The organism is Nostoc sp. DedQUE07, assembly GCF_034530975.2.
Taxonomy (GTDB): Bacteria; Cyanobacteriota; Cyanobacteriia; order Cyanobacteriales; family Nostocaceae; genus Nostoc.
The window spans coordinates 1-40,456 of the sequence record NZ_JAVRCC020000064.1 but is presented as its reverse complement, the minus strand read 5'-3'; the positions used below and the strand labels follow the sequence as shown (position 1 = coordinate 40,456).

Sequence of the window (40,456 nt, the reverse complement as noted above, 5' to 3'; positions counted from 1 at the left end):
CGAAGCGATCGCGCTTGAGCCAGTCGTCTAGAACGTCAAACCACCCTCTACTGGGGGCGCGTCCAACTGCGATGGTCATCGGACTTAAATCCTCTTTTTTTACTAAAATTGCAACGTTTCTAAGGTAGTACGGAAAGCCAATGTAACCGACTGCCGTGAGAAATTAACGTTTTTTTTGACAATCTCAACTGCTTTTAAGTAACTGAGATTCTGAGAGCTTACTGACTAGTTAAGTCATTATTTCTCAGGGTTATGACATTACACGTACCATCGGCTAGTAATCTAGCTTGTGGTAACTTAATGATTCTTAACTTATCACACTACTCAGGGTTTTTGCCTGATACGCAAAAGGAAATGAGCTATGAAACACGAACCTTATAAATAATATGAATATCAGAAATTTTACAATTTGACACAACTTTTCTCAGAAATCTAAAAAAATTTAATGTAGATGGAGGTAGGTAGATCGCTCATTTCAAGAGGTCAAAAAGAGGCAGGGAGAGGGTGGCAGGGAATAAGGGGGGCTGAAGGACAGGGAGAAAGAATTTTGATCGGCCATTGAGTAAAAAAATAGTACAACACTCCCTAAAAAATTATATCGGTAGCAGGAACATAGAAGGGCGCAGTTGAGTTTTTGTCAACGATGTTTGGTAAAATGCGGATAGTCACTTCGCTGCTACGGTCGTTGATACACCTCTGGAAAACCTATGTGAAACGTTAGACAAGGAGAAAGGAAGTTGGCATATCTTGACTAATACAAATAGCCTAAGTGGTTTGTCCCGTAGTACAAGTAAGCCGACATTATCCGGGACAGTAAAATTTGTAAGGTACAAAGTGAAAAATTTATAGTCTGCGGCAGGGTTCCCGTGGATTTCAAACATAGCTCTCCGTGCCTCCTAAGCAATAGCCGGATTGGCACAGGAACCCACCACTCTATGCAAGAGCATTCAGTGTGCGAGTATGTGACAGCGAGTATCTCACGGGCAATGGTAGTTCAATGACGACATCAACAACGATTAACAAAGGCGATCGCCTCCTGCACCAAAATGTTCTCGGTTCTCGTCGGTTCAGTAACTACTGGTGGGCAACTATCGTTACCTTGGGAGCAAGCGGCTTTCTATTGGCTGGAATATCCAGTTATTTAAAAGTTAATTTACTCATAGTTTCCGATCCCACTCAACTGGTATTTGTCCCCCAAGGATTAGTAATGGGGTTATATGGTACCGCTGGCTTGCTATTAGCTACATACCTGTGGTTAGTGATTTTATTGGATGTTGGAGGCGGTTACAACGAATTCGATCGGGAAACTGGCGCAATCAAAATCTTCCGCTGGGGGTTTCCTGGTAAAAACCGCCGAATCCAGATTGATAGCCGCATAGAAGATGTCCAATCTGTATTAATAGACATAAAAGAAGGTCTTAACCCCCGTCGCGCCCTCTATCTACGCATTAAAGGACGGCGAGATATACCCTTAACACGGGTTGGACAACCGGTATCTTTAACAGAGTTGGAAACAGAAGGCGCAAAGTTAGCCCGCTTTTTGGGAGTATCACTAGAAGGACTTTAAGAAATTAGGGTAGAGGGTAGAGGTAACAGGGTACAGATTATTCCCTATTACCTGTCGCCTCTCCCCTAATCCCAATGCTCCTCAAAACGATAAGATACTTTGGTTAAATCGGTAACAGGCAATGCGGTTAAAAATTTCACAATTTTTGCTTTCTCTTGTGATTATCAGTGCCTTGATGTTGGGAGGATGTTCAACACAGCAAGTCGCTTCTAATAGCTCTTCTCCAAACTCGACTGCTACCTCGGCTACAACCGAGGCAAGCACCAAGACAACTACTGAAGCAACATCTGTATCTCAAACTATTAGTGAGAGTATTCCTGGAATAACAGATTTACCAAGACTAGAAGGCAAGGCTACTGTGGTAATCACGGTTAAAGGTTCGCCGATTACTATCGAAGTAAATGGCACTGATGCCCCTATTACAGCCGGCAACTTTGTAGATTTAGTGCAAAAGGGTGTGTACGATGGTTTAGCTTTCCATCGAGTTGTACGCGAACCCCAACCCTTTGTAGTTCAAGGGGGCGATCCCAAAAGCAAAGACCCGAAAGTTCCAGCAGATCAACTAGGAACTGGTAGCTATATTGACCCAAAAACGGGAAATGCTCGTTATATACCTTTAGAAGTTAAGCCAAAAGGTTCAGATACTCCGATTTACAATAAACCATTTGATGCTACTGCTCAACCCGTCGTATTGCCCCATAAACAGGGTGCAGTAGCAATGGCGCGATCGCAATCACCAGATTCAGCTTCTGCCCAGTTTTACTTTGCTTTAGCCGATCTAGCATTTTTGGATGGTAACTACGCCGTGTTTGGCAATGTCACTCAAGGCTTTGATGTAGTAAACAAAATTCAGCAAGGCGATCGCATTGACTCTGCTAAAGTCACTCAAGGTGCTGAAAACTTAAAAACGCCTGGACAGTAGGAGAAAGAGGCAGGGGAGCAGGGGAGCAGGGGGGCAAGGGAAAAACTCTTAACTCTTAACTCCTCACTTTTAACTCCTAACTCCTAAATTGGTCAAAATTGTTGTTACTGGTATTGGTTTAGTTTCTGCCTTGGGTGGAAGCTTAGAAGATAGCTGGCGAAATTTAATCGCTGGTAAATCTGGAATTCGGTTATATCAACCATTTCCAGAACTTACGCCACTTCCTCTAGGTTTGATTAATCAACAACCATCTGAGTTGACAAGGTTAACTCGGATGGTTGTTGCCTCTGCTTTACAAGATTCTGGGTTAGTTGCGCCTTTAGCTGATTGTGCTGTAGTCATTGGATCGAGTCGCTCTTATCAAGCGTCTTGGGAAATGCTGGCGCGGCAAATGTATAACGCGAATCATTTCCCGATTTCCTCTTTTGGAAATTGGCTAGATACATTACCTCATTTAAATGCGATCGCAGCAGCGCGACAAATTGGTGCATCTGGTATAGTTTTGGCACCAATGACAGCTTGTGCTACTGGAATTTGGTCTATTGCCCAAGCAGCTATGCTTATCCAAACTGGGCAATGTCAACAAGCGATCGCAGGTGCAGTGGAAGCACCGATTACACCTTTAACTTTAGCTGGGTTTCAGCAGATGGGTGCTTTGGCAAAAACTGGGGCTTATCCCTTTGATTTGCACAGAGAAGGCTTAGTCTTGGGCGAAGGCGCAGCTGTGTTTGTCTTAGAATCAGCAGAGTTTGCCAAGCAGCGTCAAGCAAAAGTGTATGGTGAAATTCTCGGTTTCGGCTTAACCAACGACGCATATCATAGTAATTCACCAGAACCCGAAGGGAAAAGTGCGATCGCTGCTATCAAACAATGTCTAGAACGTAGTCGTCTCTCACCAGGCGATATCGATTACATTCATGCTCATGGCACAGCTACCCAGCTAAATGACCAGATGGAGAGTATGGTAATCCAGCGTTTGTTTCCCCAAGGCGTGGCGGTTAGTTCCACCAAGGGAAGCACAGGTCATACACTAGGGGCATCTGGAGCTTTAGGTGTAGCTTTTTCTCTCATGGCGCTAAAGCATCAAATATTACCGCCTTGTTTAGGATTGCAGCAGCCAGAATTTGATTTAGATATTGTTACAGCCGCACGTCTAAGTAAAATTCGACAGGTATTATGTTTGAGTTTTGGCTTTGGGGGACAGAATGCTGCGATCGCATTAGCCAAGTGAAAACTTGTGGATTTAACTATCTGACCAACATAATATATTAATTTTTATTAAGACCCACACAGCTGCGCGCCTTTAAAAAAGGTGATTTTTGAATATTTTTACATATCAGAATATAAAATATAAAACTGTAACAAAAACTACAAAATATTTGTTTTCCCGAAAAAAAAGGATAAGCTTAAGTACAGATGATATCCGGTTCGTAAAGATACCGCGATTAGGAGAAAATTTATGATTTCAAAATCTTCGTTGCTGTCAGAACCTGCTTCTCCAGCGCATATATGCCCCTTTGACCAAGCCTGTAGTTACCTAGAAGCGGCAGCTAAAGAATTAAATTTAAATCAGGGTTTGCTAGAAATTCTCAGCCACCCGCGTAAGGTTGTCACAGTTTCCATTCCCGTGAAGCTAGATGATGGGGAAATCCAAGTTCTCGCGGGACATCGGGTACAGCACTCTGATGTTTTAGGCCCCTACAAGGGCGGAATTCGTTACCATCCGGCTGTGACACTGCGGGAAGTATCTGCTTTAGCAATGCTGATGACCTGGAAATGTGCCTTATTAGGTATTCCTTACGGTGGTGGAAAGGGTGGCATTGCTATAGATCCCAAACGCTACAGTGTTGGCGAATTAGAGCGAATCAGCCGCCGTTATATCAGCGAGTTGATTAAAGATATTGGGCCTTCCGTAGATATTCCTGCGCCAGATATGGGTACTTCTGCCCGTGAGATGGCTTGGATGATGGATACTTACTCGGTAAATGTTGGTCATGCTGTACCAGGAGTTGTAACTGGAAAACCCCTTTCGATTGGTGGTTCTCTGGGACGGGAAATGGCAACCGGACGTGGCACGATGATTATTGTCCGTGAGGCGCTAGCAGATCGAGGTAAATCCTTAGCAGGAGTGCGGGTAGCTATTCAGGGTTTCGGTAACGTCGGCTGTGCCGCAGCAGAATTACTACATGAAGCAGGCGCGAAAATTATCGCCGTTTCAACTGGTGCTGGGGGAATATTCTCTGAAGCTGGTCTTGATATTCCCAAATTAAAAGTCTACGCTGCTGAAAATCGCAAGAGTATTGTGGGTTTCCCGCAATCTGTACCAATTAGCAATGCAGATTTATTAACTTTACCCTGTGATGTCTTAATACCAGCAGCTTTAGAAAACCAAATCACTGAAGAAAATGTCAATCAGGTGCAGGCGCAAATTGTCGCAGAAGCAGCTAACGGCCCGGTTACTCTTGAGGCTAACTTGGCCTTAGAGGCGCGGGGTGTGACAGTGTTACCAGATATTTTGGCGAATGCTGGCGGTGTAGTAGTCAGTTATTTAGAGTGGGTACAGGGTCTTTCTTACGTATTTTGGGATGAGGAGCGCGTCAACCGCGAAATGGAACATTTGATGGTGCAAGCCTATCGCAAGGTGATTCATCAGTCGGAGGTACGGCAAATTTCTTTAAGATTAGCAGCTTACACGCTGGGGGTAGGTAGAGTGGCTCAGGCGTTGACTGACAGAGGTCTTTATCCTTAATATTTGGGTATAGACAGCAGTTTTTAATTGAATAGATAACATATAAGGGCACAACTATAATATTGTGCCCTTATATGTTATGAATAGTCGGTGTTTTTGTTAAGCGATCGCTACAACATAACTAGTGGTCTATCGCATTATCACTCGCCAGAAGGTGCAGCAGCGTGGATTAAGTCTGGCTTCTCGTCATTTGGAGGACGCTCAATAGTTTGATCTGATGTGGGACGTTGATGGCGATTGCTAGTTTGGATCTGCACAGGTTTACCCGTCTCAATTGACTGGTAAAGTGCTTGAATAATCGAAACATCAATCAACCCTTCCGTACCTGATGGTTCTGGATCTTTATCTTCGAGAATACAATCAGAGAAGTAGGTAAATTCAGCCGCTAGTTGGTCGCGATCTTCAAAAGTCCGCTCTTGAGTTTCACCATTAATTGTTAAGTAATGCTTGATTTCGCCCTGCCAAGGATATGCAGGTTCTACTCGTAAATCGCCTTGAGTACCTACAATCTGATAGGTTGAAACACTTGCTCCTCCAAAGCTACAGGTAAATGTTGCCAAACGCTCATTTGGGAAGCGCAAGATAACGCTAGCCATTTCTTCCACTTCGCTGAAGCGTTGTTCTCCGTTATTGGCAGCTACAGCCAATACTTCAATTGGTTCATCTTGAAAGAGGTAACGTGCAGCATTAATGCAGTAGATGCCAATATCATAGAGCGTGCCACCACCTGTAACATCTCGTAAACGAATATTGCCTTCTTCTACTTGCTGAGTAAAAACTGAGTTGAAAATTCGTGGTTCACCAATTTGCTTTGTACGCAAAATTTCAACTGCTTGTAAATTAGCTTCTTCTAAATGTAAGCGGTAGGCAATCATCAGCTTTACATTATTGTCATTGGCAGCTTTAATCATTGCCTCACACTCTTCTTCTGTTACTGCCATTGGCTTTTCACATAACACATGAATTGCCTGATTAGCAGCTCGCACAGTGTAGTCGCAATGCAAGTGATTAGGTAACGCAATATAAACTGCATCAATCTCGCCGCTTGCCAAACAGTCCTCATACTCTTCGTAGGAGTAAGTATGCTCAATACTATACTTTTTACTTAATTCTTCGTTTTTAGTGGGGTCATCTGAAACTAGTGCCACTAATTCTGAGTTTTCAGCCTGGGCAAAGGAAGGTAAGGCAGCTTGTTGGGCAAACCAACCTAAACCAACAACGGCATAACGAATTTTGTTCTTACCATTTGTAGCAGTCATTTTTCTACTCTTTGATGAAGGAATATTTTGGTAATTTTAATGCCCTAATTACGTGGAAATTATGGCTAACTATTTATGCAAACATTTGAAACAAGTGTATTCCTACATTGCTAATGCAGCTTCTACATTTGATGTCAACTTAGCTTTAATTTCTTGAAACTCTTGTCCCAATTCAGTTAGCTCTCGATCGCTCATACATTCGCGCACAGCATGAAAAATTTCGTTTTCTTCTTCCTTTACATGATGCTCAAGTGTTTCCTTCAATTCACTGATTTTTTCTCTAAATTCAGGGTTATTAGGCTTAAGCGACTTAATTTCTTCTAAAATAACTGAAATTTCTTCATGTTCTTCTTCAGCTTCTTCAACATATTTTTCAGTTTCTTCGTATTCTCGCAAAGCTGGGTATAAGACTAATTCTTCTGTTCTTGCATGTAAGATCAATTCTATATAGATTTGATTGAATTGCTCAATCAACTTTGCACCTTTAGCTTTTTCTGCTTCTGCAAAAAGTTTCTCAACTTGGCGATGCTCTGCTTCAATTAATGAAAGAATGTCTGTTGATTTAGCTTTAGTTTTAGCCATTTTACCTCAGTAATAATCGATTTATCAGACTGATATTTGGAGGTTAATGAATGGGAACTCGTATATTTTCAATGACTTGGGAAATGAAAACCTCATTCTTTGAGTAAGCTTTAATTTAGACTTAAGGAATATTTTCGGTATTGCACCTTGACTGAAATTCATAACCTCAGCATGATGGATGTTGAGTATGTAGCGTTAGCAACTCAAGGCTACAGCCCAAACCTCAAACACCAGTTGAAGATTCCCACACAGTAAACTACTAAATTGCTCTTGCACCTTAGAGGTTGTTTGAAAAGTGGTTGGCTGTGATTTTAGGCACTCACCAATCCCCCCTAGCCCCCCTTTTTAAGGGGGGAACCGGAATCAAAGTCCCCCAATTTATCGGGGGATTTAGGGGGATCTAGAACGTTTTGTTACCGAGAAGAAAACTTTTCAAACATACTCTTAGATAGACTCGATTTATTTTTGCTGAAACACCAAAGCTGACGTTGAAAGATGATTTGTAAAGAAAATCTTAAAGATACTCAACTCTTTGCTAAGTCTCAGTTTCAGCGAATAAGTGCTTTATTAACTTAAATTCCTAAAACCCCTATAAGACAAGTACTTTAGTTAAGTTATAAATTAGCTCTGAAATCTTTAGTGGTATAGGTCTTGAAAAAAACTAAGTTCTGCTTGTATTTGATGTTACAACAGAAATGACAATTAGTTACTTAGTATCTATGACAACTAACTTTCAGGAACAGGGATTATTGCTTCTGCGTCAAGCGCTTGATAACTCCACAGCCGATTTTCGCCCTGGACAGTGGGAAGCTATTGAAGAGTTACTCAAAGTGCGATCGTGGTTACTCGTTGTTCAACGCACTGGTTGGGGTAAAAGTCTAGTTTATTTTTTAGCAACTCGTTTACTACGAGATCGAGGTGCTGGTTTTACTCTTTTGATTTCGCCATTGCTAGCTTTGATGCGAAACCAAATTGCAGCAGCCCAACGCATTGGTGTAAAAGCCGAAACAATTAACTCCAGTAATACAGATAAATGGCCACTAATAGCAAGACAGTTGCTAGCAGGAGAAGTAGACATTCTGCTTATTTCTCCCGAAAGACTAGGTAATGAAGATTTTCGGGAAACAATTCTTTTGCCAGTATCTCAACGTATAGGTTTATTTGTTGTTGACGAAGCCCACTGTATCTCTGATTGGGGACATGATTTTCGCCCTGATTATCGCCGGATTGTCAGAATTTTACAAGCATTGCCGCAAAATATTCCTGTCTTAGCAACAACTGCTACAGCTAATAATCGAGTAGTCAATGATATTATTACTCAATTGGGTTCAAATCTGCGTGTTTCCAGAGGAAATTTAACCAGAGAAAGTTTGCATTTACAAAATATTTCTATCCCTAGTCCAGCAGCACGAATGGCATGGTTAGCTCAACAGATTCCTAACTTACCTGGAAGTGGCATTATTTACACATTAACTGTTAGAGATGCTGAACGAGTTGCTGATTGGTTAAAAACTCAAGGTATTAATGTTAAAGCATATCATAGTGATTTAGAGAATCAAATTCGTGTAGTATTAGAAGATGAGCTTTTGAATAATGAAATTAAAGCATTAGTAGCAACTACAGCATTAGTAATGGGTTTTGATAAACCAGATTTAGGCTTTGTAATTCATTATCAGCGTCCTGGCTCGGTTGTCCACTATTATCAGCAAGTAGGACGAGCAGGTAGAGCAGTAGAAAAAGCTTATGGAATTCTTCTGAACGGTGATGAAGATGATGATATTACTAACTACTTTATTAATACAGCCTTTCCTCCAGAGGTGCATATACAAAAGATTTTAAATATACTTAGCGAATCTGTAGACGGTTTTTCTGTTACCCAATTAGAGCAGCAAATGAATCTTTCACGAGGACAAATTGAGAAAGTTTTAAAACTACTATCAATGGAATTTCCTGCACCTATAACTAAGCAAGAATCAAAATGGTATTTGACCCCAGTTTCTTATCAAACTGACACTACAAAAATTGAGAAAATCACACAAAGTCGTCGCCAAGAGCAAGCTCGAATGTTGGAATATATGCAAAGTCAGGAATGCTTAATGACTTTTTTGGCCACAGAATTAGATGAGCCAGATCCAAAGTCTTGCGGTAAATGTGCTGTGTGCTTGAACAGACCATTATTAATAGACACTTGCTCAATTGAACTTGTAAATAAAGCAATTCAATATTTACGTCGCAGTAACCAAATCATTGAACCACGCAAAAAATGGCCATCAGAAGCATTGGTCAATTATCGCTTTTCAGGAAATATTAAAAATAATTTACAAGCAGAAGCGGGAAGGGCATTATCTCTATGGGGTGATGCAGGTTGGGGAGAATTAGTCAAGCAGGGTAAATATCAAGATAATCATTTTGACGATGCACTTGTGCAGGGTGCTTTTGAGATGATTCAACATTGGCAACCACAACCCTTTCCGACTTGGGTAACTTGTGTACCTTCGCTGAATCATGCAGAACTTGTACCAAATTTTGCTCAACGACTAGCACAAAAATTAGGCTTACCCTTCATGCCAATTGTGCAGAAAGTTCACCAAACTGAGTTACAAAAAAAGATGAGCAACAGTTACCAACAAGCTCATAATTTGGATGGTGCTTTTGCTGTTGATTCCTGGAAAGGAATGAGTGGTTCTGTTTTCTTGGTTGATGATATAGTTGATTCCCGTTGGACTTTTACTGTAATTGCAGCACTTTTGCGTGCTAACAGTGGAGTGGTTTTTCTTGTAGCATTGGCACTCAATTCATTAGGTCAAGGGGATTAAAAAATCATGTTAACTCATATCCTGCAACCAGATACTCAAGCAATTTTGCTGTTGTGTGCCAGCTTTGGTCAAAATCGGCAAATTGAACCACAACCCTTGACTCTGAGTGAATATAATTCTTTAACAGACTGGTTGCGGGAAAATCAGATGCGACCATCAGATTTACTAGAATCTACAACCAGAGAACAGTTACAAAAATTACTGTAAATAAACTTAACCCTGAAAGGCTTTCAGCTTTACTAGAACGGGGTATGATGCTGAGTCTAGCGGTTGAGAAGTGGACTAATCAGGGATTGTGGGTGCTGGGACGAAGTGACACAAACTATCCTAAACGTCTTAAGCAAAGGCTGAGACATTCAGCACCGGCAATTCTTTATGGGATTGGCAATGTAGAATTGCTATCTATGGGAGGACTAGCAATTATCGGTTCTCGTGATGTTGATGACAAGATATTTGGCTACACACGAAGAGTTGCACAAAATATCGCTGTACAAAGAATGCAGGTAATTTCCGGTGGGGCGCGAGGCGTAGATCAAGCCGCAATGCTGGCTGTGTTGGATGCAGGAGGCACATCTGTAGGTGTACTGGCGGATAGTTTGACTAAGGCAGCAGTGAACAGCAAGTATCGCTCCAGTATTAAAGAGGGTAGGCTTACTTTGCTTTCTAGTTATGACCCTGAAGCTGGTTTCAATACGGGTAATGCGATGGGGCGAAACAAATATATTTATGCTTTAGCAGATTATGCCTTAGTAGTCAGTTCATCTTTTGGCAAAGGTGGTACTTGGGCGGGTGCAGTGGAAGCGCTTTCCCGACTCCAAGATATCCCAGTTTTTGTCCGATTGGATGGGGCTATATCAGAAGGTAATCAGCAATTATACAATCAGGGTGCAAAACCTTTTCCGGCTGAACCCTGGAATGATTCGTTAAGGGAACTTTTAGTAAAAGCGGCTTCTTCGATTGAAGCAGTACAAACTGTAAAAAAAATACCTCAAGAGACTGTTTTGGATATTCACTCACAAGATATTTACCAAGCTGTTTTACCTATCATCTTGAATCATTTACAGCAACCGAAGGATGCAAAATCTTTGGCGGAATGTTTGAATGTTAGACTATCTCAAATGCAGGATTGGTTAAATAAGGCTGTGAATGAAGGTATGGTGAGAAAAATAAACAAACCAGTCACTTATGTAATCAATCAACCAACAACTCAACTTTCTTTATTATGATGGTGTAACAGGAGGGTAGTTTTATTTTGGTAAAGGTAAAAATATTGAGCTAGAGTCAAAGATTACAAGCAATTTTGCATAGAAGCTTAATTGAGCTAAATTAAAAAAATAGTAGAAGTTTAGCTAGTTTATGGTAAAACCAATAATCCAATCAGCAACTCAAACCTTATACGACGAAGATTATTATCTATGGCTGATGACAACTATAAACCAACTTCGCACTGGTCAGTTTTCATCTGTGGATTTAGATAATTTGTTAGAAGAATTAGAAACTATGGGTAGAAGGGAGAAGCGAACAATTGAAAGTTTATTAATTAAGCTTCTTGAACATTTACTAAAACTCAAGTGTTGGGATAAAGAACGAGAACGTAATCAAGGACATTGGAAAGGAGAAATCAGGACTTTTCGCAGAGAGATTAAAAAAGCTCTGAAAGATAGTCCTAGTCTTAAACCTTACATTTTAGAAATATTTGATGAATGTTATCAGGATGCAAAGATAGAAGCTAGCGATCGCTCTCAACTTGCCATTGACATATTTCCCTCTATACCCATTGGTTCTTTAGAACAAATCTTAGATGAAAACTGGTTTCCTGAATATAACCACAATCATCATGGTAAACCCGATTAAAATGAATACGCAACTTGGGTTTCCATAGGAGTATGCAGACGTGCAGCCGGATTTAATAGGCTTGGAAATTAGTAAGGGTGAACTAAGACGTTTGACTGGGTTCGATCCAGAAGACGTTTTTCGACCCTCTGTTCTGCGAGATGGCAAAAAGCGATTAGGGTTTTTTATCAGTGAAATGCTGGTGACGCTGGCGCTAACGCCAATAATTGTGGGCTTTGTTTACGCGTTTATTATTCTGCCAACTATTGGTTCTTCAGTTCGACTAGGAATTCTTTTACTAATTTTAGTGCCAATGCCGATATTAGTGGGACGATGGCTATGGCGACAATTAACCTGTCCTGAAGGACTGACAATACTTTTAGATGAAGTTGATAAATATCATGACCTGGTTGCTGCCATCGATATTAATGACCAATTGGCAGCATCAGGAAACGTAGAAAGCAGCATCCATGACCGAGATAAAGTAACCTCCGCCTTGCAACTAATTAGAGAAGATTTAGTCCGCGCTCTGAAAACGGAACGAATTTTGCGAGATAATAAAAAATTGCTTGCTAATAACCAAGAGTTATTTGTGAATAATTTAGCGAGTCTGCGAGCTTTACAAGTTAGTAGTCAAGCAGGCGAATACGCTCAACTGTTAAATCAATCATTGCAAATTGCGATCGATGTGCAAGCAGAAATCAGAAAATTGCAGAAAGGCTAATGAGAATGTTTGTAAAAGCGGTTACACGAGAATTTACCTGCCTCCACAGGTTAGAAAACCCTTGATTTTAGATTAGTTCACGGAGGTGGACTTTGCTTATGTAGTAGCGACTTCTAGTCGCCCAAAACTTTCCCAGAAAACAATCGCCCCGTTGACTGAAATGAGCAACAAACCCAAAATAATTGTTCTGGATGATGACCCTACAGGTTCTCAAACAGTCCACAGCTGCTTGCTGCTGATGCATTGGGATGTGGAGACTTTACGCCGTGGGTTGCAGGATGATTCGCCGATTTTCTTTGTGCTGACTAATACTAGAGCGCTAACGCCAGAGTCAGCTGCATCTGTCACCAAAGAAGTTTGCCACAACCTGAAAATCGCTTTGAAGGCTGAAGGAATTGACGATTTTTTAGTTGTCAGCCGTTCTGATTCTACTTTGCGGGGACATTATCCGATTGAAACAGATGCGATCGCCCAAGAACTCGGGCCCTTTGATGCTCATTTTCTCGTACCAGCATTTTTTGAAGGTGGACGCATCACCCGTGACAGTGTGCATTACTTGATGATTGCTGGCGTACCCACTCCAGTCCATGAAACCGAATTTGCCCGTGATTCAGTCTTCAGCTACCATCACAGTTACTTACCCAAGTACGTCGAAGAAAAGACTCAAGGACGAATTAGGGCCGAAGCTGTAGAAAGGTTTCTCCTCGCCGATATTCGCGCTGGTAGTTTGGAACGATTGTTACAACTTCATGGTAATCAGTGCGCTGTCGTCGATGGTGAAACTCAAGACGATCTCAACCGCTTTGCAGTAGATATATTAGCAGCCGCCAGTCAAGGGAAACGCTTTCTATTTCGCAGTGCCGCAAGTATTTTAACGGCTTTAGCCGCTTTACCTCCCCAACCCATTGCTGCCGAAAAGATGGCTCAGTACGTGCGCCAAGGCAAACAAGGCGCGGTGATTGTAGGTTCCCATGTGAAAAAGACTACCCAGCAATTAGAGGCGCTGTTGCAAGTAGAGGGAACTGTCGGAATCGAAGTGAATGTAGCGCGATTACTTGATGATGCAAATCAATCTGCGGCATTGCTAACTGAAATTCAAGAAAGTACACAAGCGGCAAACAAAGCTGGCAAAACACCAGTGGTTTATACTAGCCGTCAGGAACTGAATTTTAAAGATGTCAAGACACGATTGGAGTTTGGGGAAAAAGTTTCAGGTTTATTGATGGATATTGTACGTAGTTTACCATCTGATATAGGATTCTTAATCAGCAAGGGTGGTATTACTTCTAATGATGTTTTGAGTACTGGACTAGCTTTAACTTCAGCCCGTTTACTGGGTCAAATTTTAGCTGGTTGTTCAATGGTGTTAACGCCATCCGATCATCCTCAGTTTCCTGATTTACCTGTGGTGCTGTTTCCAGGTAACGTTGGCGATGCTGATGCCTTGGGGACAGTTTATCAGAGGTTGACCGTGCAAATTTGAGATTTGAGATTTTAGATTAAAGAGTCTTTTGGTTAATGTCGGACTAATATCCCGCTACGCCAACACCCCTTTTCCGTGACACAAATCCAAAATCCAAGTTGCGCTATCAGCGCACCAAAGGTGCGACCCAAAATTTAAAATCTGTTGTCTTTTGGCTAGTACTGCATGACTTCTGATTCTACGATTCCCAATCTAAAGTCAAATTCTGCACTTCCTAATGCAGAATCAAACTCTATACTTTCCGAGGTAGAGGTAAATTCTACTGTTTCTGATGTAGAGTCAGATTCTATCCTCCCGGATGCTGAGTTAAAATCTGTCCTCCTTTATTTAAAATCAGATACTGTTCTTGGGGATGTAGAGTCAAATCCTGCTGACCCAGATGTAGAGTCAAATACTGATGCCGGATCGGATTTTATCCTAACTGATTTAAATCCCAATGAGTTAGCATTACCAGGGCATCGTGCAAATGATAATACTCAAGTCCAGTTAAGAAGTAAGGAGGGAAGACTTTTATTAATTTTGCCCTCAGAATCTCAAGTATCTGCCTCAGAACTCACTTGGTCAGATATTTGGCAACAAATCAGGCAACGTCTGAGTGCAGGCGATCGCTTCCGCGTCTCTAATACACCTGTGCATTTAATGGCACAAGACCGTTTGGTAGATACCAGACAACTCCAAGAACTCGCTGAGGCTTTGAACGATGTCCAACTCCGGCTGATATCTGTCTCGACGAGTCGGCGGCAAACTGCGATCGCTGCCGTGACTTCTGGGTATTCAGTAGAACAATTACAGCCCGTAACTTCCCTGAGTTCCGAGCCAACAGCTACAGCGATCCCCCAAGAAGATGCCCTCTATTTAGAAATGACAGTCCGCTCTGGAGTAGAAATTCGTCATCGTGGGACAGTAATTCTCTTGGGAGATTTAAATCCAGGTGGTATTGTAATTGCAGATGGAGATATTATTATCTGGGGTCGTCTGCGTGGAATCGCTCATGCTGGGGCTGGAGGCAATAGTGAGTGTCTGATTATGGCCTTGCAAATGGAACCAACCCAACTGCGGATCGCAGATGCTGTAGCTAGAGCACCAGAAAAACCGCCAATGCAGTTTTTTCCAGAGGTGGCACATATTACGCCCCAAGGAATTCGTATCGCTAGGGCAACTGATTTTTCCAGAAACCAATTCACCAAGAGCAATTAAGAACCATAAATATTTACTTAAAGAATGAAGTATATAAGTAAAGATGAAATAAAACAAATATTCATGCCTCACCCAGATCGGGGAGAACAGATATTTCTTCATACTTGATACGATACTTCATACTTTATACTGCAATTTACTGTTTTATATTTCCTGAACCCTCATTGACCGCATTTCTATCATGACTCGCATTATTGTGATTACCTCCGGTAAAGGAGGAGTGGGTAAAACCACAGTTTCAGCAAATTTGGGTATGGCTTTAGCCAAAATGGGGCGTCAAGTTGCTTTGGTTGATGCGGATTTTGGTCTGAGAAATTTGGATTTGCTGTTAGGGCTGGAAAACCGCATTGTTTATACTGCGGTAGAAGTCTTAGCCAGAGAATGCCGTTTAGAACAAGCCTTGGTGAAAGATAAGCGCCAACCCAATCTCGTACTCCTGCCGGCAGCCCAAAATCGCTCCAAAGATGCAGTCACACCCGAACAGATGAAGTTATTGGTGAATGCACTAGCGCAAAAATATCAGTATGTGATTATTGATAGCCCTGCCGGGATTGAAAATGGGTTTAAAAATGCGATCGGCCCGGCCAAAGAAGCGCTAATTGTTAGCACACCAGAAATTTCCTCAGTTCGCGATGCGGATCGGGTAGTAGGGTTACTAGAAGCACAAGGTATCAAGCGTGTTCATTTAATAATTAACCGCATCAGACCCGCAATGGTGCAGGCAAATGATATGATGTCAGTGCAAGATGTTCAGGAACTTCTCGCCATTCCCCTGATCGGGGTAATCCCTGACGACGAGCGTGTTATTGTATCTACCAATCGCGGCGAACCCTTAGTGTTAGCAGAAAATCCCTCTTTAGCTGCCACAGCCTTTGAAAACATTGCTCGTAGATTAGAAGGGGAAAGTGTCGAATTTCTGGAGATCGACTCGTCCCAAGACAGCATCTTCGCCCGGATACGAAGGTTGTTCAGGACAAAGATTGTCTAACTTACTTTTCCAGTCTCCGCGCCAGACCTATTCGTAATGATTGAACTTCTAGAAAAACTTTTTTTTCGCGGCCCTGATAGCAGTCGAACTCAAGTTAAACGTCGCCTGCAATTGGTGATTGCTCACGATCGCGCTGATATAGACCCTCAAACGTTGGAAAAAATGCGGAAAGAAATCCTAGATGTAGTCTGTCGCTATGTTGAAGTTGAGACAGAGGGCTTGGAGTTCTCCTTAGAAAGCAACCAACGAACCACAGCTTTAATTGCTAATTTGCCCATCCGCCGAGTCAAAGGTGCCATACCTGAATGGGAAAGAGGTGACAAGTCTCTGTAGTTATAATTTTAAGTATTTTTATTTAGGTTAATAGTTGTAGAGAGATTGCCCAGCCGGAGAGTGGCAGAAGAGGGATATTGTATGATAACAAAACCCCGCTTTATTTTTTTAAAAAGCGTGGTTTTAAATTAATACCGATCTTTACTTAAGCGATGTTATGAGTCAAATTAATCTTGACAATGACATCGTTGTAATCCTTGTCGCCGCCACCAGAGAGATCCTCAAAACCAAAGATATTATCACCTAACATCTTGACATGCTGAGTCTTGTCAGCATTGGCACCCAAGAAAGTGAAGTAAACTGTTGGGTCATTGCTAGAATTGCTGTCTAACAAAGCATTAACTCCACTATCGACAATCAAAAATGGCACATAAATACTGCCGCCTTGAAAGTTGCCATTGTAGTTTCCCGTACCTTGATTACCTACCGATAAGGCAATATCACTCACCCTTTCGTTAATTGCAGCTTGTACATAACCCGCTTGTCCAGGGAGAATGTCTGCTGTGCCATCACCATTAGTATCAATGCCACCATCAGTATCAGTGACTTTATAAAAACCAACAAAGTTGTTGTAAGATGCTTCGCGGTTAACAATGAAAGTCCCACTAATCAAGCTGTCAGTGGCGAAATTCCGCAAATCCAGGGCTTCGCCTTCTGATTTTCCTTGCAAAGATGTACCGATGGGTAATTGTTCATCAGTTTGTTGAATATTCACTTGCAAGTCATCAAAAACGGAATCGCCACGGGAACCATCTTTCCACCCTAAAGTGAAGCCACCTTCGTTTTCGGAAGTGATTTTTTGGGTAGTTGTGTCCGAGAAGATAATGTTACCTTGAGACTTCAAATAAAAGCGTAGTTGTGTACCACCCTGCAAATCGAGGATGCGGCTGAGGTCTTCTGGATTAAAGCCTGTGGGGTTGTTGGCGAGAACTGAGAAGATGATTTTGGCTCTAGAGAGGGCTTTTTCTTGATAACCTGCGGCATCTGGTGCAATGCCGTCAATAGTGCCAAGGCTGTCATCAACACTGAAGACACCGATTTCGTTGACTAATTTAGAACTGTGTCCTTTAATTTTGATTTTAATATTGACTTTGGTGAACTCGCTGGCATCGATTTCAAAGATATCATTGATGCTATTAATTAACTTGATATCAACTACGGGAGTGGGAGGTGTTTCATTAACATCAGTAATCTTGATGGTGAAAGCTTTTTCGTAGGATAAATTAGTTTGATCTGTGATGCGGACACGGATGCTGTAACTAGACTTAGCTTCAAAGTCTGGGGAAGCATTAATTAGCAGTTGATTGCCGTTAATCGTGAAGGAATCATTATCAGTGCTGCCAGTCCCAGAGACTAAGCTGTAGGTAATGGTGTCCTCTGGGTCTGGGTCAACGCCGCTGAAAGTGCCAATGGCGGTATTAGTTGGGCTATTTTCTGCAACGATTAGTCCAATGGTGTCAAAGGGAGAGGAAATGTTGATTACACCAGAAGCAAGTTGACTACTGACTAAACTGCTATCTCCTCCATACTCACTATTGCCCCAAGTGACGACAGAACCATCTGATTTCAACGCCGCAAAGCCAAAATCTGTTGAAAAGATACTGGTGACACCAGAGGTAAGTTGACTACTGACTGAACTGCTATCTCCTCCATAGTAATTCTCGCCCCAAGTAACGACAGAACCATCTGATTTCAACGCCGCAAAGGCAGTACGTGTAGAAAAGATATTGGTAACACCAGAGGCAAGTTGACTACTGACTGTACTGCTATCTCCTCCTTTAGTGTTATAGCCCCAAGTAACGACAGAACCATCTGATTTCAACGCTGCAAAGGCAGAATCTGTCGAAAAGATATTGGTGACACCAGAGGCAAGTTGACTACTGACTGTACTGCTATCTCCTCCTTGGGGACTATAGCCCCAGGTGACGACAGAACCATCTGATTTCAACGCTGCAAAGGCAGAATCTGTCGAAAAGATATTGGTGACACCAGAGGCAAGTTGACTACTGACTGTACTGCTATCTCCTCCATTGGTACTATAGCCCCAAGTGACGACAGAACCATCTTTTTTCAACGCCGCAAAGGCAGAATCTGCCGAAAAGATATTGGTGACACCAGAAGCAAGTTGTTGGCTACTGACTGGAATGTTAGCTTCTCCATAGTCAATAAGGCCCCAAGTGATGACAGAACCATCTGATTTCAACGCTGCAAAGGCAGAATCTGTCGAAAATATATTGATGACACCAGAGGCAAGTTGACTACTGACTGTACTGCTATCTCCTCCATTGGAAGGAAAACCCCAAGTGACGACAGAACCATCTGATTTCAACGCCGCAAAGGCAGTATCTGTCGAAAAGATATTGGTGACACCAGAGGCAAGTTGACTACTGACTGTACTGCTATCTCCTCCATTGGTACTATAGCCCCAAGTGACGACAGAACCATCTGATTTCAATGCTGCAAAGGCAATATGTGTAGAAAAGATATTGGTGACACCAGAGGTAAGTTGGCTGCTGACTGCACTGCTATTTCCTCCAAAGCCACTATCGCCCCAAGTGACGACAGAACCATCTTCTTTCAATGCTGCAAAGGCATAATATGTAGAAGAAATGTTGGTGACACCAGAGGCAAGTTGGCCAGTGACTGAACTGCTATCTCCTCCATAAGTACTATTACCCCAAGTAACGACAGAACCATCTTCTTTCAATGCCGCAAAGGCAAAAAGCTGTTTATAGGTATGACCATCTGTGATCCCACTTCTTTGTCCGCTTGGTTCTCGTAATAACTGCGTGTTACTGGTGGAGTTGAGATTAAGAGCTATTGGGGAAGCTAACACACCTGGATATTTTGCTAACCCATTTGCTGTCAAAGGCGGCTTCATTTTCCCTCGGTCTGATTGAATATCCAGTTGCCAGCTTCCGCCTTGAGTTGGTGCGCCAACTTTACCAGCAGCGGCAAATATTTCTGCTTTCGTCAACTGCGCCAATTCGCTAATAAACTCGGCATCTTTGCCGACTTGGCAACTGTAGAGGGCAATTTCGGCAACGTTCCACTGCTGCAATAATTGGGCTTGTTTTTTGATTTCTTGGCGATTGATTGGCAATGCCCCAATTTGCAAGACTCCGGGGGTTCCGTGGGCGACAATGGCTAACCGTTTTGCTTTTGTTTGTGCTATTAAGTTTGTAATCACTACCAGTGCATCGTCTTCGAGTGTGAGAGTATAACCCAAAGCTTTAGGTGACAAGGCAGCATAAAGAATCTCAAGATCCTCAACACGGCTGTCAAAGATTACCAATGCTTCACACTCAATCAATCTTAGTTGTAGCTGTTGATACTTGTAAATTCGATCTAAATTAGAATTATACCCAATGCTGAAGTTAGGTTGAGGAGCTAATGATACTGTTGTCATAGTTTGTTTCTATTCCTATAAATTACTGACCAGCTAAAAGCTTGCTTAATTCGATATTTTTGAATGGGGCGCACCAGGTATTTCTATCTTGTTGTTATGAACAATAATTGCAGTTTATTTCTGCCTTCAATTCACTGTATAATTGATAACTCTTTCTCTTAATGGATATAAAATATTATATTATTTATTGAAAGAATAAAGCAAAAGTAAAAAGTTAAAAAGCACTCATAAAAAACTATAAAAAATGGTTACAAGTCCCTAAATTTATGGAACAAAATAAAAACATTTATTTGGAGATGGGTTGTACAATAAATAATCTGTCCGTGATTATTTTCCCTAAATTTATTTATAAGGATTAAGTAGGTGGGCGTAAATATTTGTTGTTGGGATAAGGCAAAAGGCAGTAGAGAAGAGAATTTTTGCCTCGTTCATTTTTGTTAATATAGTTTGGTTTTATTCTGCCGACCTACTTATCTATTTACTTTTTACTTCTTAAAAAGAGTATTCCGCTAACTTTACTTTTGAAAGTCAGGTTTTGATTCGGTGAAATCGAATAATACCAAATCCACTTTTCTATAACCTATTTGGAATATATAAAAAAATCCCGTTGTCGTCACTGCTGACAACGGGAGTATGTAGGATTTTTTATAATCTATCGGTAGGCAACTTGTGGGCCTGCCCAAATTTCTGTCACCTTTTTACCAAAAGTAATTGGCCGATCGCTGTCTGTTGTAGTGATAGTCTTACCATCATTAGCAACTTGCATTAGTGGCCAGTTTTCCTCGCCCAGTTCACCTGCACGGAACAGCACGTTATTAGGTTGGCTTTTACTCCAGCCTAACAATACGGCAATTTTTTCATGTTCTTCGTCACTCACAGGAGCAACTGTATTAGCGTGATTTTTTTGCCGATCCCAAATCACTGCACTATCTGTAGAATCACCTGTGTTAAATATACCATCAAACTTGCGTGCTAAGAAGCGATCGCCTTTTTCTGACCAGCTAACTGGAACTAATACCCCAATTTTACCGCTCGGATCGGTTTCTTCTGACGATTCCGCTTTTACTGCCTTTACCTTTAATAAAGGATCGCTAACTGGAGTCGTTGAAGCCATCACCCACAATTTCTTAGTGTGCATATCTTGGACAAACATCACGCTGGTGACACGGCTGTTGTACATTTGGGGTTTTACCTCCAGTTGCACCCGACTATAAACAGCATATTTACCATCTGGAGAAATCACGGGTACGCTGCGATAGTGACGCACTCCAGAACCACCATTAGCAGCAACAGCTTCTTGAGTTGCTGTAATCCATTTCCAAGGAATCGGATGAGGACTACCTATTGGGTCTATTTGTTCTGCTTGGGACTCATTCGCTGGTTCCACAACAGGTATTTCCGTCATTGTGGTTGATTGAGATTCTCTAATAGCTGGTGCTACTTGAGTTGCTGTCAATGATTCAGTAAAAGACTTTTCTCTAGAGAGATAATTTTCTTGTCCTCTCAAAGACTTGACATTAGCAGCTTTAAGTTTGCGGATTAAATTAAGTTGACTAACAGGAACATCTGTTGATGGTGCGAGTTCAACTGCTGCCAAAGAATCGGGAACAGTTACATCACTTACATCTAAATCGCTGCTTGAGAGATAATTATCTACTTCAGTTGAAGACTCAATTTTATTTGCTGGTAATACTTGCGGTTCCTGAACAGCAGTACTTTGTGTTGGTACAGAGTCAAATTCTTCTGTTATCGATTCGATTTGATCTGTTTTTAATGTTTCAGCTATCTCAGGTTCCCCAACTACAGCTATTTCCTTTGATCCAGAGTCAGATTCTTCAGTTATCGAAGTTAGTTTATGTACTTCGGATCTTACTGGGATCGTGTGAGCCGATGCTCCTAATAAAGGTGCAATCAGTATCACAACGACAACGTAATTGAGAAATGGTTGGGTGCGGAACCATCCTGACAGCAAAAGGGGTTTAAGCATTTGTAGACTCTCTAGAGGGGGCAATTGCTATGTGAGAAGCAATACATCAACAGCAACGAGCAGGTGGTAGTTATATGTATAACAAGAAACTAAAACTAATGACGAAATAATATCTTCAAAGTTTGCAGAGGTTTACAAAAATTAAGTATCATTGTCTACACCTTTTCTTGCTTAGATACGGAATATTTTTTGGCAAAAATATGCGAGTATAGTAAATATGCTGAGAACTCAGTAATTACTACACGATATATAATGTTGCTATACCCAAACACACCAAAAATAAGTCTTGGTTAAAAATATTGAGGATATAGTTTGAGGAATGAGGCTGGCGAACAAGAGTTAGATAACTCAGCTATCGGGGATCGTACTAGCGATCGCTAGTACACAGCAAATAAGCTAGGTTACACACTAAATATAACAGCGCAAACCCTCATGATAGTAAACGTGAGGCGTTAATTAAAAACCTGGGAAAGCGGACGCATAATACATCATACTCAGAATATATTGCTATCAGCAACCCAAAGTTATAAATTGCTATCTAAACTACAGAAGTAGTTAGAAGACGCAATAGTTTTTCGGAAATGTAACTACATTTAAAGTTAATTTCAAGCAGAGGATCGGGAACACAACAAAATTCACTCGGTAGATGCTCTAGCGACTCGCAAAGAAAAACCACTCAGTGATTAGTTTCACTAGAGGCAAATGCGGCTGATACTAGCTGTTACGCTTGTCAACTTAACTATTAAATTAATCAAGCAGCCTTTGGTTTCATGAATACGAAGATATTGTACCACCAAACAGCCAATATTATTTACAGCTAACAACTGTATTTTGCAACTGCGTCCCGAATACAGAAACTTGCTAGATGCAGGCTTAGTGAATTCTGTTTCAACATGCAACTTAAATAGACCTCTTGCAAAAATATATTTTTGCACTCTTAGGGAAAAGGGAAAAGGGTAAAGGGAAAGGATTTTGAGTTTCTTTACCTTTTACCCCGACAAATGCCAAGAAGTCTAATGTTGTCAGTTATGAAGGGCGCACTTACGATGAACTAATGACTCACGACTAAAAACTACTAATTATTAATGAAGATTGTATTTTTTGGTACACCTCAGTTTGCTGTACCCACCTTGGAAAAATTATTAAATCATTCAGAATTTGAGGTGCTGGCGGTTGTCACCCAACCAGATAAACGCCGAGAACGCGGAAATAAACTTACGCCAACACCTGTAAAAGCGATCGCTATTGCTCACAACTTACCAGTATGGCAACCCGAACGGGTGAAAAAAGACAAAGAAACTTTAACTAAACTCAAACAATTAGATGCAGATGTGTTTGTTGTTGTCGCTTATGGACAGATTTTATCGGCAAAAATCTTGAATATGCCAAAATTAGCTTGCATTAATGTGCATGGCTCGATTTTACCCAAATATCGCGGTGCGGCACCGATTCAGTGGTGTTTGTATAACGGAGAGAAAGAAACGGGGATCACCACCATGTTGATGGATGTGGGGATGGATACCGGCGCAATGCTCCAAATAGCCACTACACCGATTGGATTACTGGATAATGCCCAAGATTTAGCCGACAGACTAGCAGAGATTGGTGGGGATTTGTTGATAGAAACTCTGTTAAAGTTGGAACGTAAAGAAATTCAACCAATTCCCCAAGATAATTTAGCAGCTACTTATGCGCCTCTAATTCAAAAACAAGATTATGCTTTAGATTGGTCAAAAAGCGCGCTCCAATTACACAATCAAATCAGAGGCTTTTACGCTAACTGCACCGCTACCTTTCGTAACAACCTGCTGAAAATCACTGCTTCTGCTCCTCTTGGTTCTGTAAGCGATGTCTCGCGACAAGCCGCTTTGCGTCTACGCGATCTCCCACCAGAATTACAAGAATTAGTGCATAAATTGCCTGATTTGTCAAACGTATCAGATCGACCGGGAGTTGTAGTCAGCATTGTCAAAGGAATTGGCGCGATTATCCAGACTGGGGAAGGTTTATTACTGTTGCGAGAAGTTCAGCTAGCTGGTAAACGTCCCCAGTCTGGATGGGATTTTGTTAATGGTACCCGCTTAACTGTAGGAGAAGTTTTTGGTACGGGAAGCTGATGGGGATGGAAGAGATGAGGGAGAATAACTTTTAACTCCAAACTCTTAACTCCAAACTCTTAACTCCAAACTCCAAACTCCTCACTCCTAACTCCTAACTTCTAACTTTTCATAAAAGCGGCAAGATTCGCAAGGGCCATCGGGGTTGACTGCACAGCGAATGAGTTCTGAATGAGCATTGTAGCAGCAGGTGGCATCGCCGACTACCCAACGTCCCGCTACCAAACTTTTCTCAGATGGTCGTTTAGCAGACTGTACATAAATGGCAATATTATGCAAGCGGTAGCGCCCAGCTTGAAGTTTGTATCTATGACGGCGCTCTAAAACCGCGTAGGTTTTACCTTCAAAATCAAGATAGTTTCCAGGTTGGGGTGTCCAATCAAGTTGCACTCTACCGAGGGACTCACGCGGGTGCGTCAGAATCACCTCAGTTGGTAAAGAGTCTGGCTCCATAAGCTTATGTGATTTGATTTACATTATAAGGATAGTATCGCGATCGCTTTCTTTAGCTTACCGAATTTAGATTACAATTATTGATTCACTCTTCGCGTCCCTAAAGATTATGGCAACCAAAAGTTAGGTAGGATAGATTTGCTCAAGTTACGCAAAGTTTGGTTGAGCGATCGCGCCACTTGGATATGCACTTCATCCTCTTCTACAGCTAAAATCTCAGCTGGCTGACCTTCTCCCAAATAAGACACTACCAAATTCGTTGCCTCCAAACCAGTAACATAAGCCTTTTCCTGCGACCAGGAACCATGACGGTTCACAATCCAATCCCCACTCATAAACACATTCTCAAAGCTTGTCTTGGCGGGCAACATATAACGATAGCTGCCAGGTGCAAAGTGAGTTACCGCTTGAGGTAGCCGAATTACACTGCTATCAATAATCTTTGCCTCCCGAAAGGCTGGTACGCAAGTTGCTAAATAACCTTGAACGATTGCTAAAATCTCCTCATCACTCAAATTGAGAAATTGATTTGCGTGATAGAAATCAGCTTCAATCACTGTTCCCGGCTCATCCCGATATTCATCATGTAGAGCATTCAAATCAAAAAACGTCCAACCTGTACTTGCGTCGAATCCAAAACAAGCATTAGAAGGACGAGGAATATCAATTTTACGGTCAAACCATATTCGCGTGGCTAAAACATCAATTGCTCCTAAATTGCTCAAATTACGGAATTCTTCACGACTTTGTAAACTAGGGCTAGTTGAGACAATTTTCTTCATCCCGGTGATTCCAACCGCAAAAATTACGGCATCTGCTTCAATTACTTCATCACCACAAACCACACCCTTAACTTGATTACTATTAACAATTAAGTCTGTAACCCGACGCTTAGGCAATACTCGCGCACCAGCTTTTTCAATTCGTTCCACCCAAGGACGAAATATCTTTTCTCCGACAGTTCCCCGACACCAAACCACATCAAAATCTGGTTGATGAGCCAAAATAAAAAAGTAAAGCATCCCTAAAGTTGCGGCGGCTGAACACTGTTCGCCAGGGGCAAATAAGCCCACTAATAACATCGGTTCAAAAGCATCGCGGTAAAGTCGCGCAGCAACGTTAAAGTCTTTGAACAATTCACGGGCAGTTACAAAATCATAGCGCCGCCAAGCTGCATCGGAATTATCAAAATCAACGACAGCATAAAGTAAAGGTAGGGCGCTAAGACGGTCAATTAGTGGCAGCCGTTTAAACTGAGTGTAGAGAAAAGTTCCCAGTGGCGAGGGTAGTCGCGGTAAGTCTTGAAAAATTGGTGATTCAACTTCCAAACCTGCTGGCGAATATTGCGAAGAACGAGTCCAAGTAGTAAAAGGATTAATTTCTAATTCATTGATTAGGGAAAAAATATTTTTGTAAGGATACCAGAAGCCATGAATGCCAGCTTCCACAGATTTGCCGGCTGCCGTTTGCCAACCTGCCACCAATCCACCAGGATAGGGGCCTGCTTCCAGAAGTGTCACATCATAACCTTGTTTTGCCAAATGGTAAGTTGCTCCTAAACCAGCCCAACCAGCACCTACAACTACCACCCGTTTTTGTTGTAACCCTCCTACCATCACAGCCTCCAATTGTTGCAGTCCCTCAACTAATGTATACGAACTTGTGTTGCGATCGAGCAAGGGTTGTCATTATAGCGGTTTTCACTTGGATGCAATAGGCTCTTTGCTAGCAGATTCCATCGAATTTAAAATAGTTATAAACTTGAAAAAAGGCTTAGGGAAAGCCGTTCAGTAAAAATCACTTGCGGTTAATGCTGAGTTAAGAGTATAACAGAAAACAGAATTCACTATTGATGAGGATAATCATAATGTCTCAATTAGCAAATGTAAAATCCAGTCTAAATGACTTTGAATTACGAGATGGAATTTATTTTCCCAGCGACTATGAACAATTAACTAATACTCAACATAAAAAAACATGGGATGCAATCGGTAAAACATATTATGGCTCCCAAAAAATTGAAAAAGTTGCAGCGACATCGCCCATTAAACAAGATTACACTCTGCTAACTGGTACGCCTGGAGGTACTTGGAACAAATTTCCGTTGAATAAATCTGTTGGTTCTATTCTAGAAATTGGTTCTGGTTATGGCCGCGCACCTTTACATCTTTCTAAAGCGAAAAATCTGAAATGTGAAAAATATTATGGCATTGATATTTCTGAACCTCTATTGCGGAGGTTAGTCAAGGTTAAACAAGAATACAATTTTTTTCCAGAAGCGGAATTTAACTTGATTTGCACTTCTGCTGAGACATTGCCTTTAGAAGATAATTCTATAGATTTGGTAATTTCTAACTGCGTTTTTATGCATATCCCAGATGCACAATTAAGAAATTTATTGGCTGATATATGTCGTGTGCTAAAACCGGGCGGAATTTTTGTTTTTAATCATTCCTTTCACAATAAGTCCTGTCCTTCTCATATTATCCATAATTTTATCAGAAGGCTGAACCCATTTGTGAGAAATCCGGTTTATCTCAAGCAATATTCAGCTGCTGAAATAGAAGAAATGTTAGCTACTGCTGGAATGAAAGCGAAGTGTCCACAATACATTGTCGAACCAACAGCAGAATATGCGATTTTGCCGGAAACCATCAAAGGGATTCCGGTGCCATTTGCTAATGCTATCAATAGGAGTCTCAAGCCATCCGATAATTTAAAAGAAACTTTGGCTTACGGTTTTAGTGCGTACAGTACGAAACTGGATTAATTAATAAACTCTCTGATTGTCACAATCAATTGAATACAAATAATCTACAAAAGCACAACATTGTTGTGCTTTTACTTTTGTAATAAATGCCTTTTAATTACAATAATTATCCATAGATGATTATAATATCGTGTCTGATTAATTAGTTATAATTCAATACGCTTGGTTTAAGGGTTATTGGCGTAGTCTTTCTGCAATAAATCACGTCTTTACATCAAGGTTTTGGACTTATCTGAACTGTATTGATTTTTAAATCAAAACCTTCTCGACGACAAATAATGTCATAGTAAACTAGAGATTTAATAGATTGCCAAAAGGGCATTAATATTATGCTAGTAATTAAATTTAAAATTATCAGTAGTAATGTACTGATAAACACTTTATTTTCATTAGCTCAATCTCCAGATAACAATAAGGAGATTAGTTGTATTAAAATGTTGAATCCTTTACTATAAATCAACCATCCTAAAATTTGTATAGGCAAAGTAATTACAAATGATATAAATATAATGGCAATAATCCGCCATGTTAAACCCTTGGTTAGTTGTCTACTTCTCTTAATTGCGCCAATGAAGTTAGTATCATCTTCTATTGCTAGAGGTAAATCAGTAATGAAGAAACGCGAGTAAAACCACAGAGGGCTGAAATAAACAGCTATAGCTATAGGAATAATGATGATTCTAAATATAGTATTGTCAAAGGGATTTGCTTGATTGATTGGTTGAGATATGGTACCAAAGATTGTTGCTAATATTCCATATATTATTCCAGCAATTATTGAAATTCCAATGTAAAAAATAAAAAATTGTAGTAAACATATTAATATAACTAGAATTGCAGTTATGAGAAATTGCCAAAATCTTTTTTTAATCTGAATTTTTGCAAATTTTGAACTTTCTGGTTGAGCACTAATTTCACTAAACGCTAAACGGGAAATTAAACCAGCGAACGCATAAAATTTTGCCCAGCCATAAATCGGGACTATTAGCCATAAATGGGCAAATAATGACAGGCGAGAAAATTTTTTGAAATTTGAACGATATAGATAGCTAGCAAGGCTAACAATATTACCAATATTAAACTGCTGCATAAGATTTGGAAGCATAGGAACTAGGGACTAGGGATTAAGAACTAAGAGGATGTTTTAAAAGTTGAAACCAGTCAAAAATTATGCAAGTCGTCTGATCGTAATACGAATCATGGCAATATAGATGAATGTCTCTGAGGTTTCAGGAAGGCGTTCATAATCCAATACGGTTCAGTAAGCGCTAAAAAGCTTATTAGTGATGTTAAATCTCCAAGCTTCGACTCGTTGTTGAACCTGATATGACTTATAGTTACGGAAGATTCAAGGTTGCCCAATAAAGATTAAATTCGCCAAAACTTGTACTTTTGTTAACTCGCGCACGAGACGTTGAGCTTGATATTTATAAAGTGGTATTGGCAATACTCTAGGCAAATTATTCATCCATTTCCTAGCATCAGTTGAACTACATCCCGTAATCAAAACTATCTCTTCAGTGCCATACATAATGGCATTTGTAGTTAGAGCTTTTTCAATCTGCACCTGCCAAAGACGAGGCAGCATTTCACCCCATTCAATTCGCTGTAAACTACTGCTTGTGGCTAAAACAATCAAGCGATCGCCAGCATCAAGCTTAACATCATACCAGGGCATTAAAGAGTAATTGTCTCGCTGATATTTCTGGTAGAGAATCGGTACAACGCTGTAGCCAGATGCTATTTCAGATAAAAGCAATCCATTCAAGGTATCGCCATCTTCAATTTTGTATTCCGTCACCATGACTATTTGCTCATTCAAGTGAAACAAGCTCAGAACATTTTCTCCAAAAGCAGCACAAGCAAAAACTTCTGCCGACAAAGCCGCGCCACATATAACTTGAGCATAAGGGAACAGAGGGGCGATATTATCACTAAATTGGCGGTCTTGAGAGCGGATAATCAAGGTAGTGGCGGGATTCATTGCATGAGCCATCAAACCAATTTCCAGATTTTCCATATTGTCGTCCCCAACTAAAATGATGCTTTTAGCATGGGAGATATTCGCCTTAGTGAGTGCTTCGGTAGCATTACCAACGATAAGGGGCATATCGGGTAAAGTTTCTTGGTCGAGAGTGGTAGGATGAATTCCTACTAACGGCTGGTTGAGTTCTTGCAAAAGAGCAGCTACTTTCTGTCCCAAGCGATTTAAGCCAATAATTATCAGATGGTTGCGTCGTGGTATGGGAGGGCGGGAATTGAAAAAATGGAATCTTGAAGTGACGAGAGCATCAGTCAGCAGTGCATATAATACTCCCACGAAAGCTTGACCTGTCAACGTCATTCCCAGGCTAAACAACCGCAACCACCAAGGGATATCGTCTGAAGGTTTTGATTGCGCTGCAAACTCAACACCGCCAAATAAATCTCCGTATCCTCCCAAGAGCAAAATTGCTGTCGCATAAAAAGCTTCTTGGATGCTGATATCAGGATAATATAAGCGGTAAAGAACTATCCCAACAAACCACAGGATAAGTACAGTAATCGCATAGATTGTTGCAATTCGCCGGATTTGATTTTGGCTTTGGTAGTAAGATTGCCAAAATTGCACTATTTTATCCTTGAGATTTTTCGCTGTGATACCTTGGATAAACTGTTGCAACTGCCACTTTTGGTTATGAGATTGCCGGCGTTGTTCAGAGAAAGCTAAATCGTATGCAACATCAATGTAAACTAGCGTGTCTCCTACCTGCACTTCTGCCTCTGGGTTCCAGCCAAACAATTCTTTGATTGGGCTAGATGAAACAGGTGTATGACTCAAGATGCGGCGAGTTGTGAGATTGAGTCTATGTACTGGCTTGCCATTACACCAGCTATCCTTCGGTTGTACCTGGTGCTTTATCACTTGCAACAGTTGCCCTTCTAAGGTGAAATATCCAATAGCTTCAGAACCAAGGGCTGTCAGAGCGAAGGCATGAGCTGAAAGATGAGTAGGTTCAAAGGCAACAAAATTACCGAGATTTTCCCACAAGAGTTTGTTGAAATTTTGTTTGTCAGAACGTACAATCAAGCGAACGTGCGGATTAAGACGCCGTGCTGCAAAGGCAGCTTCTATATTTATCCGCTCATTTCTGGTTACTAAAAGTATAGAACGACACTGACATATACCTGCCCGCTCTAAAACACTTGGCTGGCGGCAGTCTCCTACGATCAACTTTTCTAGTAAGTTAGGTATTTCTGGGACTTCCCAATGTTCGGGTTGCACATCCTCAATAGCACTGACTTTAACATCGTATTCCTTGAGGATTGCAACGCAATGTTGCCCTAAACTTTTGAGTCCGCATACTAAGAAAAGGTCTTGGGGTTTTTTTTGATTGCTGCTAGGAGGGGGATGCACTTTCTGTTGACGGTAGTATTAGATACTGCTAACAGGATGTGTTTACTAGGGTTTTTACACTTTGGTAATTCCTAACAATTTTACCAGTTGGTTTCAAGATGAGTATCAAACGATCGTAAACCATATCGAATTCTGATATTTGATACCCAACTAAACGCAAATCTTGTTTAAAGTTTAGATAGTTTTTGGGATTTCCTTGATTGATTGTGATGTAATTTACCAACTTTTTCCAACATATTAAAGCTAAAGTTGGTAAATTAAGGATTAGTTGAGCTAATTCTTCCCTTTGCAACTATGCCATTGGATTTATCGCCTCTTTGGATATCACTCAAAACTTCATTACTTGCCACATTTATCACCTTCTTTTTGGGTATCGCTGCTGCCTACTGGATGCTGGGATATCGTGGCAAAGGTAAATCGTTGATTGAGAGTATCTTGATTGCGCCCCTGATTTTACCGCCCACAGTTGTCGGGTTCTTGTTGCTGCTATTTTTTGGCAAAAATGGCCCTGTAGGGAAATTCATGGGGGCTTTTGACTTCAGCATCGTCTTTACTTGGTATGGTGCGGCGATCGCAGCCACAGTAGTTTCTTTCCCTTTAATGTATAAAACTGCACTGGGAGCCTTTGAACAAATAGATGGTAATCTGCTGCGAGTAGCTAGAACCCTTGGTGCAAATGAAATCACAATCTTTTGGCGCATCAGTTTACCCTTAGCACTACCCGGCATTGTCGCCGCCACAATGCTCGCTTTTGCCCGTGCTTTAGGAGAATTCGGCGCGACATTGATGTTGGCTGGTAATATTCCTGGACAAACGCAGACAATCCCAATGGCGATTTATTTTGCAGTGGAAGCAGGAGCAATAAATGAGGCTTGGTTTTGGGCGATCGCAATTATGGCGATTTCTCTCTCTGGAATTATTGCAGTCAACTTCTGGCAAGAACTGAGGGAAAGAAAGAGAGCAGGGGAAGCAGGGGAAGCAGGGGAAGCAGGGGGAGCAGGGGGAGCAGGGGGAGAAATTCTCTACAACCCGCAATCTACTTTTGAATCTGGTGGATTGTTAGTCAACATTGAAAAAATACTTCCTAGCTTTGATTTAAAAGTTGCTTTCAGTACTGATGAGCAACCCTTGGGATTGTTAGGAGGTTCTGGAGCAGGTAAGAGCATGATTTTGCGCTGCCTTGCGGGGATAGAAACGCCGACAACCGGGCGCATAGTTTTAAATGACAGAGTTCTGTTTGACTCCGAACAAGGAATTAATCTACCCAGCCGCGATCGCCGCATCGGTTTTTTAGTGCAGAATTACGCTCTGTTTCCGCACATGAGTGTGGCGCAAAATATCGCTTTCGGTTTGCCCAAAAAACTATCGGCTGGGAGTATTCGGGTACAGGTTGAGGAGCAACTAATAGCGATGCAGTTGCAAGGATTAGGCGATCGCTATCCGCACCAACTTTCTGGGGGACAACAACAACGGGTAGCTTTGGCAAGAGCATTGGCAAGTCAACCGGAAGCGCTGCTCTTAGATGAGCCGTTTTCCGCACTTGATACCCATCTGCGTAGTCAGTTAGAGCAGCAAATGACAGAAACTCTGGCTGGCTATCAAGGTGTGACTCTATTTGTCACCCATAATATGGAAGAAGCTTATCGGATTTGTCCGAATCTATTGGTATTGGAGCATGGTAGAGCCGTTCATTATGGCAGCAAATACGATATTTTCCAGCATCCTGCTACTGTGAGTGTCGCCCAACTCACTGGATGCAAAAACTTCTCCCGTGCTGTTCTCCAGTCATCACAACAGGTAGAAGCGACTGATTGGGATTGTACTCTGCAAGTAATTGAACCAGTCACGAGCGAATTATCCCACGTCGGCATTCGTGCCCATCAGTTCATTTTTACCAAGGACTCATCACAGGAAAATACCTTTCCCTGTTGGGTAGCACGAACCAGTGAAACGCCCCATCGAATGACATTATTTCTCAAACTACATTCGGCTGGCAAGAATTCTCAAGATTATCATCTGCAAGCTGAAGTCTTCAAAGAAAAATGGGCGACTATGAAAGACCAACCTTTTCCTTGGTATGTGCGTTTAGATCCTCTGCGGTTGATTTTGATGGAGTGAACGCAGAGATGTATATCGCAATCCCAATTTTACAATTGTCTTATCGCAGACATCCCTCTAATATCATGTTCAGTTAATTAGTTATAATTTCCGTCATCTATGCAGAAACCGGAAAACCCTCTTTCCCCCAGCTAAGATCCCCCAGCAAGAACTGCGTTCTTAATGATAAGTCTTTCACCAGACATGATATAACACTGAAACTATTTTAAGTAACATTAATTATTTTTAAAGTCTTGGTTTAGACCTACATCAACTGATAATTTTAGAAGTCCTTACTTCAAGCGCCCAGACCCAAAGAGTCTGAGCGCTTGAATATTAGGTTGCAGAGAAACTTCTGCTAGATTGTTATAGAATTATGCGGGCATCATGTGCATACTTCTGCAAGACTCTGCACACTTACGGCAAGCGGCAGCACATTCCATCATTTTCGCGTCATCGCTCATCATCTCACACGCCATTGCAGTGCGATCGCACATTTCCGCACAAAGCATACAAGTGCGTTCCATGAACTCAGAACCGCTCATCATCATATTCATGCACATCATGCACATTTCAGAACAATCGCGCATCATACTCATCATGCTCATCATGTTCTTATCCATGTGCTGACCACCTTTGCTCATGCAATGAGTCATGGTTTCCATGCACATTTTATGACAGTCCATACAAACATCCATGCAAGTCTGCATATCTGGAGTCATGGTTTCAGTCATCATCATCATCATCATCGGAAATACCTCCTGATTTTTTGATGCATAAATAGTGTCCTTGAAAGGACTACTCTTCACATTAGTCTTATCCTTTTAAAGAGTCAATGGGGTTTTTAATCCAGAATTTTTAAGCCTACTATCCCGATATAATTACCGGAAAATTGAATAAATTCTACACTATTTTGGTGTTGTTTTCCTGGGGAATGCTATACATTAAGGCTTAAAAAGCCTCGTTTCTAAGTGGGGTTTAATTTGGCAAGTCATATATACATCGGGATCAAAAGTTAGGGTTAAATTTAATTTAAAAATAATGTTATTATTTTTAATAAATGAATGCCTTAATAAAGCATTTGTAAATTTATATTAAATAGAGTTTTATTAACTTATATTAATTTCAAAATATATGTCTTAAAAAATTCGTAATTCATAATGTAATTTCAACTGCACTTAAAAGAAAATTTCCTCGAAAAAAGTAATTTTCACAACTTACATAAGATATGATGGAGGTTATAGATTTGATTGCAATTTCAGTAAGCGATCGCTCGCTGCTTGTAACGTCTCAGGTCTTTTGCTGAAACAAAATCTTATCAATGAATGTCCTTTTTCTGGTTGGCTGAAAAAGCTGGAACCGGGAACTACAGCAACACCAATATTTTTAATCAGATGGTAAGTGAATTCAACATCTGTTTTATAGCCAAATTTGGAAATATCTGCAAGAACGTAATAGGCTCCTTGAGGAACAAAATAGGGAATGCCAACTCGATCTAGAATTTGTAAAATGCTGTCTCGCTTCTGGTGATAAAGTTTGCCTAGTTCTTCATAATAGGATGGTGGCAGTTGCATGGCAGCAACTCCGGCTCGTTGCAAAGGTGCAGGTGCGCCAACGGTGAGAAAATCATGGACTTTGCGAATCGCCCCTGTCAATTCGGGGTTTGCCAGAATGTAGCCGACTCGCCATCCAGTGACGCTATAAGTTTTGGATAAACCATTAATTGTAACGGTGCGTTCTTCCATACCGGGGAGAGTCGCTAGGGCAATATGTTGAGTGCCGTCATAGAGAATATGTTCATAGATTTCATCAGTGAACGCTAACACATCCCATTTTTGACAAAGTTCAGCAATTAAGGTGAGTTCTTCACGGCTGAAGACTTTACCTGTGGGATTATGGGGTGTGTTGATAATAATCGCTTTGGTATTGGCATTGAAAGCTTGACGCAACTGTGATTCATCAAATGTCCAATAAGGAGGATGCAGTGTGACGTAGCGGGGTATAGCACCAGCTAAAATCGCATCGGGGCCGTAGTTTTCATAATATGGCTCAAATACAATTACTTCGTCACCGGGATCGACTGTCGCTAGCATGACAGATGCCATTGCTTCTGTGGAACCACAGGTAACGGTGATTTGGGTTTCGGGATTGATATCTAAGCCTAGATACCAACGAACTTTGTTAGCGATCGCATGGCGAAATGGGCGATCGCCCCAAGTAATGGCATACTGATTAACATCTGCCTCTATTGCCTGATATGCTGCCTGTTTCAACTCCGGTGGACAGGGAAAATCAGGGAAACCCTGCGCCAAATTCACCGCATCGTGTTGCAGTGCTACCCTGGTCATTTCTCGAATCACCGACTCTGTAAACTGTTCTGCCTTCGCTGATATTTTTTGCCGCCCAATCTTACTCACCCCTATACCTCCCTTAATCCTTGATTGCCGTTATCCAGGAATTTCTATAAAACAGATAAAACCATAATATTGATAGATTTATCGTAGTATACTCAAATTTCTGATCTAGAGGAAGAAGCAAGGGAGCAGCACTTGGCTACGCTCAGTGACCAGGGGAGCAGGCGAGAAGAGTTTTCCCCTCAGCAAGAACAGCACTCTACCCCTCAGCCTCTTTTCAATGCCTAATGCCCGTATTATCTATATACTTAATTATTGAGATTAATAGTCAATTATTGAAGTACTGATCCAGAATCATCATGAAATCTTTGCACCGTCCCGATCTGTATAGCTGGTCTAATTTCAATCCGGCAAGAAATATTGATTTCAATGGGATTGCCTGGATTCGCCCAGATGGCAACATCTTGATTGACCCAGTAGCCCTATCAAACCATGATTGGAATCATCTAAAATCCCTCGGCGGTGTGGTTTGGATTGTGCTGACGAATTCTGAGCATATCAGGGCAAGTAAAGAAATTGCCGATCAAACCTATGCTAAGATTGCTGGCCCTATTGCAGAAAAAGACACTTTTCCTATACCTTGCGATCGCTGGCTATCTGATGGTGAAGAATTTGTCCCAGGACTGGAAGTGATTGAACTCAATGGTTCTAAAACTCCTGGTGAGTTGGCTTTGTTACTGGAAGAGACAACTTTAATTACAGGGGATTTAGTACGGGCACGTAAAGCAGGTAGCTTGACGATTTTACCAGATGACAAGCTGCTGAATCGAGAGGAGGCTGTTGCTTCTATTCGCAGGTTGGCTCAACTGAGTCGGGTAGAAGCAGTGCTGGTGGGGGATGGTTGGCCAGTTTTTCGGGATGGACGCGATCGCTTAAAGGATCTGGTAGCGACGCTGTAAATAATTAGGGTAGCACAGCTAGCTGTGCTACCCTACAGGCGAATGTAGTTCAAATAGATCAAAAAGGCTGTCAGAAGAAAATCAAACAACACCGTATCATGGTAGTTAGTAGCATTTACGTTTGATACTTTCTTTTTTGCCATACAAGAATATCAGGTAAGTAATATCCTGATTTCCTGACGGCAGAATGCGAAAGCTTTTACTGATTCACTTAGTTGGAGAACGCTGATGTCGAAGGAAAGAAAAAGTAATAAAGAAGCTAAAAAACCTAAAAAAGATCCTAAAGACAAAAAGGAGAAAAAAGACCCAGGCAAATAGAACGATTTAGGTAAATAGTTTTAGCGAAGACCAAGAGTTGCATTTCCTTACATTGACAATATTTCGTCCAGTAGGACTGAATAGGAAAAGTAATTGTCAAAAATTTATTCACTCTTGGTCAGTATCAAAATCTGATGTATTTAAGTTGTGTGCGATGTTAGGACGGGCTGTGACGCTCGATAGTGCAGCGTTAGCGACACAGGAAGGTCTTGACTCGCTAATGCTACGCTATCGGTGACGCAATTTATCAAGCAGGCTCAAATTTCAGCGAAACACCGTTCATGCAGTAGCGCTTGCCAGTGGGTGCAGGCCCATCATCAAAAACATGACCCAGATGACCACCACAGCGACTACAATGCACTTCAGTTCTGGTCATAAACAACGACTTGTCTACAGTTGTGGCGATCGCACCTTCAATTGGATTAAAGAAGCTAGGCCAGCCAGTACCACTATTAAATTTGGTATCAGATGTAAACAGTGGTTGTTCGCAGGCGGCACAATAATAAGTACCATTGTCGTATTTCTTATCCAATGGACTGGTGTAAGGGCGTTCAGTTCCATGTTTACGCAATACATTAAACTGTTCTGGCGTTAAAATGGTGCGCCATTCTGACTCTGGTTTGGTAACTTCAAATCCACTTTGAGAAGTTGTCATTGCTTGTGACCCCCAATTGATATACCTTGATAACAGTGCTGTGCCGACTATGACTGCACTAGCCTGTAAAAAATAGCGTTTGTCCATATATCTATTATTTTCTATTTTCCGGTTCACTGGCCAATCAATTCCAGTACGGGATTCCCTACATGAATAACTATAATCAGCGATCGCTCTGAATTAGCCCTGAGAAACTGATTAAAATAAGCTTTGAAACAACAAATGATTTTTCAATAAAATACTAGGCGGCAATCCGAGCAACTTGATTTAATTTTGGGCAATACAAGTAGAGTTTTCAACTAGAGCATAACAATAGAGAATCAATCATCTTCATCAGAGATGGTTGTGATATCCTCAATAGTCCCTTGTTTACCCTGACTCGTCAGAAATACAAATGTGCGATTGAGCCGCTTCACGCCACTTAGGGTAATCAGAGTCAGTAAGCCTCCCAATAATCCCATTTGCCATAGACCACAACCAATTGCAGCCCCCAACCCAGCCGCCGTCCAGACACAGGCGGCTGTAGTTAAACCTTTTACTTTTGGCGTTGCAGATTTTCTCGGAGACTCTTGTAAAATCAATCCAGCTCCGAGAAATCCAACTCCGGTAGCTACACCTTGAATTGTGCGACTCAGTGCATTGGTAGCAGCATAGGGACTCTCGCCCTCAACCTGCAAAGGAATCATCACAAATAATGCTGCCCCCATACTCACGAGCATAAATGTTCTCATCCCTGCTGGTCTACCTCCTTGCTGACGGTTGAATCCAATCAAGCAACCAACCAGGAGCGCCAAAGACAATCTAAACGCTATATGTGGCCAATCGTTGGCAGCAATAAACATCGGCCCCATTGCCTTATTTCTCCTAGAGACAGAACGGAATTTTGCACCTATTGGCAGTGTGGGCTGGATGGCTACCCACTTTTGTAGCTGAAAACTTAAGCACTGCAAATCAATAGGCTTTCAGTACATTAAGGTTAATTTAACAAAAGGTTAGGAATAAGTAAACTAATATACCCAAAGCTACCATTGATGTATTCTTCCTAGAGACAGAGGCAGGGGAAGAAGAAATATTGATTGTTATCTATACCCAATCCCCAATTTCCAATTTTTGCGATCGCTAGCTTATTGAACACCGCCTAATATACATTGTTCTGATAGAGATACCGGAGTTTTACGAAAAACTTCTTGCTTGATTAAGTAGGATATGTGATATTGTTAAAACTATAAATAAAGCACGGTATTTCTATCGAATTGCCGTAGTTTAAAAGGACAGGATTCATGCAGCTACTATGGTTCATCCCAACCCACGGCGACGGACGTTACCTTGCAACTGCTACAGGTGGAAGGGCAGTAAGCTTTCCCTATCTGCGGCAGATTGCTCAAGCGGTGGATGACCTTGGTTATACAGGGGCATTGCTGCCTACAGGCCGCTCTTGCGAAGATGCTTGGATTGTAGCGTCAACCTTGGTATCACTGACGCGACAGATGCGTTTTTTAGTAGCGATTCGTCCCGGCTTGGTATCACCTGGAGTAGCGGCGCGGATGGCGGCGACTTTCGATCGCCTCTCTGGGGGACGCTTGCTAATTAATGTCGTGACCGGTGGCGATCCCGTAGAATTGGCGGGAGATGGCTTGCATTTGGATCACGATCGCCGCTATGAATTAACAGATGAATTTTTGACAGTATGGCGAGCGATCGCTAGTGGCGAACAAGTCAATCTCCAAGGCGACTATCTTAATATCCAAGATGGAAAATTGCTGTTTCCACCTGTTCAAAAGCCATATCCGCCCTTGTGGTTTGGCGGTTCCTCTCCTGTGGCTCAAAAAATTGCTGCCAAGCACGTAGATGTCTATCTAACTTGGGGCGAACCACCGGCGCAAGTAGCCGAGAAGATTGCAGCAGTTCGCAGACTTGCTTTATCAGAAGGCCGGACTTTGCGGTTCGGGATTCGTTTACACGTGATTGTCCGCGAAACCGAGAGTGCAGCTTGGGATGCAGCGAATGATTTGATTAAATATGTAGATGACGAAGCGATCGCAAAAGCCCAAAAAGCTTATGCTCGAATGGATTCAGTTGGACAACAGCGAATGACTCAATTACACCACGGTAATCGTGAGGCATTAGAGATTAGCCCGAACCTGTGGGCGGGAGTCGGTTTAGTGCGGGGTGGCGCGGGAACAGCCTTAGTAGGAGATCCTCAAACCGTAGCTGCCAGGATATTAGAATATGCTGAGTTAGGTATTGAGTCCTTTATCCTCTCTGGCTATCCTCACCTAGAGGAAGCTTATCGAGTTGCAGAACTTCTATTTCCCCATTTGCCATTAGAGAATTTACCCACAGTGGAGAAGCAACACGTCTTAAGTCCATTTGGCGAGATTGTAGCAAATGAAGATTTCCCTAAGCAGCAACATCAGGAGAAAGCTACATCCATATCCTAGTAAAGTTTAGGGTATTGGGCATTGGTTATTTCCCATTCCCCATTCCGATTAATGCATAGGAGTTTAATTGAATGACAAATATTTTAGCGATCGCAGGTAGTCCAACCCATCCATCTAGAACCTATGGTGTTGTCGAATATACTGCCCAGCTTTTACAACAAGAAGGCTTGCATGTAGATATTATTTCAGTTCGGGATTTACCTGCTGAAGATTTAGTTTTTGGACGATACGACAGCCCTGCTTTAGAACAGCCAAAAGAATTATTAGCAAAGGCAGATGGTGTGATTATTGCCACCCCAATTTACAAAGCTGCTTACACAGGAGTGCTAAAAACATTTCTAGATTTGCTGCCACAAAAATCATTAACAGGTAAACCCGTGTTACCAATTGCTTTGGGTGGAACCATCGCTCATTTATTGGCAATTGAATATGCCCTCAAACCTGTGTTATCTGAATTAGGAGCGCGGCATATCCTAGCCACTATTTATGCGGTAGACAAACAAATTCAACGACAAGCCGATCACAGCGTTGTGTTAGATGAGGAAATTGACCAAAGACTCAAAGACGTTCTCAAAGAATTTGTGAAAGCTGTAGAATATGATGCCGCAGCACCTCAAGAATTGGTTCATGCCAATTAAATAATTAAGTTTATACCTCCGTTTGCTTGTAGCAGAGGGGTAAAATTTACCCATCTGTTACTTTTTTTTAAAGTTAATCAGAGCCAGATAACTTTACTTTCAGAAATGGCACTTTTATTGCAATATTAAAATTATTTATAGATGACGCTCATATTTCTCTGCCAACTTTTATAGTCTATTAAACTAACACCGCTATATTTATTATTTTTTCTATAAAATATCTTGTATATATGCAAATTGTCTCCTAACTCTACCTATAGTAGATGAGTGAAATTTACTCATCTACTACTTTCTCTACTTAAATTTCAAACTTTATCAACAAATTCACAAAATTATAGGTTGGATAAGGCTAATACCTTAGCTCGACTTTATCCATTTTTAATTCAATCAAGCAGCGTAAACAGCAAT

General features: G+C 41.4%; 31 protein-coding genes. 19 read left to right on the top strand and 12 right to left on the bottom strand.

The window, feature by feature from the left end:
* Positions 1-997: 997 nt before the first annotated feature.
* From RMZ95_RS30065 to RMZ95_RS30050, 4 genes are all read left to right on the top strand, one after another.
* A complete protein-coding gene (locus RMZ95_RS30065) occupies positions 998-1,567 on the top strand; it encodes a photosystem I assembly protein Ycf4 (protein ID WP_322667183.1) in 570 nt (189 codons plus the stop codon).
* A gap of 121 nt (positions 1,568-1,688) precedes the next feature.
* A complete protein-coding gene (locus tag RMZ95_RS30060; protein ID WP_322685174.1) occupies positions 1,689-2,489 on the top strand; it encodes a peptidylprolyl isomerase in 801 nt (266 codons plus the stop codon).
* 88 nt (positions 2,490-2,577) lie between these two features.
* The gene (locus RMZ95_RS30055) at positions 2,578-3,720 is read left to right on the top strand and encodes a beta-ketoacyl-ACP synthase (RefSeq protein WP_322685173.1); all 1,143 of its coding nucleotides are present in this window, start codon (positions 2,578-2,580) and stop codon (positions 3,718-3,720) included.
* A 228-nt stretch (positions 3,721-3,948) separates the two neighbouring features.
* On the top strand, positions 3,949-5,238 hold the full coding sequence (locus RMZ95_RS30050; protein ID WP_322685172.1) for a Glu/Leu/Phe/Val dehydrogenase: 1,290 nt from the start codon (positions 3,949-3,951) through the stop codon (positions 5,236-5,238).
* A 140-nt stretch (positions 5,239-5,378) separates the two neighbouring features.
* Here RMZ95_RS30050 and RMZ95_RS30045 read toward each other — a convergent pair whose 3' ends face one another.
* Entirely contained in the window at positions 5,379-6,497 is a 1,119-nt protein-coding gene (locus RMZ95_RS30045; protein ID WP_322685171.1) for a Gfo/Idh/MocA family oxidoreductase, read from the bottom strand.
* A gap of 102 nt (positions 6,498-6,599) precedes the next feature.
* On the bottom strand, positions 6,600-7,079 hold the full coding sequence (locus RMZ95_RS30040; RefSeq protein ID WP_322685170.1) for a hemerythrin domain-containing protein: 480 nt from the start codon (positions 7,077-7,079) through the stop codon (positions 6,600-6,602).
* A gap of 695 nt (positions 7,080-7,774) precedes the next feature.
* Here RMZ95_RS30040 and RMZ95_RS30035 point away from each other — a divergent pair.
* The 9 genes from RMZ95_RS30035 (at position 7,775) to minE (ending at position 16,453) form a co-directional block, all read left to right on the top strand.
* A complete protein-coding gene (locus RMZ95_RS30035; RefSeq protein ID WP_322685169.1) occupies positions 7,775-9,895 on the top strand; it encodes a RecQ family ATP-dependent DNA helicase in 2,121 nt (706 codons plus the stop codon).
* Positions 9,896-9,901: 6 nt separating this feature from the next.
* Entirely contained in the window at positions 9,902-10,102 is a 201-nt protein-coding gene (locus RMZ95_RS30030; RefSeq protein ID WP_322685168.1) for a hypothetical protein, read from the top strand.
* A gap of 44 nt (positions 10,103-10,146) precedes the next feature.
* A complete protein-coding gene (locus tag RMZ95_RS30025; protein WP_322685167.1) occupies positions 10,147-11,121 on the top strand; it encodes a DNA-processing protein DprA in 975 nt (324 codons plus the stop codon).
* 130 nt (positions 11,122-11,251) lie between these two features.
* Positions 11,252-11,749, top strand: coding sequence for a DUF29 domain-containing protein (locus tag RMZ95_RS30020; RefSeq protein ID WP_322685166.1), 498 nt, complete (start codon positions 11,252-11,254; stop codon positions 11,747-11,749).
* A 40-nt stretch (positions 11,750-11,789) separates the two neighbouring features.
* Positions 11,790-12,452 carry a hypothetical protein gene (locus RMZ95_RS30015; protein ID WP_322674877.1) on the top strand — a complete coding sequence of 221 codons (663 nt, stop codon included), beginning with the start codon at positions 11,790-11,792 and terminating at the stop codon, positions 12,450-12,452.
* Positions 12,453-12,612: 160 nt separating this feature from the next.
* Positions 12,613-13,935 (top strand): four-carbon acid sugar kinase family protein, encoded by a 1,323-nt coding sequence (locus RMZ95_RS30010; protein ID WP_322685165.1) that lies wholly within the window; start codon positions 12,613-12,615, stop codon positions 13,933-13,935.
* Positions 13,936-14,100: 165 nt separating this feature from the next.
* Positions 14,101-15,132 (top strand): septum site-determining protein MinC, encoded by a 1,032-nt coding sequence (gene minC, locus RMZ95_RS30005; protein ID WP_322685164.1) that lies wholly within the window; start codon positions 14,101-14,103, stop codon positions 15,130-15,132.
* Between the two features lie 181 nt (positions 15,133-15,313).
* Positions 15,314-16,120: a septum site-determining protein MinD gene (gene minD, locus RMZ95_RS30000; RefSeq protein ID WP_109012001.1), complete on the top strand. Its 807-nt coding sequence runs from the start codon at positions 15,314-15,316 to the stop codon at positions 16,118-16,120.
* A gap of 36 nt (positions 16,121-16,156) precedes the next feature.
* On the top strand, positions 16,157-16,453 hold the full coding sequence (minE, locus tag RMZ95_RS29995) for a cell division topological specificity factor MinE (RefSeq protein WP_322674880.1): 297 nt from the start codon (positions 16,157-16,159) through the stop codon (positions 16,451-16,453).
* 145 nt (positions 16,454-16,598) lie between these two features.
* Here minE and RMZ95_RS29990 read toward each other — a convergent pair whose 3' ends face one another.
* Positions 16,599-19,862 (bottom strand): DUF4347 domain-containing protein, encoded by a 3,264-nt coding sequence (locus RMZ95_RS29990; protein WP_409884131.1) that lies wholly within the window; start codon positions 19,860-19,862, stop codon positions 16,599-16,601.
* Positions 19,863-20,514: 652 nt separating this feature from the next.
* Positions 20,515-21,849, bottom strand: a complete 1,335-nt coding sequence (locus tag RMZ95_RS29985; protein ID WP_322685162.1) for a hypothetical protein — start codon at positions 21,847-21,849, stop codon at positions 20,515-20,517.
* A gap of 1,085 nt (positions 21,850-22,934) precedes the next feature.
* Between RMZ95_RS29985 and fmt the strand changes: the two genes are divergently transcribed.
* Positions 22,935-23,966, top strand: coding sequence for a methionyl-tRNA formyltransferase (fmt, locus tag RMZ95_RS29980; RefSeq protein WP_322685161.1), 1,032 nt, complete (start codon positions 22,935-22,937; stop codon positions 23,964-23,966).
* Positions 23,967-24,053: 87 nt separating this feature from the next.
* On the opposite strand, the gene RMZ95_RS29975 is transcribed toward fmt, so the two are convergent.
* On the bottom strand, positions 24,054-24,419 hold the full coding sequence (locus RMZ95_RS29975) for a DUF6464 family protein (RefSeq protein ID WP_322685160.1): 366 nt from the start codon (positions 24,417-24,419) through the stop codon (positions 24,054-24,056).
* A 107-nt stretch (positions 24,420-24,526) separates the two neighbouring features.
* Positions 24,527-26,035 carry an FAD-dependent oxidoreductase gene (locus RMZ95_RS29970; protein ID WP_322685177.1) on the bottom strand — a complete coding sequence of 503 codons (1,509 nt, stop codon included), beginning with the start codon at positions 26,033-26,035 and terminating at the stop codon, positions 24,527-24,529.
* A 251-nt stretch (positions 26,036-26,286) separates the two neighbouring features.
* Here RMZ95_RS29970 and RMZ95_RS29965 point away from each other — a divergent pair, with 251 nt between their 5' ends.
* A complete protein-coding gene (locus tag RMZ95_RS29965) occupies positions 26,287-27,189 on the top strand; it encodes a class I SAM-dependent methyltransferase (RefSeq protein ID WP_322685159.1) in 903 nt (300 codons plus the stop codon).
* Positions 27,190-27,583: 394 nt separating this feature from the next.
* On the opposite strand, the gene RMZ95_RS29960 is transcribed toward RMZ95_RS29965, so the two are convergent.
* Entirely contained in the window at positions 27,584-28,279 is a 696-nt protein-coding gene (locus RMZ95_RS29960; RefSeq protein WP_409884126.1) for a hypothetical protein, read from the bottom strand.
* A 258-nt stretch (positions 28,280-28,537) separates the two neighbouring features.
* On the bottom strand, positions 28,538-30,586 hold the full coding sequence (locus tag RMZ95_RS29955) for a potassium channel family protein (protein WP_322685157.1): 2,049 nt from the start codon (positions 30,584-30,586) through the stop codon (positions 28,538-28,540).
* Between the two features lie 294 nt (positions 30,587-30,880).
* Between RMZ95_RS29955 and modB the strand changes: the two genes are divergently transcribed.
* Complete coding sequence (gene modB, locus RMZ95_RS29950) at positions 30,881-32,704, top strand: molybdate ABC transporter permease subunit (RefSeq protein WP_322685156.1); 1,824 nt, start codon at positions 30,881-30,883, stop codon at positions 32,702-32,704.
* A 353-nt stretch (positions 32,705-33,057) separates the two neighbouring features.
* Here the strand turns inward: modB and RMZ95_RS29945 are convergent, their stop codons facing one another.
* Positions 33,058-33,429, bottom strand: a complete 372-nt coding sequence (locus RMZ95_RS29945) for a four-helix bundle copper-binding protein (protein WP_322685176.1) — start codon at positions 33,427-33,429, stop codon at positions 33,058-33,060.
* Between the two features lie 492 nt (positions 33,430-33,921).
* Entirely contained in the window at positions 33,922-35,100 is a 1,179-nt protein-coding gene (locus RMZ95_RS29940) for a pyridoxal phosphate-dependent aminotransferase (protein ID WP_322685155.1), read from the bottom strand.
* Positions 35,101-35,396: 296 nt separating this feature from the next.
* On the opposite strand from RMZ95_RS29940, the gene RMZ95_RS29935 reads away from it, so the two are divergent.
* Entirely contained in the window at positions 35,397-35,996 is a 600-nt protein-coding gene (locus RMZ95_RS29935) for an MBL fold metallo-hydrolase (RefSeq protein ID WP_322685154.1), read from the top strand.
* Positions 35,997-36,561: 565 nt separating this feature from the next.
* Here RMZ95_RS29935 and msrB read toward each other — a convergent pair.
* Both msrB and RMZ95_RS29925 read right to left on the bottom strand, forming a co-directional pair.
* Positions 36,562-37,056 carry a peptide-methionine (R)-S-oxide reductase MsrB gene (gene msrB / locus RMZ95_RS29930; protein ID WP_322674894.1) on the bottom strand — a complete coding sequence of 165 codons (495 nt, stop codon included), beginning with the start codon at positions 37,054-37,056 and terminating at the stop codon, positions 36,562-36,564.
* 233 nt (positions 37,057-37,289) lie between these two features.
* Positions 37,290-37,820 (bottom strand): MgtC/SapB family protein, encoded by a 531-nt coding sequence (locus RMZ95_RS29925; RefSeq protein WP_322685175.1) that lies wholly within the window; start codon positions 37,818-37,820, stop codon positions 37,290-37,292.
* Positions 37,821-38,249: 429 nt separating this feature from the next.
* Between RMZ95_RS29925 and ssuD the strand changes: the two genes are divergently transcribed.
* Positions 38,250-39,410, top strand: coding sequence for an FMNH2-dependent alkanesulfonate monooxygenase (ssuD, locus tag RMZ95_RS29920; RefSeq protein WP_322685153.1), 1,161 nt, complete (start codon positions 38,250-38,252; stop codon positions 39,408-39,410).
* Between the two features lie 71 nt (positions 39,411-39,481).
* Complete coding sequence (gene ssuE, locus RMZ95_RS29915) at positions 39,482-40,048, top strand: NADPH-dependent FMN reductase (RefSeq protein WP_322685152.1); 567 nt, start codon at positions 39,482-39,484, stop codon at positions 40,046-40,048.
* Positions 40,049-40,456 lie beyond the last annotated feature (408 nt).

Coding starts and splice junctions, on each gene's coding strand:
- RMZ95_RS29990 (WP_409884131.1), bottom strand. CDS start 19,862: ATGACAACAGTATCATTAGCTCCTCAACCTAACTTCAGCATTGGGTAT.
- minC (WP_322685164.1), top strand. CDS start 14,101: ATGACTTCTGATTCTACGATTCCCAATCTAAAGTCAAATTCTGCACTT.
- RMZ95_RS29970 (WP_322685177.1), bottom strand. CDS start 26,035: ATGGTAGGAGGGTTACAACAAAAACGGGTGGTAGTTGTAGGTGCTGGT.
- RMZ95_RS30050 (WP_322685172.1), top strand. CDS start 3,949: ATGATTTCAAAATCTTCGTTGCTGTCAGAACCTGCTTCTCCAGCGCAT.
- RMZ95_RS30045 (WP_322685171.1), bottom strand. CDS start 6,497: ATGACTGCTACAAATGGTAAGAACAAAATTCGTTATGCCGTTGTTGGT.
- ssuE (WP_322685152.1), top strand. CDS start 39,482: ATGACAAATATTTTAGCGATCGCAGGTAGTCCAACCCATCCATCTAGA.
- fmt (WP_322685161.1), top strand. CDS start 22,935: ATGAAGATTGTATTTTTTGGTACACCTCAGTTTGCTGTACCCACCTTG.
- RMZ95_RS30030 (WP_322685168.1), top strand. CDS start 9,902: ATGTTAACTCATATCCTGCAACCAGATACTCAAGCAATTTTGCTGTTG.
- minD (WP_109012001.1), top strand. CDS start 15,314: ATGACTCGCATTATTGTGATTACCTCCGGTAAAGGAGGAGTGGGTAAA.
- RMZ95_RS29935 (WP_322685154.1), top strand. CDS start 35,397: ATGAAATCTTTGCACCGTCCCGATCTGTATAGCTGGTCTAATTTCAAT.
- ssuD (WP_322685153.1), top strand. CDS start 38,250: ATGCAGCTACTATGGTTCATCCCAACCCACGGCGACGGACGTTACCTT.
- RMZ95_RS30035 (WP_322685169.1), top strand. CDS start 7,775: ATGACAATTAGTTACTTAGTATCTATGACAACTAACTTTCAGGAACAG.
- RMZ95_RS29975 (WP_322685160.1), bottom strand. CDS start 24,419: ATGGAGCCAGACTCTTTACCAACTGAGGTGATTCTGACGCACCCGCGT.
- RMZ95_RS29965 (WP_322685159.1), top strand. CDS start 26,287: ATGTCTCAATTAGCAAATGTAAAATCCAGTCTAAATGACTTTGAATTA.
- RMZ95_RS30025 (WP_322685167.1), top strand. CDS start 10,147: ATGATGCTGAGTCTAGCGGTTGAGAAGTGGACTAATCAGGGATTGTGG.
- RMZ95_RS30020 (WP_322685166.1), top strand. CDS start 11,252: ATGGTAAAACCAATAATCCAATCAGCAACTCAAACCTTATACGACGAA.
- RMZ95_RS29960 (WP_409884126.1), bottom strand. CDS start 28,279: ATGCAGCAGTTTAATATTGGTAATATTGTTAGCCTTGCTAGCTATCTA.
- RMZ95_RS29945 (WP_322685176.1), bottom strand. CDS start 33,429: ATGATGATGATGATGACTGAAACCATGACTCCAGATATGCAGACTTGC.
- RMZ95_RS29985 (WP_322685162.1), bottom strand. CDS start 21,849: ATGCTTAAACCCCTTTTGCTGTCAGGATGGTTCCGCACCCAACCATTT.
- msrB (WP_322674894.1), bottom strand. CDS start 37,056: ATGGACAAACGCTATTTTTTACAGGCTAGTGCAGTCATAGTCGGCACA.
- modB (WP_322685156.1), top strand. CDS start 30,881: ATGCCATTGGATTTATCGCCTCTTTGGATATCACTCAAAACTTCATTA.
- RMZ95_RS30010 (WP_322685165.1), top strand. CDS start 12,613: ATGAGCAACAAACCCAAAATAATTGTTCTGGATGATGACCCTACAGGT.
- RMZ95_RS30065 (WP_322667183.1), top strand. CDS start 998: ATGACGACATCAACAACGATTAACAAAGGCGATCGCCTCCTGCACCAA.
- RMZ95_RS29925 (WP_322685175.1), bottom strand. CDS start 37,820: ATGGGGCCGATGTTTATTGCTGCCAACGATTGGCCACATATAGCGTTT.
- minE (WP_322674880.1), top strand. CDS start 16,157: ATGATTGAACTTCTAGAAAAACTTTTTTTTCGCGGCCCTGATAGCAGT.
- RMZ95_RS30040 (WP_322685170.1), bottom strand. CDS start 7,079: ATGGCTAAAACTAAAGCTAAATCAACAGACATTCTTTCATTAATTGAA.
- RMZ95_RS30060 (WP_322685174.1), top strand. CDS start 1,689: ATGCGGTTAAAAATTTCACAATTTTTGCTTTCTCTTGTGATTATCAGT.